At 46.8% G+C, this 57,671-nt stretch carries 47 protein-coding genes (2 of these 47 only partly in view); 29 read left to right on the top strand and 18 right to left on the bottom strand.

Annotated features, from left to right (window positions below; translation table 11 throughout):
• The 6 genes from ptsP to HHX48_RS09860 form a co-directional block, all read left to right on the top strand.
• Positions 1–1,017, top strand: the 3' end of a protein-coding gene (ptsP, locus tag HHX48_RS09885; protein ID WP_191024728.1) for a phosphoenolpyruvate--protein phosphotransferase. The gene continues 1,275 nt to the left of window position 1, outside the view; the window shows 1,017 of its 2,292 coding nt (coding positions 1,276–2,292); its start codon lies off the left edge, out of view; the stop codon is at positions 1,015–1,017.
• A 104-nt stretch (positions 1,018–1,121) separates the two neighbouring features.
• Positions 1,122–1,928, top strand: coding sequence for a sulfite exporter TauE/SafE family protein (locus HHX48_RS09880; RefSeq protein WP_191024649.1), 807 nt, complete (start codon positions 1,122–1,124; stop codon positions 1,926–1,928).
• Between the two features lie 3 nt (positions 1,929–1,931).
• Positions 1,932–2,750, top strand: coding sequence for a prolipoprotein diacylglyceryl transferase (lgt, locus tag HHX48_RS09875; protein WP_191024647.1), 819 nt, complete (start codon positions 1,932–1,934; stop codon positions 2,748–2,750).
• A 1-nt stretch (position 2,751) separates the two neighbouring features.
• A complete protein-coding gene (locus tag HHX48_RS09870) occupies positions 2,752–3,585 on the top strand; it encodes a thymidylate synthase (RefSeq protein WP_191024645.1) in 834 nt (277 codons plus the stop codon).
• An 8-nt stretch (positions 3,586–3,593) separates the two neighbouring features.
• Entirely contained in the window at positions 3,594–4,628 is a 1,035-nt protein-coding gene (locus tag HHX48_RS09865; RefSeq protein ID WP_191024643.1) for a response regulator, read from the top strand.
• On the top strand, positions 4,625–5,599 hold the full coding sequence (locus HHX48_RS09860) for a diguanylate cyclase (protein WP_191024641.1): 975 nt from the start codon (positions 4,625–4,627) through the stop codon (positions 5,597–5,599). The genes HHX48_RS09865 and HHX48_RS09860 overlap by 4 nt, the downstream gene beginning before the upstream one ends.
• A gap of 6 nt (positions 5,600–5,605) precedes the next feature.
• Here the strand turns inward: HHX48_RS09860 and HHX48_RS09855 are convergent, their stop codons facing one another.
• The 3 genes from HHX48_RS09855 to HHX48_RS09845 all read right to left on the bottom strand — a co-directional run bounded on the left by HHX48_RS09855 (position 5,606) and on the right by HHX48_RS09845 (position 8,322).
• Positions 5,606–6,943 (bottom strand): AmpG family muropeptide MFS transporter, encoded by a 1,338-nt coding sequence (locus HHX48_RS09855; protein WP_191024639.1) that lies wholly within the window; start codon positions 6,941–6,943, stop codon positions 5,606–5,608.
• A 92-nt stretch (positions 6,944–7,035) separates the two neighbouring features.
• Positions 7,036–7,395: a hypothetical protein gene (locus tag HHX48_RS09850; protein WP_223858236.1), complete on the bottom strand. Its 360-nt coding sequence runs from the start codon at positions 7,393–7,395 to the stop codon at positions 7,036–7,038.
• 90 nt (positions 7,396–7,485) lie between these two features.
• Positions 7,486–8,322, bottom strand: coding sequence for a DUF3530 family protein (locus HHX48_RS09845; protein ID WP_191024637.1), 837 nt, complete (start codon positions 8,320–8,322; stop codon positions 7,486–7,488).
• A gap of 169 nt (positions 8,323–8,491) precedes the next feature.
• On the opposite strand from HHX48_RS09845, the gene HHX48_RS09840 reads away from it, so the two are divergent.
• Positions 8,492–8,815 (top strand): hypothetical protein, encoded by a 324-nt coding sequence (locus HHX48_RS09840; protein WP_191024635.1) that lies wholly within the window; start codon positions 8,492–8,494, stop codon positions 8,813–8,815.
• A 118-nt stretch (positions 8,816–8,933) separates the two neighbouring features.
• The gene (locus tag HHX48_RS09835) at positions 8,934–9,869 is read left to right on the top strand and encodes a hypothetical protein (protein ID WP_191024633.1); all 936 of its coding nucleotides are present in this window, start codon (positions 8,934–8,936) and stop codon (positions 9,867–9,869) included.
• A 33-nt stretch (positions 9,870–9,902) separates the two neighbouring features.
• Here HHX48_RS09835 and HHX48_RS09830 read toward each other — a convergent pair whose 3' ends face one another.
• From HHX48_RS09830 to slyA, 3 genes are read right to left on the bottom strand one after another with little or no spacing between them, the layout of a single operon-like run.
• The gene (locus HHX48_RS09830) at positions 9,903–10,943 is read right to left on the bottom strand and encodes a DUF2955 domain-containing protein (protein ID WP_191024631.1); all 1,041 of its coding nucleotides are present in this window, start codon (positions 10,941–10,943) and stop codon (positions 9,903–9,905) included.
• Complete coding sequence (locus tag HHX48_RS09825) at positions 10,933–12,000, bottom strand: HlyD family secretion protein (protein ID WP_191024629.1); 1,068 nt, start codon at positions 11,998–12,000, stop codon at positions 10,933–10,935. The genes HHX48_RS09830 and HHX48_RS09825 overlap by 11 nt, the downstream gene beginning before the upstream one ends.
• Positions 11,987–12,433 (bottom strand): transcriptional regulator SlyA, encoded by a 447-nt coding sequence (slyA, locus tag HHX48_RS09820; protein WP_191024627.1) that lies wholly within the window; start codon positions 12,431–12,433, stop codon positions 11,987–11,989. Before slyA ends, HHX48_RS09825 begins: the two co-directional genes overlap by 14 nt.
• A gap of 162 nt (positions 12,434–12,595) precedes the next feature.
• Here slyA and HHX48_RS09815 point away from each other — a divergent pair, with 162 nt between their 5' ends.
• Positions 12,596–13,531 carry a hypothetical protein gene (locus HHX48_RS09815; RefSeq protein ID WP_191024625.1) on the top strand — a complete coding sequence of 312 codons (936 nt, stop codon included), beginning with the start codon at positions 12,596–12,598 and terminating at the stop codon, positions 13,529–13,531.
• A gap of 83 nt (positions 13,532–13,614) precedes the next feature.
• Here the strand turns inward: HHX48_RS09815 and rluA are convergent, their stop codons facing one another.
• Both rluA and rapA read right to left on the bottom strand, forming a co-directional pair.
• Positions 13,615–14,325 (bottom strand): bifunctional tRNA pseudouridine(32) synthase/23S rRNA pseudouridine(746) synthase RluA, encoded by a 711-nt coding sequence (gene rluA / locus HHX48_RS09810; RefSeq protein ID WP_191024623.1) that lies wholly within the window; start codon positions 14,323–14,325, stop codon positions 13,615–13,617.
• The gene (gene rapA, locus HHX48_RS09805) at positions 14,325–17,153 is read right to left on the bottom strand and encodes an RNA polymerase-associated protein RapA (protein WP_191024621.1); all 2,829 of its coding nucleotides are present in this window, start codon (positions 17,151–17,153) and stop codon (positions 14,325–14,327) included. The genes rluA and rapA overlap by 1 nt, the downstream gene beginning before the upstream one ends.
• A 300-nt stretch (positions 17,154–17,453) precedes the next feature.
• On the opposite strand from rapA, the gene HHX48_RS09800 reads away from it, so the two are divergent.
• Positions 17,454–18,851: a PhoH family protein gene (locus tag HHX48_RS09800; protein ID WP_191024619.1), complete on the top strand. Its 1,398-nt coding sequence runs from the start codon at positions 17,454–17,456 to the stop codon at positions 18,849–18,851.
• A 51-nt stretch (positions 18,852–18,902) separates the two neighbouring features.
• Here HHX48_RS09800 and HHX48_RS09795 read toward each other — a convergent pair whose 3' ends face one another.
• From HHX48_RS09795 to HHX48_RS09785, 3 genes are all read right to left on the bottom strand, one after another.
• Positions 18,903–19,850, bottom strand: a complete 948-nt coding sequence (locus tag HHX48_RS09795) for a hypothetical protein (RefSeq protein WP_191024617.1) — start codon at positions 19,848–19,850, stop codon at positions 18,903–18,905.
• 74 nt (positions 19,851–19,924) lie between these two features.
• Positions 19,925–21,319, bottom strand: a complete 1,395-nt coding sequence (cysG, locus tag HHX48_RS09790) for a siroheme synthase CysG (protein WP_191024615.1) — start codon at positions 21,317–21,319, stop codon at positions 19,925–19,927.
• Positions 21,320–21,440: 121 nt separating this feature from the next.
• Entirely contained in the window at positions 21,441–23,138 is a 1,698-nt protein-coding gene (locus tag HHX48_RS09785; RefSeq protein ID WP_191024613.1) for a DEAD/DEAH box helicase, read from the bottom strand.
• Between the two features lie 221 nt (positions 23,139–23,359).
• Between HHX48_RS09785 and prsT the strand changes: the two genes are divergently transcribed.
• Entirely contained in the window at positions 23,360–26,125 is a 2,766-nt protein-coding gene (gene prsT / locus HHX48_RS09780; protein ID WP_191024612.1) for an XrtA/PEP-CTERM system TPR-repeat protein PrsT, read from the top strand.
• 68 nt (positions 26,126–26,193) lie between these two features.
• On the opposite strand, the gene HHX48_RS09775 is transcribed toward prsT, so the two are convergent.
• On the bottom strand, positions 26,194–26,955 hold the full coding sequence (locus HHX48_RS09775) for a PEP-CTERM sorting domain-containing protein (RefSeq protein WP_191024610.1): 762 nt from the start codon (positions 26,953–26,955) through the stop codon (positions 26,194–26,196).
• Between the two features lie 264 nt (positions 26,956–27,219).
• Positions 27,220–28,260: an AI-2E family transporter gene (locus HHX48_RS09770; RefSeq protein ID WP_191024608.1), complete on the bottom strand. Its 1,041-nt coding sequence runs from the start codon at positions 28,258–28,260 to the stop codon at positions 27,220–27,222.
• A 226-nt stretch (positions 28,261–28,486) separates the two neighbouring features.
• Here HHX48_RS09770 and HHX48_RS09765 point away from each other — a divergent pair, with 226 nt between their 5' ends.
• Positions 28,487–28,762 carry a YrhK family protein gene (locus HHX48_RS09765; protein WP_191024606.1) on the top strand — a complete coding sequence of 92 codons (276 nt, stop codon included), beginning with the start codon at positions 28,487–28,489 and terminating at the stop codon, positions 28,760–28,762.
• Positions 28,763–28,842: 80 nt separating this feature from the next.
• On the opposite strand, the gene HHX48_RS09760 is transcribed toward HHX48_RS09765, so the two are convergent.
• Positions 28,843–29,661: an ion transporter gene (locus HHX48_RS09760; protein WP_191024604.1), complete on the bottom strand. Its 819-nt coding sequence runs from the start codon at positions 29,659–29,661 to the stop codon at positions 28,843–28,845.
• Between the two features lie 107 nt (positions 29,662–29,768).
• On the opposite strand from HHX48_RS09760, the gene HHX48_RS09755 reads away from it, so the two are divergent.
• Positions 29,769–29,927, top strand: coding sequence for a hypothetical protein (locus HHX48_RS09755; RefSeq protein WP_191024602.1), 159 nt, complete (start codon positions 29,769–29,771; stop codon positions 29,925–29,927).
• A gap of 72 nt (positions 29,928–29,999) precedes the next feature.
• Here the strand turns inward: HHX48_RS09755 and tolC are convergent, their stop codons facing one another.
• Complete coding sequence (gene tolC, locus HHX48_RS09750; RefSeq protein WP_191024600.1) at positions 30,000–31,373, bottom strand: outer membrane channel protein TolC; 1,374 nt, start codon at positions 31,371–31,373, stop codon at positions 30,000–30,002.
• A gap of 268 nt (positions 31,374–31,641) precedes the next feature.
• Between tolC and nudF the strand changes: the two genes are divergently transcribed.
• The 9 genes from nudF to HHX48_RS09705 all read left to right on the top strand — a co-directional run bounded on the left by nudF (position 31,642) and on the right by HHX48_RS09705 (position 40,792).
• Complete coding sequence (gene nudF, locus HHX48_RS09745; RefSeq protein ID WP_191024598.1) at positions 31,642–32,268, top strand: ADP-ribose diphosphatase; 627 nt, start codon at positions 31,642–31,644, stop codon at positions 32,266–32,268.
• A 47-nt stretch (positions 32,269–32,315) separates the two neighbouring features.
• The gene (locus HHX48_RS09740) at positions 32,316–32,711 is read left to right on the top strand and encodes a DUF1249 domain-containing protein (protein WP_191024726.1); all 396 of its coding nucleotides are present in this window, start codon (positions 32,316–32,318) and stop codon (positions 32,709–32,711) included.
• A complete protein-coding gene (locus tag HHX48_RS09735; protein WP_223858234.1) occupies positions 32,711–33,448 on the top strand; it encodes a metallophosphoesterase family protein in 738 nt (245 codons plus the stop codon). The genes HHX48_RS09740 and HHX48_RS09735 overlap by 1 nt, the downstream gene beginning before the upstream one ends.
• Positions 33,445–34,029, top strand: coding sequence for a YqiA/YcfP family alpha/beta fold hydrolase (locus HHX48_RS09730; protein ID WP_191024594.1), 585 nt, complete (start codon positions 33,445–33,447; stop codon positions 34,027–34,029). Before HHX48_RS09735 ends, HHX48_RS09730 begins: the two co-directional genes overlap by 4 nt.
• 155 nt (positions 34,030–34,184) lie before the next feature.
• Positions 34,185–36,080, top strand: coding sequence for a DNA topoisomerase IV subunit B (gene parE / locus HHX48_RS09725; RefSeq protein ID WP_191024592.1), 1,896 nt, complete (start codon positions 34,185–34,187; stop codon positions 36,078–36,080).
• Between the two features lie 113 nt (positions 36,081–36,193).
• Positions 36,194–36,814: a TnsA endonuclease N-terminal domain-containing protein gene (locus HHX48_RS09720; RefSeq protein WP_191024590.1), complete on the top strand. Its 621-nt coding sequence runs from the start codon at positions 36,194–36,196 to the stop codon at positions 36,812–36,814.
• On the top strand, positions 36,807–38,750 hold the full coding sequence (locus HHX48_RS09715; protein ID WP_191024588.1) for a Mu transposase C-terminal domain-containing protein: 1,944 nt from the start codon (positions 36,807–36,809) through the stop codon (positions 38,748–38,750). The genes HHX48_RS09720 and HHX48_RS09715 overlap by 8 nt, the downstream gene beginning before the upstream one ends.
• On the top strand, positions 38,751–39,713 hold the full coding sequence (locus HHX48_RS09710; protein ID WP_191024586.1) for a TniB family NTP-binding protein: 963 nt from the start codon (positions 38,751–38,753) through the stop codon (positions 39,711–39,713).
• A gap of 41 nt (positions 39,714–39,754) precedes the next feature.
• Positions 39,755–40,792, top strand: a complete 1,038-nt coding sequence (locus HHX48_RS09705) for a TniQ family protein (RefSeq protein WP_191024584.1) — start codon at positions 39,755–39,757, stop codon at positions 40,790–40,792.
• Positions 40,793–40,814: 22 nt separating this feature from the next.
• Here HHX48_RS09705 and HHX48_RS18945 read toward each other — a convergent pair whose 3' ends face one another.
• The 3 genes from HHX48_RS18945 to HHX48_RS09695 all read right to left on the bottom strand — a co-directional run bounded on the left by HHX48_RS18945 (position 40,815) and on the right by HHX48_RS09695 (position 43,496).
• On the bottom strand, positions 40,815–40,949 hold the full coding sequence (locus HHX48_RS18945) for a hypothetical protein (protein ID WP_263406932.1): 135 nt from the start codon (positions 40,947–40,949) through the stop codon (positions 40,815–40,817).
• Between the two features lie 242 nt (positions 40,950–41,191).
• Positions 41,192–41,725, bottom strand: coding sequence for a hypothetical protein (locus tag HHX48_RS09700; protein WP_191024582.1), 534 nt, complete (start codon positions 41,723–41,725; stop codon positions 41,192–41,194).
• Positions 41,718–43,496: a TniQ family protein gene (locus tag HHX48_RS09695; protein WP_191024580.1), complete on the bottom strand. Its 1,779-nt coding sequence runs from the start codon at positions 43,494–43,496 to the stop codon at positions 41,718–41,720. Before HHX48_RS09695 ends, HHX48_RS09700 begins: the two co-directional genes overlap by 8 nt.
• 169 nt (positions 43,497–43,665) lie before the next feature.
• On the opposite strand from HHX48_RS09695, the gene HHX48_RS09690 reads away from it, so the two are divergent.
• The 7 genes from HHX48_RS09690 to HHX48_RS09660 form a co-directional block, all read left to right on the top strand.
• On the top strand, positions 43,666–44,580 hold the full coding sequence (locus tag HHX48_RS09690) for a WYL domain-containing protein (RefSeq protein WP_191024578.1): 915 nt from the start codon (positions 43,666–43,668) through the stop codon (positions 44,578–44,580).
• Between the two features lie 3 nt (positions 44,581–44,583).
• On the top strand, positions 44,584–46,302 hold the full coding sequence (locus HHX48_RS09685) for a class I SAM-dependent DNA methyltransferase (RefSeq protein WP_191024576.1): 1,719 nt from the start codon (positions 44,584–44,586) through the stop codon (positions 46,300–46,302).
• Complete coding sequence (locus HHX48_RS09680) at positions 46,289–48,211, top strand: restriction endonuclease subunit S (protein WP_191024574.1); 1,923 nt, start codon at positions 46,289–46,291, stop codon at positions 48,209–48,211. The genes HHX48_RS09685 and HHX48_RS09680 overlap by 14 nt, the downstream gene beginning before the upstream one ends.
• A gap of 17 nt (positions 48,212–48,228) precedes the next feature.
• Positions 48,229–51,381, top strand: coding sequence for a type I restriction endonuclease subunit R (locus tag HHX48_RS09675; RefSeq protein ID WP_191024572.1), 3,153 nt, complete (start codon positions 48,229–48,231; stop codon positions 51,379–51,381).
• A 22-nt stretch (positions 51,382–51,403) separates the two neighbouring features.
• Positions 51,404–52,423 (top strand): hypothetical protein, encoded by a 1,020-nt coding sequence (locus HHX48_RS09670; RefSeq protein WP_191024570.1) that lies wholly within the window; start codon positions 51,404–51,406, stop codon positions 52,421–52,423.
• Positions 52,424–52,538: 115 nt separating this feature from the next.
• The gene (locus tag HHX48_RS09665; RefSeq protein WP_223858232.1) at positions 52,539–57,491 is read left to right on the top strand and encodes an AAA domain-containing protein; all 4,953 of its coding nucleotides are present in this window, start codon (positions 52,539–52,541) and stop codon (positions 57,489–57,491) included.
• 149 nt (positions 57,492–57,640) lie between these two features.
• Positions 57,641–57,671: the 5' end (the start) of a hypothetical protein gene (locus HHX48_RS09660; RefSeq protein WP_191024566.1), read on the top strand. Its footprint extends 1,397 nt past the window's final position; 31 of the gene's 1,428 nt are visible here — the first part of the coding sequence; the start codon lies at positions 57,641–57,643; its stop codon lies off the right edge, out of view.

Here is a 57,671-nt window from a genome sequence, read left to right as displayed (position 1 = left end):
CTGTTATCAGAACGCATTGATGCTGAAGCTGACAAGGCGTGTGAAACACAGGACGGGTGCCGGATGTCTCTGCTTATCAATGCGGGATTGTCGGTTGAGATAGAAACGGTGGCACGCAGCCGCGGTAATGGCATCGGGCTTTATCGCACTGAAATTCCCTTCATGCTGCGCGAAAGCTTTCCGTCAGAAAAAGAACAAATCAAGCTTTACAGTGAAGTGCTGCACTGCGTACCCGAACAGCAGGTTACCATGCGAACACTGGATGTCGGCGGTGATAAACCGTTGCCCTATTTTCCAATTAATGAGGAAAACCCATTTCTGGGCTGGCGTGGCGTGCGGTTGACGCTGGATCACCCTGAAATCTTTTTGGTACAAATCCGGGCGATGCTAAAAGCCAGTCTCGGTCTGAAGAATCTGCAAATCATGCTGCCAATGATTTCTTCAGTCAATGAGGTTCAGGAAGCAACACGACTGATAGAACAGGCTTTTTTTGAGGTGCGCGAAGAAGCCATTGAAACCGGACAATTGCTGGTTAAGCCAAAGATTGGCGTTATGCTGGAAGTGCCCTCGGTGCTTTATCAGCTGCCGCAACTGGCAAAGCATGTCGATTTCTTTTCTGTAGGCAGTAATGATTTAACCCAATACTTGTTGGCTGTGGACAGAAACAATACGCGCGTAGCCGGGCTTTACAACAGCTATCATCCGGCTGTGCTAAGCGCGCTGTATGACATTGTTCGCCAGGCCGACGCTAATCAGATTCCGGTTACTGTGTGTGGTGAGATTGCTGGCGAACCTGGCGGCGCTATTTTGTTGATGGGGATGGGGTATCGCCGGCTGAGCATGAATGCACACAACCTACGCAAAATTAACTGGGTGGTCAGAAATGTGAACTTGCAGGAGAGCAAAAACCTCCTGTCCTGTGCCCTTACGGCGCATACGCATCAGGACGTATATTCCCACATCAACGACTATCTTGAGCAAAAAGGCCTGGGTGGCCTCATCCGCGCCGGCTCGTGACCTTTTACGCAGTACACGAAACCCCCGGATTTTTATGGTAGGCTAGCCGCGAATTTTTCTTTCCCGTTATCACAGTTTGTGATTGCGCTTGCGTGGAACAAGGCATGGAACCTGTCTATATCATCTTTAGTTTTTGTCTGGGCATTGGCCTGGTGGTCGGTCTGCTGGCAGGTATGCTGGGGATAGGCGGTGGTGTGATTATCGTGCCCGCCCTGTCTTATTTGCTGGTCCATTTTTTACACCTTGATACCGATCTGGTCATGCCAATGGCCATTGCCACGTCCTTATCCACCATCATTTTCACCGGTATGTCATCGGCAGCCGCCCACTACCGGTTAGGAAATATCGATAAGAAACTTGTATTTTATGCGGGCATCGGGATTGCCATTGGTGCCACACTGGGCGCGCAGTTTGCCAGTCACATATCCGGGCATCTGCTGAAAAACATTTTTGCCGTACTGGTTATGCTGATTGCGCTGCAAATGGTATTTGGAAAACGCGAAGCCTCTAAGCATACGGCAACAAATAAAATGCTGGGCATGGTGGGTGGTGTAACCGGTTTTATCAGTGCCCTGATGGGCATTGGTGGCGGTGCGTTACTGGTGCCGGCACTGGTCTGGTTTCAGGTTAATATTCGTCAGGCCATCGGCTGTGCTGCTGTCAGCGGGCTCATTATTGCCATATTCGGTAGTGCCAGTTTTATTATTGCCGGCATGAAGGAGCTGACACTGCCATCCGGTGCGATAGGGTACGTGTATTTACCCGCAACTTTCGGTATTGTGACCACCTCCATTTTTACCGCGGGCATTGGTGCACGGCTCGGGCAGAGAATGGACACAAAAGTTTTGAAGAAGATATTGGCTGGCTTATTGGTGCTGGTCAGTATTCGCATGATCGTAGGAATAGAGTAAATCATGGCAGAAAGCAGTTATCTGGTTTTCCCGAACATCGATCCCATTATTTTTAGTTTGGGACCACTACATGTTCGTTGGTATGGGCTGATGTATCTGGTGGGGTTTGTCGCCGCTTATTTACTGGCGCACAAACGTCTTGAGCAAACCAGCTGGAGTAAAGAGCAACTGGCAGATCTGCTGTTTTGGGGATTTGTTGGCGTGATTCTGGGTGGGCGAATTGGTTATGTCTTGTTTTATCAGTTCGACATGTTTCTGGCGAACCCGCTCTACCTGTTTAAAATTTGGGCCGGGGGAATGTCATTCCATGGCGGACTGCTTGGTGTGCTGGCGGCACTGGCATGGCAGGCCAGGCGAATGAATGCAAAATTTCTCGAGGTGGGCGATTTTATCGCGCCATTGGTTCCCATCGGACTAGGGGCAGGTCGGATAGGCAACTTTCTTAATGCAGAACTGTGGGGGCGAACCACCGATGTGCCCTGGGCGATTATTTTTCCCAATGCCGGCAATGTTCCCCGTCATCCATCGCAATTGTATGAATTCGCGCTTGAAGGCGTTGTGCTGTTTATCATACTCTGGTTGTACTCTGCAAAGCCCAGACCGACTGGCGCCGTCAGTGGATTGTTCCTGCTGGGGTATGGCGCGTTTCGTTTCTTTGTCGAGTATTTCCGTCAGCCCGACGCGCATCTGGGCTTGTATGATGTCGGTTTGAGTCAGGGGCAGTTGCTGTGTATTCCGATGATTGCACTGGGAATCTGGCTGATGGTAGGGGCTTACCGAAAGGCCCCTGGCGTTTCAACGACTAAGCAGAAGCAAAAATAAGATGAAAGAGTATCTGTCGTTAATGCAGCACGTTCGTGACAACGGCGTGAAAAAAGAAGACCGCACCGGCACGGGCACGCTAAGTGTATTTGGCCATCAGATGCGTTTTGATTTGCGTGAAGGCTTTCCGCTGGTCACAACAAAGAAGTGCCATCTTCGCTCGATTATTCATGAACTGTTATGGTTTTTGAAAGGCGAAACGAACATTCGCTACCTTAAAGAAAATGGCGTTTCAATCTGGGATGAGTGGGCCACCGATGAGGGTGAGTTAGGTCCGGTTTATGGGGCGCAGTGGCGCAGCTGGCCAACGCCTGATGGCGGCACCATTGATCAGATTGCGCAGGTTATTGAGCAAATCAAAACGAACCCTGATTCTCGTCGTTTAATTGTCAGTGCCTGGAATCCGGCTGTTTTGCCTGACACGTCAATCAGTCCAAAAGAAAACGCTGCGCAGCAGCGTCAGGCATTACCACCCTGCCATACCCTTTTTCAGTTTTATGTGCTGAAAGGGCGGCTGTCTTGCCAGCTCTATCAGCGCAGCGGTGATATCTTTTTAGGCGTGCCCTTTAACATCGCCAGTTACGCATTGTTGACCATGATGGTGGCGCAGGTGTGCGACCTGGAGCCGGGCGATTTTATTCATACCCTGGGTGATGCGCATTTGTATGTTAATCATTTGGAGCAGGCAGACACGCAACTGGCCAGAACACCATACCCCCGTCCCACAATGCGAATAAACCCTGAGGTCAAAGACATCTTCGGGTTTAGTTTCGATGACTTCACGTTAGAAAATTATCAGGCGCATCCTCACATTAAAGCGCCGGTGGCCATATAAGGATCAGCATGACAACACCTGTTCTGATTTGTGATGATTCTGGCTTCGCCCGCAGGCAGCTAGCCCGATCAATTCCGGATGGATGGGATGTTGATATAACCTTTGCCGGTAACGGAGAAGAAGCGTTATCGCTTATTCGTCAGGGAAAAGGCGATGTCATGTTTTTGGATCTGAACATGCCGGTCATGGATGGCTATCAGACCATGAAAGCCATCCGTCAGGATGATTTGCCGTGTCTGGTTATCGTGGTATCCGGCGATGTTCAGCCTGAAGCCAGAGAACGTATGCTTGGCCTGGGTGCACTGGAATTTATTCGCAAGCCCATCGATAATTCAAAACTGATGTCGCTGCTTAGCCAGTACGGTATTTACAATGGTGATGCCGATGCGTCAGGGCGCAAACAGTCAGTGAGCGCCAGACAGGGGCAGTCATCAGATAAGCTCGATATCTATCGCGAACTGGTAAATGTGGCGATGGGCAGAGCCGGAGAAAGCCTGGCGCGACTGTTGGGTGAATTTGTGGATTTGCCCATCCCTAATGTTAATCTGATTGAAAGTAACGAGCTGCATATGGCCATTGCCGAGATCAATCGCAATGAGCGGGTTTCTGCAGTATCAAAAGGCTTTGTCAGCGCTGGTATTAAGGGCGAAGCGCTGGTTATCTTTAACGATACAAATACGCGCAGTATGGCAGAGATGCTAGGCTATTCGTTTAAAGGCGAGGGCAGTGAGCACACTAATCAGTTGTCATTAGAAGCGCTGATGGATGTCTCTAATATTCTTATTGGTGCCTGCCTCAATGCATTGTCTGACCAGCTTAATGTAAATTTCAGCCACACCCAGCCCATTTTGTTGGGGCGCGACAGAGGACTGGAAGTTTTACTCAGTGATAATATTTCGCGCTGGAGTAAAGTCATGGCGGTGGAAATAGCCTACGCTATCAAGCGTCACGATATCAGTTTTGACTTGCTGTTATTGTTCCCCGATGATGCGATGGAAAAAATTTATACGCGTCTGGTGGATTTAGAAGAGGAGGCGATATGAATCCGGGGGAAATCGCTCAGCTTCACTGGCAGCACGAATTGCTCAGCTCACTGGAAGTGGGCATTGTAGTGCTGGACAGAGACTTCAATGTTGAGGTCTGGAACCAGTTTATGGAAAATCACTCCGATATACTGCCCAGTCAGATTTGCGGTAAGCCGCTGTTTTCACACTTTAAAGAAATTGATGAAGCATGGCTTCGCGCCAAAGCTGAACCGGTTTTCAATTTAAAAACCCCGGTATTTCTTATCTGGGAACAGCGCCCCTATTTGTTTCGCTTCGGAAGCAATCGTCCTATCACCTCCGATTCAGCCAGTATGTTCCAGAATGTCACCATGTTCCCGCTGACCTCCACCAACGGCAGCGTCGAACGTATGTGTATGATGGTATACGATGTGACTGCACAGGCTTTAGGTAAACTGCGGGTTGAACGATTAAACGAAGAGCTCAAATACATGAGTCGCGTTGACGGCCTGACGGGTTTGTATAACCGGCGCTACTGGCAGGAGCGATTCGATAATACATTTAAACTGGCGCGTCGGCGCGACAAGCCCGTCACGGCGATGATGCTGGATATCGATCATTTTAAGCAGGTCAATGATACCTATGGGCATCAGGCAGGCGATAAGGTGATCCAGGCACTGGCTGAAATCATCCGCGACACGGTGCGTGAAACCGATTTAGCCGGGCGGTATGGCGGCGAAGAGTTTGTCGTTATTCTGACCGACGCAGATAGCGAAAAAGCCGCACTGGTGGCTGAACGTATTCGCGACTGTGCACAGCAAACCAAAGTGTGTCACGAAGACACCGAAATTACCTTTACTGTGAGCCTGGGGCTGGCTCCCTTTGATGCCTCCTATCGCAGTGCGATGGTCTGGCTGGAGCAGGCTGATATGGCACTGTACGACGCAAAAACGCAGGGGCGTAACCGTGCCTGCGTGAAAACAACTGAAATGGTGAAAACCGGCACCTGATGATAATCAGGCGCTGGCTTTTTCTGCCCGGGCAATATCGTGCTTAAGGCTGCGCAGAAACAGTAACCCGGGAATAACCATGAGCGCGGTTAAAATGAAAAACAGGCTCCAGTTCCCGTTCATCGTATCCACAATCCAGCCGCTTCCGGCAGCCAGCGTATTTTTACCCGCAACGCTAAGCGATGCCATCAGGGCATATTGCGATGCCGAGAAGGCGCGATTACACATCAGACTGATAAAGGCCACCATGGCCACAGTGCTCCAGGCTGAGGTAAAACCATCGACGATAATGGTAGCAGCAAACAATGTTTTATTGGGGCCGACTTCAGCAATCCAGGCAAACATCAGATTACTGCTGGCCATCGCGATCCCGGCAATCAACAGCCCGCGATAAATACCATAACGTATATTCATCATGCCGCCGATGATGGAAAACACGATGGTCACCCACCAGTTAAGAAGCTTAGAGTAATAACCAATATCCGTATTGGTAAAGCCGACCTCTTTGTAAAAGACGATACTCATTCGTCCCAGAAAGGCCTCGCCCAACTTAAACAAAAAGATGAACAGCAAAATGGACAGGGCTAGCCTGACACCACTGCGCTGGAAAAACTCGCGAAACGGCTCGATAAGTGTGACACCAAGCCAGGCAAAGATGGCACTGTGCCCCTGCTGCCCGCCGGTGGCATCTTCATACCGTTTGTAGGCCTGACGGGCAATAAACTCCCGGTCGATATCAGGCTCTTTAGCCAGTAAGGTGAAAATGCTTATTACAGCCATGATAGCGGCCAGAACCAGATAGATAGTAGACCAGTCCCAGCCCGGCAAATCAGCCATCACAAATGGCAGCGCGCCCAGCCCGCCATACCCTGTCCACCAGCCGGCCGTGGCCAGTGAAGAGCCGGCAGATAACTTGTCTTTTTCGTCATCCTGGATAATGTCGATGCGATATGCATCAATGGCAATATCCTGGGTGGATGAGAATATCGCGATGAGTAACCCCAGCAGGGCCATGGTGAAAAGCTCACTGGCGACATCCAGTCTGGACATCACCAGGCAACAGGTAATGATGGCAAGTTGCATCGCCAGGATCCAGCCCCGGCGCTGGCCCAGCGCAGGCGGTTTGATACGGTCAAGCAGGGGGGACCACAAAAAGTTGAACGCGTAGACGTTAAAGATGATGCCAAACAGGCCAATACTGGAGCGGGAGAGCCCTTCATCAGACAGCCAGGCCGACATGACCGAACCAATCATGACAAAAGGGAAGCCGCTGGAAATACCGAATAAAAAAATACTCAGCAGACGCCTGTCGCGGTACGCGTTTATAAAAGCTGGTAATGGCATGAATGATTGACGCTATGAGACAGAATTACATCTACAGCCTGACTGCGAATGTTTGCAGGTGGCGAGGCAGACAGCGAAGCACGCGCCTTAGTTTATGGGCGAATACCCACACAGTCTATAGGACAACGGCCTGTCCCTTCAAGAAAACACGCACAGCGCTGCAGCTCTGCGATAAGATCATCGTCCAGCATGATTTTCTGAGCATCCCAGTAATGAATCTGGTGAAGCAGATGCCAGAATACCCGCTCCTGACTGCTATAGGGTTGCTCAAGGCTATACTCGACCTGGCTCCATTCTTCCAGCACATCCCAGAAGAACAATTCCAGTTCCGAATAGGCAATGAGATTTCCCCAGTAGCCGCGCAGGTAATAGCACAGTTGCTGAGACTTCTCGCTAATAAAGTTATTAACTTTCACTGAACCGTTGCCGGTAATATCGTTATAATTTTTCAATTATAGTGCGAATTTCATTATTTACCATTGCTGATAAGTAGAACAAACAGGGCATTGAAATGGAAGAGGATTTTCCGCGAACTGTCCCGTTTACCAGCCCAAATAACGTGTCCAGCCGTAAATTTCTTTACTTAGTCGGGTGATAAACGGTGAGGTATGGCCGTGAATACCTGACGTACCGGCCGCTGATTCTGATAACTGACGTTGTCGATAATGCATTTTCAAACCAGCCTGAGCGTGATTATTACGCTGTAACATTGTCTTCGCCGACCAGTGATTCGCCAGCCCGCCAGCGATGTCCAGCACCGGCACGGTGGTATCGGCAATCCAGTTGGCGACTTGCTGGTTTTGAGACATTTCCGGCCAGAATGGCGCTATGACAACAATGGCATCCGGGGCGGACACTTTTTCCTGTGCATTCAGGTTTAACAGCTGTGCTGCCGTCATCCCCTGACTGACAACAATTTTGTAGCCCGGCTCATCAGCAAACTGATTAAAGATACCTGAGGTGATGAGTGACAGATTGCTCTGGAAAGTATCTGCATGTAGCCAGCGGCCGGTATCATCAGTGTATGCCGTAGATGCTGCAGGCTCGGCGGCTGATTCTGTCTGTGGTTCCAGCACCACCGGAACCACTACAACGTGCCAGCCCCACCGGCGCAAGGGCTGAGCCAGTGCACTGCCTGATTGAAGCGTCAGACCCTGATAGCCCGCTTCGGCTAACACTATGGCAACACCGCGCTTTAACGTAATGGTAGGCGGAAAGCTAAGAGCGACATGCTCTTCATCACCGGCCAGAAAACTGATGCGCTCCTGCTCATTGTATCGCGCGGTCAGCGCCTCACTCAGCAAACTGGCGGCCGAGTTTACGCTAAATAATGTCAGCAGCAATGTGAGCAATGTAATACGCAACGTTCTGGTACTCATGACGGGCGGGTATATCAAATATCGGCCGCTTCAACGTATTCTTAATCTAATCGTATGAATTTTCTTCGTTTGAGTGATAGCGTGGCAACTGTTATTGAGCATTGTTTGCGAAATTGCGAGGAGTAAAGACAATTGAATGAGCGCGTAGTGGGTTTAAAAGAGAGAGGATATGAGTGAGTTAACGGTATGCATTATCCAGGTGGTGTTTTCATTTATCGCCTACATGCTGTTAAACATCGGCTACTGCATGAGTGTGGCGGGTACCAGTCTGGTTCATGGTCACAAATTTACTACAACCTTCAGACAAACCTATTTCAGTAAAGTGAGTTATCTTCTTGCCCCGGCGATCAGCGCATGCATTTTACTGATTAATTTTCTAATCAGTGTTGCTTCTGGTAAGGCTGGCGCAGGAGCGCCTGACTTCGGTTGCGTATTGGCGGGGCGCGCGCTGGCCTGGGGGTGTCATTTCAAGCATTGTAAAAAAGCTTCCTGAAACGCCATCTAAGCCTGAATACCAAAATAGGTAGTAATTACATCAACGGGCATTTGTTGTAACGAGGCTGTAGTGGTGGTAGGTTCGTTCATTATTTCCACAGAAAAAGGATAATCTTGTGGTTAAGTACTTCATCCTCAGCGCCGCGCTTTTCGTTATATTGCTCATTTTAAATGCAAGTTACGAAAAGTCTGATGCGCCTGCTCCCACGTCGTCTTCCGCATCGCTGAAGCTACAGCCTGCGCCACTCCCTGATCCGGCAAGGCCTGTCTTGGTGGCAAGCGACACTGATGCTGACAGTAATACCGATACCCCTCATACCATGGAAACATCCTCGATATCGGCCGATATTCTGGCTGAATTTGAAAACTTCCAGCAGATGAACGATGAAGAAGTGTTTGAGCTATTCATGAAGCTTATCCAAAACGGGGAAGATATTACTACAATTATTTTCCAGCTTATTGAGAACGGCATTGTGGCGGTGAATGTACCACTGACAGAGGCAGGTATCGAGACTCCCATGTTCATAGCGATGGCTTTTGATAGTGATATGACACCGGCTCAGATGCAAAAGTTTATCGATATGGGAAGTTACCAGACTGTTGAACGAAGTATTATTGCAGTGATGCAATTGAGAAATCCTGATACCGCCGCACTGTTAATGACACATTTGGGCTACGGCCCAGAGCACTACGAAGCAGTGACAGTTGGGGCAGCATACGTTGCAAACAGAGCGCTTTTTGATTACATGGTTGAGCAAACCCCAGGCTTGCTGGTCAGTTCTGAAGTGCAAACGGAAATTGAAAGTATGCTGGATAATATCGATGAGACAGTGCAAATTGAAGACAGCATAAAAAAGAAATTCGAGAGCCGAAGGGGCATCGATGATACGCTTTTAAAAGAAAGAACGGCTTATTTGTTTGAACGGCAAATCGCGCGCCGTCAAATGTTGCTGGAAATGCAGACGCTGAGCGTCGAGCAACGCCAGCGTATCAATGATGAAATTAATGCGTTCAGGCAAGCCAGTGAGGATCGTTTCAGCACGCTATTATAAGTAAGACTGCCTGAAAGCATGGCACGCTTATCATTAGACTGTCGTATCACGGGTCGCCGCAAAATGATTAAGAAAGCGGTGCAGGGCGTAGGCACACAACATGAGTAATGTCAGCGCAACGACAACCGAAGAAAATCGGTACAGGCTGCTATAGAGAATATCAGCATCAGGCTGCATGTACTGACCAAATAAAATACCGATAGTGGTCAGCGCGCCGAATCCCATGCCAGAACCAGCCCGTTCAATAAGGTGAAGGCGTGCGGTAAGCATGACGGTAAGAAACAGTGCAAGTACCACTAACGTCAAATGTGAAATTAAATCGTACATGGTGATTTGCACAAGAATCGCCAGCGCACACCCTATACTGACTCCTTTTGCCCGTTTTACCGCGCTGGTAAGAGAGCCCTGAAATGTCAGTGGAAAAAGCACCAGTATTGTAGCCACCTGCGCTGACAGCGAATCGCGCAAATCCAGCATCTGGAAGACTACAAAAGATAGGGTGGCCAGACTCGCTCCCAACAACGTTCGGTGACGTATCTGCGTAAATGTGACGGTATGTTCAGGCGGAGCGGGTGGCGTGCCGGTTTCCGGAATAAGCCAGTAGAGTATTGCGGCCGAAGCAACCGCCGTTACCGATGCCAGCATTGTTGCCACCATCATGTCGCCGATCCCTGCCCCCGGGTAACTGCCAAAGTGCAGCAGTGCAGACAGGGTAACCAGGCCTGATGCCCACAGGAGATAATGCTTTCCCTTCGCCATAAAGTAAAAATGCACGGTGAAGATAAAAAAGGTAGCCAGTGTCATTGCCAATGGATAAGGCATAAAAAATCGGTGCAGAATATACAGCTCGAGAACGTTAACCACGGTTCCCATGACAAACTGCCAGGCAATCAGGCTATTGAATACCGGAAGCATACCCAGAAGCAACATAGGGAACACGGTAAAAAAGACGCCATAGGGCCAGTTCATTACCTTACACACAAAAAAGCCAGCACTGCTACCCAGTGCAATGCGAAGCAAACGTCGTTGCTCGCTGCTCGTAAGTTCGCTGCCCGCTGACTGCTCAGTAGACATAATGCAGATAACTCACTATCGTCATTTGCAGGCGAGACAGTGCGTGCGCCCAACCCTGCGAATCGCTCTCAAGCATGACAGTTGCACGTGCACCTGTTGCCAGCGTGACAGGCAACGTCGCATCGTCCAGTTTTACATAAACGCGAATGCGTTGGGCATCTCTGACCCAGCGGTCGCTGTTATCAGGCTGTGCCAACAAGCCATCGGCTTGATCCTGACCCTGCGCAATTCCCATGTCACGACTACGCAGTGTTGCGCTGAAAACCTGACCAGGCAGGGCATCAAAGACCACCAGGGCATGAGCATGTTGCGGAATATGGCTCAGGCTTTTCTCACGAAAGTCTGCTGCGATCCGTTCTTGTCCCTCCACGACCAGGCTCATTAGCGGCTGATTGGCCTGACTCTGAATACCGGCGACCAGCTGCAAATTAGAAATCACACCGGCTTTCGGGGCAACTACCTGAGTACGGGATAAATTAAGCTGTGCTTTCGCCAGTGCATTCCTGGCTTGTCGCAAACGTAAATTCAGTTCACCGTCGTCGCCCAGATCAGCCTGCACAGCGCGCTGATTTTGTTTGGCGGCGGCCAGTCTTGCTTCTGCTGCACTGACATTCGTTTCATGCTGATCCACCACCTGCTGACTGACCAGCTGTTTTTCCAGCAGGCGCTGCATACGTTCATATTCACGTCGGCTTTGTTTAAGAGATACCGAGGCTTCTTTCACTGAGGCCTGTACCTGGGCAAGCTGCGCCTGCAACGTGGCATTGATCTGTTTGGCATTGCTCAGTGCAAGCTCTGCCTTTTCTACCGCAAGCTCATAATCACTGGGGTCAATTTCAAACAGTAAGTCACCGGCCGCCACGCGTTGATTATTGGTAACGTAAACCTGGGTGACCTCGCCGGCCACACGAGAGGCGACAGTAATAACCGGGCGCTGAACCTGGGAGTGGGGCGTCATGGGAATGGTTACATCTGCAATAACGATATAAGCAAACACCACCAAAAATAAAATAAACGCCCGACGCATCCAGCGATTAAATTGTTTATCTGCTGTCATGGTCACTCCGTAAAAAGGCACTGCCGTTATCTATAACCTGTTGTAAAAGGGTATGTAATGTTTCGCGCTGGTTGCTATCCATTCCCTCCAGCATTTTCTGACGACCGGCGTTGGCCATAGTTTCTACTTGCTTTAATAGCTCTCGCCCCTGTGGGGTAAACCAAAGTGTTTTACGCCGCGCATCCTCTGCACAGGACTTACGCTGAATCAGGTTGCTTGCTTCCAGCTGGTTAAGTGTGCGAAGCAGAGACGGCTGTTCAATACCGATATTGTCGGCTAGCGCTTTCTGGCTGCAGCCTTCGCCCATACGCTCCAGATGCAAAAGTGCAATCCAGCGAGTCTGCGTCAGTCCCAGCGAGGACATATAATGATCAACAGCATTTCTCCAGCTAAACGCTGCGCGACTGAGTAACCAGCCAATATTACTTTCCATTATCGTCCTATTTAATTAGTTAGCATGCTAAGTAATGTATCACATACTTAGCATGCTAAGCAATTTGGTAGTGTCGATGTGTTTTAAAAATTAACGCTTCGTTGTAAAGCCTTATGTATGACTTTATAGTCATGCTTATTACCGCAGAAAAAGGACGCTCTTGTGGTTAAACACTGTGTGGCTATTGTCATTATTCTGATATGTGTGGGTATCGGGTGGATAAGTCGTGATAAGCCCGTCGTACCAGCACAACTAATGTCCCCCAAACAAGCAACAACTCAGGCGCTGCCTGTCAAAAAAGCGCCCCTGGCAGTAACGCCAATGCCACCAAAGCAGCCCCTGGATAGTAGGGTCGCTCCTGTCACACCAAATATCTATATATCTAACGCTGTAACTGCTGAAACGCTCGCGCTGTTCAGCAATTTCGACCAGATGTCGGAAGAAGAAAGAGTGACCTTATTGATTAGGCTTGCTGAAAATGGCGTAGATACCACGGCCTTGGTGCTTCAGCTTATCGAAGACGGTAAATTTATGGTGAATGTGCCGGTTTTACGGGAGCCCGGTGTGGAAACCCCCTTGATTATCGCCATGGGGCTTGATAGTCAAATGACGCCGGATGAAATGCAGAAGTTCATTGATTTGGGTAGCTATCAGACAATTGACGGCAGTTTCTTGCAACTTATACAGATGCAAAATCCTGAAACAGCAGCAATGCTAATGGACCATTTGGGGTATGGGCCGGAGCACACTAGTCTCATCGTATATGGTGCTGCGATATCCGCAAATCGAGCGCTGTTTGACTCTATGACTGAAAAGTTTCCGGATATGCTGATGAATTCAGGACTCAAACAATATATTGAGAGTACCCTTCAGGATATTAAGGAAGTCAAACTGTCCGCTGCCAACATGGATAAAAGATTTAAACAAAATCCGTCTTCAGGTAAGCAGTCGTTGAAAGCAAAAAAAGCGGCTCTGTTTAAAAAACAGATTTTACGTCGTCAGATGTTACTTGAAATGCAGACATTATCTTTTGAGGAAAGGCGTGAGCTACACGCTCAGATTGCAGCGTTTGAAAGCGTGTTAGCCGGTGATGGCTAAACAGCAGCACGCCTGTTAACCGCGCGTTTTCACTGAACAGTGATAAAAAAGGGCAGCAAACACTGTCGACCAGTCAGCGTTTGCTAATTATTGATGTATTCCGGAACCGCTAATGGTTCCGGTTTATGATCACTGAAGGGAATTGCAGTTTCAAAGTGACACCACTGTGATGTCTCGGGGTGACGAATGATCAGTGTTTGTGCATGCAGTTGCAAACGTGTTGCTTTAGCCAGGGCTTCAGGGTGCGCGTACAGGCGGTCACCCAGAATCGGGTGGCCCAGCGCCAGCATGTGCACCCTCAACTGATGAGAGCGTCCGGTCACTGGCTTTAGCGCCACCAGGCTTTCACTGTCGTTTTTGCTCACCACCGAATAGTAGGTTACAGATGGCTTTCCATTGTCGTGACAAACCATTTGCTTGGGACGATTAGGCCAGTCACAAATCAGCGGTAAATCGACCATACCAGCAGGCTGTCGCATGCAGCCATCGACTCGCGCGTAATAGCGTTTTTGAGTCTGCCGCGTGGCGAACTGTTGCGATAAAAACCGGTTGGCATCCTTGGTCAGCGCCATAATCATGATGCCTGAGGTTGCCATATCCAGTCGATGCACCACCGCTGCATTCGGATAGACACGCTTTACGCGGGTAATCAACGAATCTTTATGAGCGTCTGCTTTGCCCGGCACGCTAAGCAAGCCACTGGGTTTATTGGCCACCAGAATCGCCTCATCCTGATAAAGAATATCCAGATAAGGCGACAGCGGCGGATTGTAAACAAACGGGGGATTTGCCATTAAGGATTATTCACCACGATCCGTAGTGCATCCAACTGTACTTCGGCATCGTCAAATGCGTCATCCAGTGCGGCAATCTGAGTATCAATAAAGTCGATTTCACTGTCGCGAATTGCCGGATTATCCTGTTGTAATTCGCGCAGGCGCTCGATTTCTGCACCCAGTGACGACTTCATATTCTCCCGTGCCTGTGCCAGCAAGGTATCAGCTTGCTGCGAGGCCAGTTCGCGGGCTTTATCAATCTGATTGTTGACTGGCTTTTTCAGTGCTCCGATAAGCTGCTGAGCAATTTTCTTATTGGCGCGGCGGGTTTTTTCAAAGGTCGTGTCGCTTTCTTCTCCTTGTGCATCAATGCATAGCTTAATTGGCGTAGCGGGTAAGAAACGGGACGCCTGAAGGTGCGCTGGTGCATTTACGCTTAAGGTGAACAACGCTTCGAGCCAGTAAGCCCCTTTAGGTAATGTGCGATCAGCGATAAAGCCAAGGCTTGCTTTACCAATGGTGTCGGTAAGAATAACATCAACAGCATTATGTACCAGCGGGTGGTCCCAGCTAAGATAGTGCACATGCTCCAATGTTGTGGCCACGCGTCGGCGATAGGTCACGGTCATGCCTTCAGGGTCCAGTCCGGGCAGACTGTTAACCATCGATTCACCCGGACGCAGGATAAAACAGTCATTGCCTTTATCTTCCTGGTTAACACCAATGGCATCGAACAGCCAGTTCATAAAATCTGACAGTGCATCGTTTGCATCCTGCGCGATGATGTCATCCAGCAAGTCTTCCACTTTGCCTTTTCCTGATGCATTGAGTTCAAGCAGACGGTCGCGACCAGCATCCAGTTGCTGACGCAAAGACTGATTGATTTCATGCGTTCTGGTAACCAGTGCTGTCCGGCTCTCCTGATCCTGTGGTACCAGCAGACATTCGGTCAGCTGGTCTTTTACCTGTTCGAAAACCCCCGTGCCGGTAGGGCAGGTTTGCGTAAATGCGCCTAATCCGTCGTTATACCAGTCAAGCAGTACAGACTGCGCGGTATCTTCAAGGTACGGAACATGAATCTGAATATCTTTGGTCTGTCCGATACGATCAAGGCGTCCGATACGCTGCTCGAGCAGGTCCGGTGTCATCGGCAGATCAAACAGCACCAGGTGATGAGCAAACTGGAAGTTGCGACCTTCCGAACCGATTTCGCTGCACAGCAGAATTTGCGCGCCCTCTTCATCATCAGCGAAAAAATGCGCCGCTTTATCACGCTCTACAATGCTCATGCCTTCATGAAACACACTATGACGGATACCGGTGCGCAGACGAATCGCCTCGCCCAATTGCTGGGCGGTCACAGCACTGGCGCAAATCAGCAGTACCTTTTCCGGTTTAACCGTAGGCAAAAATTCAAGTAGCCACTCTACGCGGGGATCCAAATCGGTCCAGCTGTTAACCAGCGAAGGCTGGCGCTCGGGATACAGAGCCTCGTCCAGGTCATCGGTTAATTCCAGCATGTCTTCATAGACATCCGGCAGCGGTAAAGGATGTGCCTGTAAGTGGCGTTCGGGGAACCCGGTGATGCCGGCCCGGCGGTTTCTGAATAACAGTCGGCCGGTGCCGTGACGATCAATAAGTGCGTGCAGGAGTGCATCACGTTGATCGAAATCATCCAGATTGGTTAACTCGCTGGCGCTGTGGGGGGCCAGCTCGCGAATACGGGCTATTTCTTCGTCAGTGAGCGTATCATCGCCCAGCAAAGGGGTCACCGCTTCAGCCAGCTCACTGTACTGTGACTCTTCTTTTAAAAAGGTGTCGTAATCATGAAATCTGGCAGGATCCAACAATCTCAAGCGGGCAAAATGGCTTTCGTGGCCCAGCTGATCCGGCGTGGCAGTGAGCAGCAGTACACCCGCAATGGCGCTTGCCAGGGCTTCGATACACTGGTAATCCGCAGAAGGAGCCTCGGCTGACCAGACAAGGTGATGCGCTTCATCCACCACCAGTAAATCCCAGCCTGCTGCAAGCGCCTGTTCATGGCGTTTGGCATTATTACGCAGAAAATCCAGACTACACAGAACCAGTTGTTCCTGCTCGAACGGGTTTTCTTCGGATTCGTCCATCGCCTCACAGCGGCTTTCATCAAAAATGGCAAACGCCAGATTGACGCGGCGTAGCATCTCGACCAGCCATTGATGTACCAGTGAGTCCGGCACCACGATCAATACGCGCTGGGCCCGCGCTGTTTTGATTTGCTGGTGGATAATCAACGCTGCTTCAATGGTTTTACCTAAGCCCACTTCATCGGCCAGTAGCACCCGCGGAGCATGCCGGTTGCCCACCTGAGAAGCAATGTGTAGCTGATGAGGAATAAGCTCAATGCGGGCACCGGCCAGGCCGATGGTCTGGCTGCGCTGATAATCGCTCATGTGGGTAAAGGCTTTCAAACGCAGGTCGAACCATTTGGGGATATCGTGCTGCATGCTGAACAAACGCTGTTCAGGCTGGTTGAGCCGGATATGATGGTCGAGCATGGTCTCAGGCAGGCGGGTCGTCTCGCCGGTGTCGGTGTGAGTGCCATGATAAATCACCACGTCCTGCGAAATCTCTGTGTCGGTGACCGCCATGCTCCAGCCATCCTGACTTTTAATCGTATCACCCACTTCAAATGTCAGGCGGGTCAGCGGGGCATCATTTTTGGTGTACTTTCGGCTCTCACCCGTCGCTGGATAAAAAACTTCCACGGAGCGAAAGTCCTGATTAACAATCGCACCCAATCCCAGTTCGGATTCTGTATTACTTAGCCAACGCTGGCCTACCGCGTACTCGCTTGCTGAACTCATGATACCTAGCTGTCTGTGTTTCAAAGGGGCAGTATTGTACTTATCCGGACCTGCTGAATAAAGTTCACTTTGGCTGTGCCTGCCTAAAATATAGGATTTATCTCAAATTTATGCAGAATTCATGGCGTGTAAAAAAAATAAATTCTAAAAAGTAGTGATAAAGCACAAATTCTGGATTATGGTGAAAGTGTAAGTCGATGCGACACGGAGTGGGTCGTAAAGTTCGACCGGCTCCTCCCGTAATCGTCTATTGCGCGTCAGCGGTACAGACGGGCATAGCTTTGACAATCGGAGTGAAGGATGCCAGGAAAAAAATCGCCAGAAACTAAAATCTACGTCCTCGACACAAACATACTGCTTCACGAACCTCACGCATTTCTCTCGTTTAAAGAAAACGACGTTGTTATTCCCATGACCGTTCTCGAAGAACTGGATTACATCAAAGACAGCAAAAAAGATGTGGCCCGTGATGCCCGGGTATCAATTCGTGCCATGGAGGATTTGCTGCATGACGCTTCGCCCGAGGCGATGATAGAGGGCGTCAGTATGGAAGGGCTGGGCGCGGGTAAGGATGCACCCACCGGCGCGTTATCCATTTTTACTGATTTAAGTATGGCTGAGTCTCAGCAGGTTTTTACCAGTAACGAAAATGATAACCGGATTATCAACGTTGCTCTGCATTTACAAAAAACGTTTGCTCCCCAGCAGGTTGTACTGGTCACTAAAGATCTGAACATGCGCCTTAAAGCCAAAGGTGCCGGTCTGGCGCATGTCGAAGACTATCGGACTGACCAGTTAATCAGTGACATTAAATATTTGTCGCGGGGCTACCATCAGTTTGAGGGAAATTTCTGGGAGCAGGTGAAGTCGGTAGAAAGCCGCTCTGAGGGGCGCGATACCATCCATACGCTTGAGCGAAGCGTGCTGCCCGAAGCGTATGTGAATGAATTTTTACTGGACGACTCCCGTCATTTTGCCGGTTTGGTCGAGTCAGTGGATGAAGAGCATATTGAGCTGCTTGATTTGGGTTATGAGCGTTTGATGAGTCGCCATGCATGGGGCATATCGCCAAAAAATATTGGCCAGGCGATGGCGCTGCATGCATTACTTGATGCGCACATTGATCTGGTAATACTGACCGGTCCTGCCGGTAGCGGTAAAACGTTGCTTGCCCTGGCCGCCGCCCTTGAAATGGTGGTGGAAAAGAATATGTACGATAAGATCATTGTGACCCGCAGCACGCCGGATATCGCAGAGTCTATTGGCTTTCTGCCCGGCACCGAGGAAGAAAAAATGTTGCCGTGGCTGGCAGCCATTACTGACTCGCTGGAGGTTTTGCATAAGCATGATGAAAACGCCAAAAGCTCCATGAGTTACATCATGGAAAAAGCCAATATTCAGTACAAGTCTGTTAATTTTATGCGCGGAAGAAGTATTCAGAATGCCATCGTTATTTTGGATGAGTCGCAAAACCTGACCGCGGCGCAGCTAAAAACCATCATTACACGATGTGGTGAGGGCACCAAACTGATATGCAGCGGTAACCTGGCGCAAATTGATAGTAATTACCTCTCGCCGGTTACGTCGGGGCTGACCTATCTGGTTGAAAAGTTTAAAAACTTCTCTGGCAGTGCCACCCTTAACCTTGATGGTGTAGTGCGCTCCCGTCTGGCGCAATTTGCCGAAGAGCATTTATAAACACAGGCGCTGTAAGTGCCATTCATGTAAAGCGCCCCGGTTCCGGGGCGTTTATATTTGTTCTATCGTGAAATGTCTGTTTGCCAGTGCCTGGCGACTATCCGGTGCTACCTGACCCATAGGTAACTGGGCCGGGCCGGTTGGCTCAAAGAGGACATAGGTTTTCGAATCGTAGGTGAGGGTCTGATCGCCAGCCTGCGGCGTTAGCGCGACGCCAAGCAGGGCGTGGCCGGGCAACAGCACCAAAATCATCGGCGTATCAGGCAGAAAGCCGCGGGCAATGGCCGCGGTCATCACTGATTTGCTGTCACAGTCGCCTTTATTCTGGGCCAGCAAGCCTGCAGGAGGCAGAAAGCCAGCGCCATTATTGTCCGCACGATTCGCCAGTCTGTCGTAGGGAATGCTTTGTACCCAGCTCAGCAGAAAATTAAAATATTCACGCGCATCCGCCTGCTTACTCACCGAGTCATAAATAGCCTGGGAAAGGGGAATTAGCGGTTCAATATACTCGTGAATAAAGCGGATATGGTCGGGCTTGACCGCTTCTTCATTAAATACCGTGGTGTATCTTGTGTAGTAGTTTTCCTGCAAATAACTATCGTACGCCTGCTCCTGCAAGGTACTTAGCTGCTCAGTTATGCGTTTATTACGGGCCGCGCTGGTAGAACTGACACTGATTTCCATACCGCGATGGCGGCGATTAATATTTATTTTGGCTTGTTTAGGATCTATCTCTTTGGCTGCTTTCATCAGCTCTACATAAACATAGCGCTGTACCAGTGCCGGCGAGTAGTTGTTTTGTATGGCAGGTGCCTTAGCCATCGCCTGTCGGTCCAGGCTGAATGATAAAGATGCCGGTTGCTGCCCCTGGCGAGACCAGCGGTAATCGTAGCTCAGCGTGTTTTGATTTTGTGATAAGGAAAAGCTGAGCTGCTCGCCACTTACCTGACCGGTAAACACCCACAGCAACATACCAACAATCAGACAGCGAGTTTGCATTTTTACTGCTTATTATTTAAACCATTGCTCTATTATGCGCAGCATTTATCAAAGGTAAAGTTAAAGCCGTAAAATCAGTGCTCAGGGGCAGTAAACCAGTCAAGCTGATGATGCAGCGAAACCACGCTGCCCACAATGATCAGGGTGGGCGGCTGCATTTGCGCAGTGGCAGGGTTATCGGCAATATCTGCCAGCGTACCGGTAACAACCCGCTGCTCGGGTAATGTCGCCTGCTGGATCAACGCGATGGGCGTCGATGCAGGTAGTCCATGTTCTGTAAGCTTCTGGCAGATAACAGGCAGGCCGGTCAGGCCCATGTAAAATACCAGTGTGCGGTGCTCGCTGGCCAGCGCAGACCAGTCGAGATCTACCGTACCATCCTTTAAATGACCGGTGGTAAATGTCACCGATTGCGCATGATCGCGGTGGGTAAGGGGAATGCCCGCATAGCTGGCAGCCCCACTGGCTGCGGTGATGCCAGGCACAACCTGAAACTCTATTCCATGCTGGAGCAGGACCTGTATTTCCTCACCGCCGCGACCAAAGATAAACGGATCGCCGCCTTTTAAACGCACCACGCGGTTGCCTTTTTTGGCTTCGCTAACCATCAGCGCATTGATGTCATCCTGGGGTAATGAATGATTAGACTTTTGCTTACCCACATAGATTTTTTCAGCATCGCGTCTAACAAGCTCCAGAATCGGGGCTGACACCAGTCTGTCGTATATCACCACATCGGCCTTTTGCATCAGCCGCAGGGCCCGAAATGTCAATAAATCAGGGTCACCGGGCCCGGCACCGACCAGGTAAACCTGACCCTGAGGCATGGTGTCTGACGCTGCCGCGCTTAATGCTTCCTCAAAGCGCTGTTCAGCCTTTTCGTTCTGCCCTTTCTCAATCAGCTCCGCAATATCACCGTCGAGCACATCCTCCCAAAAGTATCGACGGGCGGTGACGCCGTTAAGGGTCTGCTTGACCTTGTCGCGAAATTTTTCTGAAAAGCGTCCAAGACGACTGATGTGAGTCGGGATCACGCTTTCTAGTTTCTGACGCAGATAGCGCAGCAAAACCGGCGCCACGCCACCACTGCTCATCGCGATGGTGATGGGTGAACGGTCGATAATGGATGGAGTGATGAACTGGCAAAGTGGGGTGTTATCTACCACATTTACCAACACGTTGTGCTTGTCACCCAGACGGCGGATCGTCGCGTTCAGTGCCTCATCGTTGGTGGCGACAAACGCGATATCCGCGCTTGCCAAATCCTGCTCCTCAAACGGGCGCTGCAAAATAGTAACCTGTGGATGCTCTGCATAGCCAGCTACGGTATTACAAACATCAGGGGCAACTACGGTTACCTGTGCCTCACTTTTAAGCATTAATTCCAGTTTGCGCGCCGCCACTTCACCGGCGCCGACAATCAGACATTGCAGTGAATGGGTATCAAGAAAGACAGGAAAGTAACGCATGGAATTTTCTCAGGAGCCAGAAACAGTAAAAGCGCCATTCTGACGCTTTTACTTATTTATTAGAAACAATTAAATCGGAAAATATATTACGTTTAATTATATCCCAATGTTTTCTTATATCTTACCGTTTCGGACCACGGCGCTTCGGCGGCGCATCACTCCACTCACGAAGATTCAGACGCTGGCCAGCTACGCGGGTTTTACGCAGAATGTCGCGGGTTTGTTCTGGCATACCGTCCGGTAAATCAACCGTGCTGAAATTATCATAAATTTCGATAGCACCAATATTCTTACTCTTAAGGTTTGCCTCATTAGCGATGGCGCCAACGATATTACCCGGCTTCGCACCGTGGGTATGACCCACTTCAATACGATAACGCTGCATACCTGCTTCCGGCTTGCTTTTACCGCGTGGCTTTTTGCGCTCACGATCATTGCCACGGTCGCGGGGATTTCTATCCTGACGAGGAGGCTTGCTATGTAAGTCCGGACGATCAGACTCTTTAAGCAGCAGTGGCTCATTACCCTGCGCCAGCTTCACTAGCGCCGCCAGCAACGTTTCCGGGTCAGCTTCGGTTTCTTCTTTGAGCGACTCAACAATAGGCATCAACGATTCAAGGCTGTCATCAGAACAGGCCTCTGCTACCGACTGCTTGAATTTCGACAAACGGGTTTCGTTTAATTCATTGATTGAAGGAATAGGCATCACTTCAATAGGCTGACGCGTTGTTTTTTCAATCGCAAACAACATCCGCTTCTCACGGTGTGAGATAAACAGAATCGCATCACCGGCACGACCAGCACGGCCAGTACGACCAATACGGTGAACGTAGGACTCTGTATCGTACGGCACGTCATAGTTAACCACGTGACTGACACGCTCAACGTCAAGGCCGCGGGCGACCACGTCGGTGGCTACCAGGATATCGATATCGCCTTTCTTAAGCTTATCCACTGTACGCTCACGGGCGTTTTGAGGGATGTCACCATTTAGAGGCTCAACGTCATAGCCCCGGGCTGACAGTTTTTCGGCCAGCTCTACCGTGGCGGTCTTGGTGCGAACAAAGATGATCATGCCATCAAAGGGCTCGACTTCCATAATTCGTGTCAGCGCTTCAAGCTTATGATGGCCAGCGATCTGACAATAGCGCTGACGAATGGTCGACGCGGTAGACACTTTAGACTCAATTTTTACATGCTTGGGATCTTTAAGATAACGCTGGGTTATTTTCTTAATCGGCCCTGGCATAGTGGCAGAGAACAACGCTGTCTGACGCTCTTCCGGTGCGTTTGACAGAATCGTTTCTACATCGTCAATAAAGCCCATGCGCAGCATTTCGTCGGCTTCATCAAGTACCAGGTACTTCAGCTCACCAAGATTCAGCGTTTTGCGTTTAATATGGTCGATGATACGGCCGGGCGTACCGACGACAACCTGGACACCGCGTTTGAGCTGGCGAATCTGGTTATCGTAAGACTGACCCCCGTATACAGGCAGTACTTTAATCTTCTGAGAGAAGCTGGCATAAACCTGAAAGGCTTCAGCAACCTGAATAGCCAGTTCGCGGGTTGGCGCCAGCACCAGCAATTGAGGATGTCTGGCATCGGCGTCAATATTTGCCAGCATTGGCAAGGCAAATGCGGCGGTTTTTCCTGTCCCTGTTTGTGCCTGCCCCAACAGATCGTGGCCTTCCAGTAGCAACGGTATACTTTCAGCCTGAATCGGCGATGGCTTTTCATAGCCGACTTTTTCAAGGGCTTGTAAGATAGGTTGTGGTAAGTTGAGGTCTTTAAATGTCAAATCGACAGTAGTGGTCATTCACGATCCTGATGGGTAAGGCAGACTCAGCGGCGAAATTGCGCTGGTGTTATTGCAAAACCATTATTATAGGGCATCTGAGCGTCAGATACCACGTAAAACCATGGCCGTTACGAAACAGGACCAATAATGGATTATAAATCTTCGCTGGCATATTCTCTTACAGGCGATAAACTCAATCAGTTACACAATTAAAACGACAGTGAATACAGGTGTATAGGATGAAATTAACTACAGTGAGTAAAAAAGTTGCGCCGCTTTGCGTAGCGTTATCCGTTTCTCTGGCTTTAGGCGGTTGCGGCGAAAAATCCATGGACGAACATCTGGAAGCCGCCCGTGGCTATACCCAACAGCAGGATATGGATGCGGCCATTATCGAGTATAAAAACGCGATTAAAGCTGACCCGAAATCTGGCGAAGCGCGCTTTGAGCTGGGTCGACTTTATATGGCGACCGGGCAAATGGAAGCGGCTGAAAAGGAGCTCAATCGCGCTCTGGAACTGGGCTATTCCGCCTCTGAAATTATTCCGCTGCTGTCCAAAGCTTACCAACAGACCGGGGCTGAAAATGCGCTGGTGGATATGGAAATTCGACATGAAGGAATGAGCGAAAGCGAAACCGCTGAAGTTGCCTTTTATAAATTGCAGGCGCTGGTGCAACTGGATAAGCAAAAAGAAGCCCGGACCCTGATCGATCAGATTAGCGAAATGCAGACTGACTCTGTGTATCAATCGCTGAGCCTGGCCTACCCGGACATCATGGATAAAGAGTACGCCGCTGCTCTGGAAAAAACAAAAGCGGCGGCAGAAAAATCGCCTGATAACAATGATGTGCTGCTTCAACTGGCAAAATTAAGTGCGCTGACGGGAGACTTACAAGGCGCGATTGATAATTACAAAGCCTATATAGACGCCAATCCGAATGATTTGAGTAAAAAGTTTGCGCTGGTCAGCCTGCTGATTGAGACGCGCCAGGTTGCTGAAGCGAGCCCGTATGTTAGCGAGATGCTTAAACAGTATCCGAATAATGGTTTGCTGAATCAGTATCAGGGCCTCATCGAATCTGCGAAAGAGAATTACGAAGCGGCGCTTATTCATTTAGAAAAGGCCATTCAGTCGGGACAATCTGGCCCGGCGGCCCGCTTAATTGCCGGCTATGCTGCTTATAAACTGGAAGATTATTCTGCCACCAGTCAGCATCTGTCGATGATTGCCTCCAATTTACCGGACAATCACCCCGCGTTAAGAATGCTGGCAGACAGCTTGTTACGACAAGGCGAGAACGAAGAAGCCACCATGATTTTGTCGCGGGTGGACGGTGAGAGTGAAACTGATGCCGCATTATTTTCCAAGGCGGGTTTTCAGTTATTGCGTGAAGGCAACATGGTCGATGCGCAAAAAATGATTGATAAAAGCAGTGAGCTGAGTCAGGAAGCTGAAGATCTTGCCCGGCTTGGTGTACTGCAGTTATCAGTGAACGATGTGGAAGGGCTGGTTAATCTGCAAAGTGCGGCTGAGCAGGCGCCGGACAATGTGGCTACGCAAAAAACCTTGCTGGCAGCATACGTTAACACCGGGCAAAGTGAAAAAGCCCGCGAAATGGCCAATAAGTGGATTGAAAATAATCCTGATGATCCGGACCCTTATATCTATCTGGCAGAACTGGCGCTGAAAGAAAAAAATATCGAAGAAGCGACAACCATGATGAATAAAGCCAGCGAGCGTGGCCCTGATGACCGTCAGGTGCAGCTGGCACAGGCAAAACTGTATATCATCAGCGAAAAATATCAGGATGCTGAAACATTACTGGAAAAGGTGCTGAAAAAGGATGCGACTGACACCAAAGCATTAGGTTTGCTGTACGCCTCTGTCAGTCAGCGTGGCGGCGACACCGCCCAGGTGAAAAGCCGTATCGAAAGCACCTTAATTAACAATAAAGATGATGACGCACTGCGCCTGGCGCTGGCCCGCTTACAGTTTGCTGAGCAGAATTACGATGCGGTCATGGATACCCTGTCCCCATTTAAAGCCAATAAAGACGCGCCTAAAGGCTATTGGCAGATGGAAGGCCAGGCATTGTTGCGATCAGGCGCGGTGAAAAAAGCGCAAGATCATTATAAAAAATGGGTGTCTTTGTATCCGGCCGACAAAAGCGCGGTATTGGGTAAATTGTTATTAGATGATGCGCAAAATAATCATGCTGATGCAATCACCACTATCAATCGTTTTCTGGAGAAGCGGCCCGATACTCAGGTCCGGGTATTGAAAGCGTATTTTCTTGCGGTCCAGAAAAAGCCGGAAGCAGCGCGTAAAGTCTTAGAAAATGTGCCGGAGCAGGTGCTTGATGTTCCTTTCGTTCGCGGGATTACGGCGCGCATCAACCTTCTTGAAGGTAACGATGAAGCGGCAATTGAAGATGCCAAAGCGGCCTACGAAGATACGTCTAATCCGAAAAATACATTACTCGTGGTTGCCAGCCTGGAAAGTGCTGGTAAAAAAGAGGAGACATTCTCATTTTTACAGGAGCATTATCAGAACCATCCTGATGATATTCGCGCGACCATGCTCTATGCCGAGCGCCTGATTGGTACAGATCGTCAGCAGGCCAAGGAGATTTACTCGCAGGTACTTAAAAAGCTGCCTGACAACTTTGTTGTACTGAATAATCTGGCTTATCTGCATATGGAAGACGGAGAGCTTGAAAAGGCACAGCCTCTGGCACGTCGCGCCGTTGATCTGCAGCCCAAAAGTGCAGATGCCGTTGATACGCTGGCCCAGATTCTTTTAAAAAGAGAGCGTTATGAGCCAGCCCTGAAGCTGTACGACAATGTTGATATTGAACGGATCCGCAATGAGATGGTGTATCTCAACTATGTTGAGGTGCTGGTAAAAAATAATAAAAAACAACTGGCAGAGCGCCGCCTGAGTGCCCGGGAGTTTACCGGCGAGGCGCAGCAGCGCGCGCAATCGCTCAAATCTCAGCTGTAATTACCAAACGCTGATTACCAAGACAAAAAAGGCGCCCGAGGGCGCCTTTTTTGTTTTTCATGCAGTCACTATCTGCGACGCAGCAGCATCAGGCCGCCAGCAAACATAAGCAACGCAGTAGCAGGCGCAGGCACTTCCATTGCGCCATCACCAGACACAACCTGAATCGATGTAGAGGCAATCTCATCACCGTTATCAAAAGCACTTAATCGGATATCATACAAACCGTCATCGGTATTGGTAAAAGTGAACTCATCATTGTTGAAGAATTCCATGTTCCAGCTGTTTTGCGCGACATTGTTGTTATTGATCAGAAATGAATAACTCTCTTCAGCATCTTTTGGATTGAGGTTACCGGTTCCATCGGATCCTATTGCGTGATCTGCGTCTGGTTGATTTATCAAGTCAAACGCAAGAAACTGGGTGGTCACGCCCGGGTCGTAATCGATCTCCAGTAGATAGGTGAAATCCGATAATACCGAGCCTGAACCATCAACATTGCTGTTCACACTGAAATCGAAGTTCCAGATTGCAGAGCTGGATGAACCTTCATCCCAACCAAAGCCAGTCGGTGGCGCAATATTGTCGAAATAGTATTTACCGGCACCATCGCTGTTATAGATTGACGCTGGTTGATTAGTTTCATCGAAGCGCAGTTTGGCGCGCAGACCCAGTTCTACACCGTTGCGTGAATCTACCGTAAAGGCGCCATTAGCATTACCGCCACCGTAAATCACATCAGGTGTGACATTTTGATCATACATAAGGCCAGCGTTAGCTGTAGCACTGATGAAAGAGGTGGCGAATAAAATTTTAGATAAGTGTTTCATTGGCATCCGTCTCCGTTAATTTAGGTATTCTGTTATAGTTTTAATTAAGTCCTGATAACCCGGACTTATGAACACGGATAGTGGAGCAAAAAGTAAACCACTTTTTATAATCTTTAATTATCAATGGCTTATAAGTATACTAATACTTTAGTTGTAAATTTATCTGACAGTAAAACTTTAAGCTTAATCAAAATAAAGTTATAAAAAGTTTTTAGCCTGTTGGGTGAACGATAATTCTAATATGGGATGGAAACATGTTATTACTTACGGATGCTCATCAACTGCGGATTTGAGCCCATCCTCCACATACCACATCCTGATAACCACCATGAGTGTGACCACCAGGGGGGCCGCCAGTAAAATTCCTGTCATACCTACCAGCGCGGCCAGAAATACCTGGGCGATAAGCGTCAGGGCTGGAGGTAGGTCAGCAATTTCTGCCTGCAGTACAGGCGTGATGACATAACTTTCAACCGCCTGGATAGCGATATACAGAAGGGTAACGTACAACAGCGCATCAAGACCTGTGATCATGCTGACCATCGCAGCAGGAATAAACGCGATGATTGGGCCAAGATTGGGTATGAAAGAAAGCAAAGCGGCAATGATGCCAAGAATCAACGCAAGCTCAATGCCGAGCGCCCATAGCCCGATTGTGGTTAATACGCCCACCACAATCATGGAAGTAATTTTAGCCACCAGCCAGCCTGACAGGGCGACAGCGCAGGCGTCCAGTATATCCCGCGCACGTTGTCGATGTGCCGGCGGAACAAGTATCACCGTGCCGTTCACATATGTTGCGGGATTGACCAGAATAAACAGGCCAAGAAAAATGGCAAAAATCATACTGCCAACCCCATTCGCCGTCGTCGAGAAAAAGTTGGACATAGCCTTGATGACCGTGCCTATCTGCGGATCGTAGTCACGCAGGTTTTCTATCTCTTCGTCAATTTTTCCCGCCCATCGTAGCTTATAAAACTGCTCCTGCATGTGACTTAATGCCTGCGGAAGCCGTTCCATTAACTGAGTTGCCTGCGTGTTTATCTGAGGCGCGGTGTACCAGAGAAAAAGCGCAAACAGCAGAAGTGGAACCACGATGGTTAGCGGTAGCCAGATTTTATGCGAAACCTGGGTTTTCGCTTCCAGCCAGCTTGCGGAACGTCGAAACAGAATGGCCAGTAAGATGGCGCCGAAGATGGTCAGAAAAATTTTGCCACTGACAACGACCCACCAGGTGAGCAGAAAGACCAGTGCAGTGATACTGGCCTGGATAAACGTTCTCTTCGCCAGTTGCATGGTATTCATAATATTCCTTAAAGGCGAAAGTATAAGATTACGGTGTGGGCAGGCAGTCTGATCGGTTATAAACACACTATATGCTTAAAAAAGTGTATTGGCGGGGGGCTCACTGGCGACATGCCACCGCTTAGAGGTATCAAACACGTATTTTTATTTAATCGACAAAGCCAGTAACCAGCTAGCGTCGTATCCGACAACCTAATTGTCAACATATTCGACCTATGAGACGCCAATGTCGCAACATAATATAGATAACCCGATAACGATTCGTCTTGGTCAGGAAGAGATTGTTATACGACGTCGATACGAGCTTGCCAGCATCGCGAATGACTTTTTGATAGCACTCTGGTTTCTGGTAGGCAGTATTTTGTTCTTATTTCCTGAGCTGGAAACGTACGCTATCTGGTTATTTATTATCGGCAGTTTTCAGTTTTTAATCCGCCCGTCTTTGCGTTTGATAAGCCATTTTCATATAAAAAAGCTTCCCTCAAGCAATTGGGAAAATTAACCATTAGCAGGCAAGTGCATGAAGCAAACTTGCCCTGCCGATACGAAGTGGCAGCTTTCAATTAGTCACCGGAACCACTATCAGGGCCGGCGATTTTGATCTCGCTGTTGATTGACTGCCGCTTTAAGCGCATTAAGCTCATTCATGACATCCCGTAAAGTCGGCTCATTGTTGTCCTTTTCTTTTTCTGCGCGCACTTTGGCATTTTCCTGTTCCATCACATTGACCACAATCCCTATCACCATGTTTAAAAACGCAAACGCGGTGAAGAAAATAAATGTGAGGTAATAAAACCAACTTAAGGAATACACTTCCATGGTTTCGTACATGACATCTGTCCAGTCTTCAAATGTCATAACCCGGAACAGCGTCAGCATTGAAATCGTGATGTCGCCCCACAGTGTCGGATTGATATTCTCAAACAAGGTGCTGCCAATCGCCGCATAGATGTAGAAGATAATGAACATTAAAAGCATCACGTACCCAAGCTGAGGCAGTGCTTTTACCAGAGAAACCAGCAGAATACGCAGTTCGGGAATGATGGATATCATCCGCAGTACACGAAATACCCTGACCAGTCGTCCGACAATCGCCAGGTCAGTACTCTCCGCAGGAATTAGTGAGACGACCACGATAAGCGTGTCGAACCAGTTCCAGAAGCTCTTGAAAAAGTCGCGCTTTCGCGGCTCACCCAAAAAACGGATGGTGATTTCTGTTAAGAAAAAGATGCTGATAAACCAGTCGAGAATAAGCGTCAGTGACGCGAACCCGCTGGGCATATCGTAAGTTTTCGCACCCACCAGTAAAGCGGAAACAATAATGACGGTAATAACGAAGGTTTCAAAAATTTTATTAGCCCGAATGGACTCAAATTTTCTTTGTAACTGAACAGCTTGCATTTTTTTTACTTCTTGGAGAAAAACCAGGGGCCGCGTGATTATTGCAAATTGCATTTAATTGCTACACTATAATTATCACGCACACCGGTAGGGAAACCAGGATTAACATGGACAGCGATCTTATAACGTTGCAGCGCAAATTAAACCAATTTTCAAAAGAACTCGATAAATTCACGCCAGAGCCTCAATCTGTGCTGGAATTTAAAAGTAAAATCAAGGCGTTATCTGGACTGCTTGAGAATGTAAACCGAAAGCTGGCATCATAAGCGCGTTGGTTTACACCGCGAATTAACAAAAAAGGGGCTTCTTAAGGCCCCTTTTTGATATATAGCTATCGATTAATTGCCGTTATTAGATGGCTGTGGGGGGCGCAAGCCCTTATTGATCATCTGTACATCTTCTTGCGTCAGCGTACCTGCTGCCTGCTTAAGCGTGACCACAGCCTGGATAAAGTCATACCGTGCACCGGCAAGGTTACTGCGAGCATTAAACAGATTGCGGGTGCTGTCCAGTACGTCAACAATCGTTCGCGTACCCACATCAAACCCTGCTTCTGTGGCTTTCAGCGCACTTTGCGCAGATACCACTGCCTGCTCCAGGGCACGAATGGTTGATATTGCCGCTTTGATATCGTTGAACGAGCTGCGTACAGACTGGACAGTCTGGCGGTATGTCTGTTCCACATCCTGACTGGCAGCTACATATAAATACTTTGCCTGATCAGTCTGGCTACTGACACGAAGTCCCTGGAAAATAGGCACATTCAGATTAACACCGACGCTATAATCATCCAGATACGGGGTTTCAATATTGAGTCGGTCGCCGGAAATATCATTTTTAGTGCGGTTGGCCTGCGCTGATAAACCGAGGGTAGGGTAGTGGCCCGCCCGCGCCTGACTGATATCCTCTTTGGCAATATCCAGCGCCAGTCGGTCAACAAGCAAAGACAAGTTTTTGTCTTCAGCGATTTCCAGCCACTCCTCAGGTTTTGATGGAGACGGCATGGTGGCAGAAAACGAATCAGTATCCAGCGGGTACAGCCGGTCATGGTATTTGCCGGTGATCACGCGAAGCTCTTCAAGCGCCAGCTCCACCTGGTTCTGCGCCTGAATTTCCTGCGCGACGGTATTGTCAAAGTTCGCCTGCGCTTCATGCACGTCGGTAATCGCCGTCAAGCCTACTTCAAAGCGTTGTTTGGTCTGTTCCAGCTGACGCTCAATGGCGCGCTTTTCGGCGCGTACGAATTCGAGATTATCTTTAGCCCGTAGCACGGAAAAATAAGAGTTTACTGTGCGGACAATCAGCTCCTGCATGGCAGCGGCCAATTGGGCGTCACTTTGCTCGGCGGTTTTTTCCGCCCGGTTGAGTCCTACCCAGTTGGCGTGGTCATATAAAGACATGTCCAGGTTCAGACCGTATTGGGTTGTATCTGAGTCAGCGTCAACGATGATCAACGTGACATTTTCCTGGTCACCGGCAAACTGTGTGTTCTCGCGGCTGGACTGCTGATAACTCACCGAACCGGATATCTGCGGTAACAAATTGGCCCGGCTGATAGGAATTCCTTCAAAGGCAGCGTCTCGTTGTGCCTTCGCTCTGTTTACGACCGGATCATTGTTCAGCGCCTGCTGATAAACATCGTATAAGTCGTCTGCCAGTGCAGAGCTGGTCACACCGAGGCTAATTACTAGCGACAGAAGTGTACGTTTCATTAATTCGCCTTCCTGTATTATTTATGCGTCTTTCAGACTGCTTTAGGTTGTCAAGTGTATGAAAATCAAATGCAATCCGGTAGTCCAATGTCGTAACGAAGCGTATTTAACTGTAACAGAATGTAATACCCCGTAATGCGTTGCGACAAAGTGTAAAGCTGCCGGTATGCAAGATGCCACCCATATGCGCTGCCTGCATGTTCGTCGTTAAACCACGAATCTTATTGTAAGGCTATCTTATCTTTTTTACATGCGAAGGTGAATGTAAGTGAGCAATAAAATACACAGATTTAACTCAACTGATGTAAAGGTGTCTGATAAAAAGCCACTGTATCAGGGTTTTTTTAAAACAACAGAATATACCTTTACCCATAAGCTGTTTAATGGGGGATGGAGCGACCCCATCCGACGTGAAGTGTTTGAACGTGGACACGCGGTGGCGGTGTTGCCGTATGATCCGGATACCGGTGAGTTTGTGCTGATAGAGCAGTTTCGTATTGGCGCGGTAGAAACCAGTGATAAGCCGTGGCTCATCGAAATTGTCGCAGGCATCATCGATGAAGGTGAAACCCCCGAAACCGTTTGCTATCGGGAAGCGCAGGAAGAAGCTGGCATTGCGCTGACCAATCTTACCCGCGCGACATCTTATCTGGCCAGCCCGGGTGGAACCACGGAACGAATTGATATTTTTGTTGCCCGAACAGATTCAACAACGGCGCACGGTGTTCACGGTCTGGACAGTGAGTCAGAAGATATTTGCGTGCACCGGGTAGCAGAAAGCGACGCCCTTGAATGGCTTAAAAATGGCCATATTGACAATGCAGCATCGATTATTGCGCTACAATGGTTTTTTATGAATAAACAGGAATTACTCGAAAGTTGGCCAACACAGTGAAATATTCAAACAGGGTCACCCGCAAATATGTGCCGAACCTGCCCAGTATGCAGGCGGTCTGTGAATTAAATTACGCGCATTTTTTGCGGGTACTGCCCGATTGTGACACTGCCGACATGACCTACGAGTTTACCGTTAAAGATGCGCTGAGCTACCGTATTACCATTACTGACTCTGCCCGCTACACCACCACGCTGAATGTGGAACAGGTTAATGCATTTTCGCCAGCGTACCTGAAACCAGCCATGACAGTCAGGTTATATCATGATGCCCGGGTGGCAGAGGTGATAAACAGCCAGAACACCGGGGCTTTTGCGGCCTCTTACGATTACCCGAACAGCAAAATGCGTCAGCGTAATGAAAAACAGATGGTGAATATCTTTTTGGCTGAATGGCTGCAGTTTTGTCTCAGGCATCACCCCAGGGTGACCAGTGAAGCCTGATGCGGCTGATACAAATAACGGACTGTCATTTATTGTCCGACATCAAACGCACTGCGTATGGTGGCATCAATCCTCATACATCATTGCTTCGCTGTCTGCAATTGTGCAATTCTCTGGCCCCGGATGCGCTACTGATTACCGGCGATATCAGCGGTGATGATAGCGTGGAAAGTTACGCGCATTTTACTGCGTTGCTGGCCAGCCATTGTCCGTCTGTGCCCTTCAAAGTGATTCCGGGCAATCATGATGTAAATCCTCATTTTAACCAGATGCTCAAACATGCCACATTAATAGCCGGAAGCGCCTGGCAACTAGGCCAGTGGCATATCCATGGAATGGATTCTACTTATACGGGCACCCGTGGGCAGGTCGACAATCAACAGCTGGATCTAATCTCCCAGGCCGTTGCTGCGCATCCTGGGGTTCATCATCTGGCAGCATTACATCATCACCTGTTGCCGACAAATAGCTGGATGGATACGCACGCGCTTGAAAATGCCGGCGAGGTGCGTGCATGGTTTACCCGCCAAAGAAACATTCAAGCGATAATTTATGGTCATATTCACGCGGTACGTGAACATACCGTCGATGATCGGGCTGTGCTTTCCGCTCCATCAAGTTGCTGGCAATGGCGTATGACAGCCGACTTTGGTGTAGATAATATCGCGCCGGGTGTGCGGGTGCTGGATTTAGCGCCGGATGGTACTATGACAACCTTTATCAGGAGAATTGAATGAGTAACGTGTTGTATCTGCATGGGTTTTTAAGTTCGCCGCAGTCTGTGAAGGCGCAAACGACCGTGCAGTGGTTCGCCGAACATTATCCGGACACGGTTGTGCATACACCGGCACTCTCAAATTACCCGTCAAAGGTATTTGGTCAGTTGGAAGGGTATATTAATTCACACCCTGAGTTACTGGAAGACGGGCTTAAAGTTATCGGCAGCTCAATGGGTGGCTATCTGGCCACGTATTTGGTCGAGCGCTTCGGTGGCAAAGCGGTACTGATTAATCCGGCGGTAAAGCCTTACGAGTTGCTTCTCGATTATCTGGGAGAACATGTCAACCCTTACACCAATGAGGTGTTCGAGCTGGTTGCTGAGGATATGGATACTTTAAAAGCCCTGGATACTGAGGTGCTGAGCGCACCCGATGCGTATCATGTTATGCTGCAAACCGGTGACGAGACACTGGATTACCGTCAGGCACAGTCGAAGTACGAAGCCGGTACTTTGGTGGTAGAGCAGGGCGGCGATCACAGCTTTATTAACTACCCCAATCATTTACCAGCGATTGCCAGATTTCTCAACATTCAGTAAGTCGAGCGGGTGTAATTGCCCGGCCTTGACACTATTGCTACTATCGTAATTGCTAATATCGTACCAACGTGTGCTACCATCGCAATCATGAGGCGCAGTGCGGCGTATGGACCTGCCAGAATATTTGGCATTAACCAAGAATAAAAACAATACCTATGGCAAATCAATATAACTCTGAAGCAATTGAAGTTCTCAACGGCCTGGAACCGGTTCAACGCCGGCCGGGCATGTATACCGATACTGCCAGACCCAATCATCTGGGGCAGGAGGTCATTGATAACAGCGTGGATGAGGCGCTGGCAGGTCACGCGTCGAATATAAAAGTTATTTTGCACGAGGACCAGTCGTTAGAGGTCACCGACGACGGTCGCGGCATGCCGGTGGACATCCACCCGGAAGAAAAGATTTCCGGGGTCGAGCTGATCATGTCCAAGCTACATGCCGGCGGTAAGTTCTCCAATAAAAACTATGCCTTTTCCGGTGGTTTGCACGGGGTGGGTATTTCCGTAGTAAATGCATTGTCGACCAAAGTTGAAGTGACAATTCGTCGGGATGCCAATGTTTATCAGATTGATTTTGCCAACGGCGATAAAGTAGAAGACCTGCGAGTGGTTGACACCTGCGGCAAGCGCAATACCGGCACCCGGGTGCATTTTTGGCCTGACCCCCAGTATTTTGATTCCGCCAAATTTTCGGCTTCGCGGCTGATTCACAATCTGCGCGCAAAAGCTGTTCTATGTCCGGGTCTGCGCATCAAGTTTGATAACAAGGTCACAAAAGAAACCTACGAGTGGTATTACGAGGATGGTCTGCAGGATTACCTGCATCAATCGGTAGACCAGTATGAAACTATCCCTGCTGATGCGCCGTTTGTCGGTGCATACAGCGGTAATACCGAAGCGGCGGACTGGGCCGTGATGTGGCTACCTGAAGGTGGAGAGTTGGTAACCGAAAGTTACGTCAACCTGATTCCAACCGCACAGGGCGGGACGCATGTAAACGGGCTGCGACAAGGGTTGCTCGAGTCGATGCGCGAATTTTGTGAGTTTCGAAATTTATTGCCCAGAGGCGTTAAGCTGACGCCAGACGATATCTGGGATCGTTGTGCGTATATCTTATCCACCAAAATGCAGGATCCGCAGTTTGCCGGACAAACCAAAGAGCGGTTATCTTCGCGGCAGGCATCGGCATTTGTTTCGGGTGTCGTTAAAGATGCTTTCAGTTTATGGCTGAACCAGCATACCGATGTGGCCGAAGCGCTGGCCGAGATGTGTATCAGTAATGCCCAGCGCAGGATGCGGCAGAACAAGAAAGTGGCGCGCAAAAAGGTCACACAGGGCCCGGCACTACCGGGCAAGCTGACTGATTGCTCGTCACAGGATATTAACTACTCCGAGCTGTTTCTGGTGGAGGGAGACTCTGCAGGCGGGTCGGCAAAACAGGCGCGGGATCGTGAGTTTCAGGCCATCATGCCACTGCGTGGAAAAATTCTGAATAGCTGGGAAGTGGATTCTTCCCAGGTTCTTGGCTCTCAGGAAATTCATGATATTTCGGTCGCGCTGGGCATCGATCCTGCAGCCGAAAACCTGGATGGCCTTCGCTACGGTAAAATATGTATTCTGGCTGATGCCGATTCTGACGGGTTGCATATCGCGACCTTGTTATGCGCACTGTTTGTGAAACATTTTACTGTGCTGGTGGAGCACGGGCATGTCTATGTAGCGATGCCACCGCTGTTCAGAATTGATGTCGGTAAGGAAGTGTTCTACGCCCTGGACGAAGCGGAAAAGCAGGGCATTCTAGATCGTATCGAAGCAGAGAAAAAACGTGGTAAGGTTAACGTCCAGCGCTTTAAAGGGTTGGGCGAGATGAACCCGATGCAGTTGCGTGAAACCACCATGGATCCCAACACCCGCAGGCTGGTGCAACTTACCATAGAAGATGCCACTGATATGCTTGAACTGATGGACATGCTACTGGCCAAGAAACGCAGTGGCGATCGTCGCAACTGGTTGGAAAGCAAAGGCAATAAAGCCGAAGTCATCTTGTAAATTAAACCATAAGATGACAAATTGAAATCATAAAGTGACAAAATAAACCATAAGTTGACAAATTTACGCTTCTTCCTATAGTGGATATAGAAAGTGATTGATATAGGAAGAGCATGAAACGGCGAGACTTAAAGAGTCGGAAAGGCATTACGGTTTGCAGTTTCCCCGCTACCAAACCTAATCGAAAGACCATTTTGACTGAAAGTTTGCTTGAACGGGATTTCTGCTACCACCTTGAATGGGATGATGATGTAGTTGCTTATGAGAGTCAGCCAGAGCCAATCAGGTATTTTTACAGGGGAACCTATCATATCTACACGGCTGATTTTCTAGTCGATTTTGTTGACGAATCACAGAAGTTATATGAAGTAAAAGATACCCGCTTCCTTGATGATGAAATAGAGGAGGAGCTTAATGTTATTGGTGAATATGCAAATGCATCTGGTTTCCAGTTCGAGGTGGTTACCGAGAAGCGCATAAGAGCCCGTCCCTATTTTACAAATCTCAAGCATTTGTGCGATGCCAGAGCATCCACTCCTCTTCCACAAGACCTAGAAAACGAAATTATTAATTTAGTTAGCAGCAATGGTTGCATGAGCATTTCTGAAATTCTTGCCCAGATAGATGTTAACTTGATTGATATTTATCGGCTCATTGCACTGCATGAGCTTAACTTTGAGATCAATTCCATCGCCTTAGGTCTTACATCCAAGGTTTCATCGAACAATGAATGATTACTCGGTTGGTACTTTTTTAATAACAGATAATGAAAAGCGTCTGGAAATAATACAGGTTGAAGATACTTACCTTACTCTGAAGGACCCCTTTATAGGTGACACTGAAAAAGTCGCTCGTAAGGTTATCGACGAAAAATTATTTCTCGGAAAGATGAGTATTGCGGTATACGACGAGCGCTCGAAATCTTTGAAGAAAAACTTATCAAAAGACTTTGCATCATTTCCCGAGAAACAAAAAGAAGTTGCTATAAAGAGGTTTGCCTATGTAAAAGGCATCTTAGATTCGAAATTGACTGGATTTACAAAGAGAAACATGGAACCTGTCTTAAAACATATAGCTGATAATAGAGGTGAAAAAGCACCTGGTTGGCGAAGTGTTGTAAGGTGGATTGAATGGTATGAATCATCAGAAATTACGGGATTGATGGATCAAAACCCTCGCAAAGGAAACAGAAAAGCGCGGGTTACGCCTGAAACTGAAGAGTTAATTGAGAACTCGTTGAAATATCTTTTAAAAAAAGAAAGGCCGACAATTGCGAAAGCATATGAGTATTTTAAAACAGAAGTTTCGCTTAAAAATGCCAATCGTCCTAAGGAAGGAAAATTAAAGTTAATCTCTTATCAAGCATTCAATAGGAAAGCGAAAAAGTTATCGGAGTATGAAAAATTACTTCATCACGTCGGAAAGCAAAAAGCTGCCAAAAGGTATCGCCAGTCTCATCAAAGTGCGTTATCACATACTGTCGACCATATTCTCGATTGTGTTGAAATTGACCATACCGTTGCAGACCTTTTTGTGGTCGACGATACATACCGCATTCCACTAGGCAGACCAAGAATAACATGTATTATTGATTGGAAGTCGAAGTCAATTTTAGGTTTTTACATAGGTTTTGAGGACCCAAGTTACATAAGCATTGCTAAAGCGATGAAAATGGCAATTTCGGACAAAAGTAAGCTACTTGAAGACTGTCCTCTTATTGATAATGGGCACTGGCCTTGCCGCGGAGTTTTCAAATCTATGTCTTACGACCGAGGTCGAGATTTTGAAAGCAGCTTTCTGAGAGACGCGCTTCTGGAACTTCAAATCTCAGGAAATGCTAATCCCGCCGGCAAACCATGGAATAAAGGTTCTATTGAGTCCTTTTTTAATACTTTGAACAAAAAGTTCATGGTCGATATTCCGGGCAAAGTATTTTCCAATTTTGCGTCGTCAAACGAGTATCACTCGGAAAAAAACGCCGTCCTCAGTTTATCAGAGTTACGAGACTACTTTTTGAAGTGGATTGTAGAAATCTATCAGGTCACCCCCAACTCAACAGAAACCAGAATTCCCAACGAAACCTGGCTAGAAGATGAACAGTTTGTCGGTATTCGAATGGTAGACGAGCACAAACTGGACTTGATGCTTTGTGAAAACAAAACTCGCACTATAGGGCAAAGGGGAATAACGAATGAGGGATTGATTTATTACTCAGATCAGTTACTCAAGTTATCGATGAAGGGAATAAGAAAGGTCCAAATCAAAGTCAATAGAGATGACCTTGGATACATTTACGTGTTGGATGAGAGCAAAGGTGAATACTTCAGAGTAGAGGCGTCTAACCAAGAGATATCTAAGGGGATTAGTGTTAAACAACACGAGATGGCAAAAAGATATGTTCGGGAACAGATTCGAGCGAAAGTCGATGAGGAGTCCATAGCGAGAGCCTGGAACGAAATACAACTAAGTATTGAGCAGAGTGTGTCGAAGACCAAGTCTGTTACAAGAAGATTGAAGCAAGCACAAATGATGGGAGCCGGAAAAACAGGCAAGCCTGCGACATTGTTACAAGATAAGTCTCGAGAAAAGAGCAAAAAGAGCGAGACAGTCGATTCGCTACTAAAGCAACAGGTTACTATTTCCAAACTGCCCAAAGATATGGAGCCTTAGATGAACTTCGATTTAACAGAGCTTGACAAAGAACAAACTGAACGGTTGTTAGAAGTTTCAAATTTAACAGTGTTTACTGAACGCTTTAGTGACATCTATAAAGCCATTAAAAATCAACATAGCCTAAGTGTTCTAAATAATTTTAAATCACGAGCAAACAACATAATGATTTACGGCCCATCAGGTGCTGGCAAAAGTACAATTGTTGAATACTACCGTGACAAATATCCCGAACGTGAAATAGAGACTGAAGATAAAAGTTTCTCCTCAAAGCCTGTTTTATACGTTTCACTGCCTAACGACAAAAATCCCAAAGCTGCACCTAGAGCTATTCTGCATAGCTTAGGAGCTCCTCCTAGAAGGTCTACGGAGAGTGCATCTGAACTGAATGCCGCTTTCAAGGACTTGGCTGAAAAAACAGGGGTAGAAGTGATCATTATCGATGAATGGCACAACGCTTTTAAAGGAGGCACTAAAAATGACATTGTTAGAGCTGCGACCTGGGTGAAGACCGTCATTAACGATACTAAAAGGCTTGTGGTATTGGTTGGATTAGAGGACGAATGCAAAACACTACTTGATATGGATCCCGAGGTGGAAACGCGATTTCCTCGACGCTTTAAAGTAGATTTTTACGACGAAAACTCATTTTCACAATGGTTGGCGCTTCTTGACAGCATTGATGAAAAGCTCCCATTTTCCAAACGCAGTAATTTAGCTGACCAAGAGCTTGCAGTTAGACTGCTCATAGCGGCAGAGGGGAGGTTGTCTTATTTAATGGAACGCATTATTCAGCCTGCTGCGTATACTGCTATCTTCGAGGATACTGATTATGTAACGATAGAGCAGCTATTTGAGGCATCACAAAAGCACCTTGAATTACCAGACAATAAAAATCCTTTAAATCTTGCTAGTGTTCCTCTTGAGTCGCTAAAAAAGTTGAAAATTGGTCAAACCAAGTGAAAGTTGTAATCCAATCAAAATACAGGATATGGAGCTGAAGGTTGTTTAAAGATTTTCTTATCCGCCCCAAGTCCTACGATGATGAATCGCACGATGGTTTCTTACATCGTGTAGCATCGGAAAATCACTGTACTTTTCAGGATGCACTGCATGTAATATTTAGTGAGCCCGGAAGCTGTAAAACCGGGCAAGAGGGGGGAGATGAAGCATTTGACCCTATTGCTTTCGAGTTTGGGAAAAAGCTCTTTAATAAACACGTCTGGAAAAAAGACTTTCCTAAGCTTTTCGATCTCTTAACGCAAAAGTTTTGTGTCAAATGTCTCAAAGAGAGACATTACGTGAGGGCGATCTGGGATTTTCGACAGTACACGTCCTGTCATTTGCATGGTGTTGCATTGATAAACCGTTGTGATAATTGCCATGGAAGTATCGATACTGCTTCAGTTATTAATAAACACTGCCGGAAATGTCAGTCTTTATTAATGGATGTCACAATTGAAAAGTCAGGCAATACTCGCTTTGCACACGAAGTTAATGAGGTTTTCAATAGCACCGACAAGTCGATGCAGGAAAAGCTCACCATTCTGAATAGCCGAATTGAACAGCTGCACCCATACTTAAGGTTGGTGTCCGACGGCAGTATTAAATCGCTGAACGACATTAGAAAAGCAGATTTGGCAAGATTTTCTGAGTTACAGGACGTTGCTCTGGCACTAATGGATGAACCGCAAGAAGGGAGCGAACGATTGGCGAAGCAGATATCAGAAAAATTTTCCAAGAGTCATCCTAGTGTAGTATTTAATCCATACCGAGAAGTAATAAACGACTCAACAGCTTTTCAATTTGCAGGAGTGATGAAAGCATCTCTTACTTCCGGTCATTTTGAAGACGCTCAAAACTTCATTTCAATCGATATGATATCCCGTCTTTGGCAAGTCGATATCGACGAACTAACACAAGCCATAGATACGGTCTTGCCTGAAATTCGACAAGGGCAGAAAAGAATTAAGCTAGGTGACTTTGCTAATAATGCTGATTCAATATTGAAATTGTGTCGCGAGGCCAACCGAGACGATTAGCCCGACATTTTCTTCGCGGTTATTAAGCATTCTCAATACCCGAACAATCACACAAATACGTAACGTAAACACCAATGTACCCACTGGTGCGAAAATAAAGCTTCTGCCATGGAGAAAGCGTGACGCCATGACCAAGTATCGCTACAAGGTCAATCATGGGTGTCTCAGTGCAATCTATATTGGACGAGCGCAGCAAACATACTCGGTTTGCTCCATCCTCCAGCACGATACTCCAATCCTCAGTAGGTTCTACTGAAATGCATGTCTTAGCAATTTGGTAAGGTCCAGCGAATCCATACCAACTTTGAAGTTCGTCAGGGTTTACCAATACACACTCTTGGCTATTACGTCCGGATCTTGAGATACAGGGAATAAGAGATTGCATGGTAGCGTCTCCTTTTAGTTTAGGTTTAACGATGAAGTCATGCCCTTTAAGCCTACATTGGCAAACTGGACAACAGGGGAGTCTTGAAAGTCAAAGCCGAGGCTCGGGCCTTTCTCTGCAACATAGCCGAAAATATCGATCATGATACTGCTGGCGAACATGTATTCTGCCTCATCCAAAAATATTGAATCTGTATGGTTGTGTAGCATGGACTCAATGCCGAGATACATGTACTCATAAGCATGCAATTCAGATAGTACCCGTTGGGTTCGGGGTTGTTGTCCGGACAGACTGTGTCCAAACAGCAAACAACTGGGAATACACCCTACATGTGCCAGGACTTGTAAGTAGGCTTGTTCTGCGGCATCTCTTGGTGACGTAAATCCGCGTTCACCAATTAGAGAATGAGGTAAAATAAAGCGCTTGTGGGGTAACTTTTCCAGATTTTCATTAGCGCACAACTGCTCTATTTCAGACATAGTCTTTGCTGGTAGTAGGTCACCTAACCAAAGCGCTTTACATTCCATTATTGAATCGAAGTTAGCCATGATTATTTCCTTCTGAGACGTGAACGTGGCGGTAAATATTCAGTAGCGCACCATCAATTTTGGGCCCACTTATGCAGACCAAGTTGTCTCGCTTTCGGGGTTTTAAAACATACTTCGCCTTAAATGCGTTAATCGACTCGGCGGTAATCAGGCAGATTTTTCGAGAATGGGAAGGCAGCTTGATCATCTGACTATCTAGGTAATTCCTTTTCGCAAGGTCATACACTGCATTCAGGTTTACACCCAGCAATCGAGTCACTTGTTTTGGCATCAGGTAACCGAGGTGTGAGAAGTCTGGTTCATCGGTTATTAACGGATGGAACTGGTTTAGCGAGAGTGGGCGGTTTTTGTCAGGGTAGAAAGCAAATTTAACCTTTCCTGCCAGCATATCGGAAACGACCACTGCCGTTGATTTACCCTTGAAATGGAGGCTGCGCATCGGCGCATGGGGAAGTACGCTTTTGTTATTAATTACTCGGCAACCGCCCTTACTCAGCCCCTGAATAAAGCGACTGATATGCCGTGTATCGAAAAGCCAATCTCGGTGTTCATCGTCCGGTTGCGCAACGGAGGGAAGTAGACCTTCTTTGACCAGCTGTACAACACTCGAACGGCTGAGCTCCATTATGTTGCATAAATCACACAGGTTAATGTAATGATACTGTTCAGCAGCAAATTTCAGCACGTTTGCTTTACGCAGAAGCCTTACACCACTTTGTGTTTCACTGACATCGCTAAGCAATCCAAGCTTAATGAGTCGTTCAAGTCCTTTCTCACGAAGCCCTAAAAGCTGCATCGCCTGCTTACAGGACATATTCTGTATACATTCGCTGGGTAGTAGCTTGTGATTTGGACTCCACAATGGCGTTGTGGAATCTGGTCTTTGAATGAATGCCTCAAATGCCTTCTGTAAACATGAATAAGCATAGGTATTGCGGTACGGGCCAGCATACAGTTCGTCATAAATGTCGCGAAAGGAGGCTCTCACTCCATGGCCAGTATGAGTATGAATAATCCTAGTTTCACTGTGAAGAAATAACGGAAAAACTGAAGCCGGCCATTCTTTGAGTAATGAAAATGCTTGTTCCCAAGCATCTTTGGGGGCATGCCGCGGTCTGCTGCTACCCGATATCCGAGGATCGAATTTCACAATAAACCGTAATAACAGCATCAGATCGAACAGTGACAACAAGTGAATGGGTTGAGGTAGCGTAGTATTCGGTATTCCGCTGGAGAGTCTGACGATAAGTAAACTTAACTCTATTGCATCTTCAGATGCTGTTGAACAATCATCGGGCTCTTTAACCAGCTTCGACCATATATCATGTTCCCCCCAACTCAGTTGCGTACCACTGTGCCAACAGCGTGTTAGATCGCACCCATGCTTCGGGCAAACAGTCATAGGCACCATTGCGCTGCTAAACGGAATGTACCCCATTTCTTCGAAACACTGACGACACAGCTTAGGATGAGAAAAATCCAGCATATCGGTCGGAAACTCTTGGTTAAAAGCCAGTGTTTTTACCGCCGCGATATTAACCGTATTATCCTCAAGCAAGCTGACGTCGAGCTGTAAATTGTGAGCGAGAACATCAACGTCGAATGCTCCGGTTACCAGCTTTCTGTGCGCAATTCTGCAATTCAGGGTGTCAAGTTCGCAGGAGAACAACAGGTCTTGCAAACACCGCATATGGTTTAGCCAACTTACCCGCATCATAAATGCCAATAAGTGCTCGTTTCTTTTGGGGAAGGGTCTAATCAAAAATCTCATCGTAACCGCCTTTTGCATCGTCTTTGATAGACAGTGTAGACCGATTTTCAAAAGATCGTATTAAAATGATAGGATCAATTTAATAATATCTAATTGATAGGATTAAATTGATAGCCAGGCGGGATTGCAGTAAGGTAAAGAAAATTACAACAAAAATGTGAAATTCAGGGTGAGTAATCAAACTGGTGATCTGCTTAATATTCAGTACGCACAGCGAGAAAGGCTGGCATTCATAGACTATTGCCTGGAGTATGTCGGTAAGGTAAGTCGCACAACGCTCGTTGCTCATTTTGACGTGGGTGTGGCAAGTTGTTCACGCGACTTCAAGCTGTACACCTCACTTGCGCCACACAACGTCACTTTCACCCATCGTGATAAGTTTTATTACCGAACTGAAGAATTCACGCCGCTATTTAATCACGAGCCTTCTGTAGTGCTAAAAAGCCTCTCTGAAGGTTTTGGTGATGGGTTTGCAAACCCCAGAGTGCAGATTGATTGGATCTTTGATGCGCCCACATTGGTGCTTCCAAAGCCCGAATTAGTCGGAACGATCACTCGCACTATCGCGTCTCGTTCTGCTATTACAATCTGTTATCACTCGCTCAGTTCTGGCGAAAGTGAACGCACTATCGTACCGCACGCTATTGTTAATAACGGGCAAAGATGGCATGTCAGAGCGTTCGATCTCCAATCTCAATCTTTCAGAGACTTTGTATGTACCCGCATTGAGCATGTGTCATCTTCAGAACACCTTATTGACGAGGCACAAACAGCAAGTGCAGATGCCCAATGGCAGCAAAGAGTTAGCCTTGAGCTCGTGCCACACCCAAAGCTACAGCACAAAAAATCCATCGAATTAGATTTTGAGATGCAGGAAGGAAAGCGTGTAATTGAAACGCGGGCAGCGCTTGCCGGATACCTTCTGCGCTACTGGAATGTGGATTGTTCAGAAGATGCCGACCTGCCATCAGAGCAGAATCACTTATGGCTCAAAAATTCTCAAATTAAATCAGTTATCGAAAATATCAGCTTGGCTCCCGGCGCGGTCGGATGCTTTGCAAATACAGTATCAATGGAGCAATAAACAGTGAACAACACGGAACAACAGTTTTTAAAAGCGTTGGACGACAAGTTATGGAAGTCCGCAGATAAGCTCAGAGCCAATCTGGACGCCGCAAACTATAAACATGTGGTGTTAGGCCTAATTTTTCTTAAATACGTGTCAGACGCGTTTGAGGAGCGTCAGGAGCAGTTAATTGAGCTTTTTAATACAGACAGTGACGACAATATTTACTATTTGCCTCGTGAAGACTTCGAGTCAGACGAAGAATACCAACAAGCGATTGCTGATGAACTGGAAGTATTGGATTACTATCGCGAGACCAATGTGTTTTGGGTACCGAAAGCCGCGCGTTGGAAAACTCTAAAGGAAAAGGCTGTCTTACCGGTAGGTACAGTACTTTGGCTGGATGAAGCGGAAAATGGTGTAAAACTTCGTTCAGTCTCCTGGCTGATTGATAATGCGCTTGATGAGATTGAAAAGAGTAACGCCAAACTTAAAGGTATCTTGAACCGCATCAGCCAGTATCAGTTGGACAATGACAAGTTACTGGGCCTTATAAATACCTTTTCTGATACTTCTTTCTCCCGCCCGGTACATAACGGCGAAAAGCTGAACCTGCACAGCAAGGATATTCTTGGCCACGTGTATGAATATTTCCTCGGTCAGTTTGCTTTAGCTGAGGGTAAGCAGGGCGGTCAGTACTACACACCAAAGAGCATCGTCACCCTGATCGTGGAGATGCTGGAACCCTATTCTGGTCGCGTTTACGACCCAGCAATGGGGTCGGGCGGCTTCTTTGTCTCTAGTGACAAATTTATCGAAGAACACGCCAAAGATCAGCATTACGATGCGGCTGAACAGAAAAAACATATCTCCGTTTATGGTCAGGAGTCTAACCCGACCACCTGGAAGCTGGCTGCCATGAATATGGCCATCCGTGGCATAGACTTCAATTTTGGTAAAAAGAATGCCGACACCTTTCTGGATGATCAGCATCCAGACCTTCGCGCCGACTTTGTAATGGCTAACCCGCCATTTAACGTAAAAGACTGGTGGAGCGAAAAACTCGCTGAAGATGTGCGTTGGAAGTACGGTACGCCTCCTAAAGGTAACGCCAACTTTGGTTGGATCCAGCACATGCTTCATCATCTAGCACCGACTGGTAGCATGGGTATTCTATTGGCCAACGGTTCCATGTCATCCAACACTAATAACGAAGGCGAGATTCGTAAGCGGTTGGTGGAAGAGGACCTTGTGGAATGTATGGTAGCATTACCAGGGCAACTTTTTACCAATACCCAAATTCCCGCCTGTATTTGGTTTTTAACCAAAGATAAATCCAACAGCGTGGTACGCAACGAGAAAAAGCGTGACCGCCGCAGCGAGTTCCTATTTATCGATGCCCGCAATCTCGGCTATATGCGCGACCGGGTTCTGCGCGACTTTACATCAGAAGACATTGCTAAAGTAGCTGACACCTTCCATGCCTGGCAGCGCGGAGAGGGGTATGAGGATATTGCTGGCTTCTGTAAATCTGTTGAACTTTATGAAATTAAAAAGCACGACTTTGTATTAACGCCAGGGCGTTATGTGGGCGCGGCGGCGCAAGAAGATGATGGCGAACCCTTTTCTGAAAAAATGGCGCGACTGACTTTACAACTGAGTGAACAATTTGCGGAGAGTGAGCGATTGGAGGGTGAGATAAAACGGAATTTAGGGGAGCTGGGATATGAATTGGGTTGATACGAGGGTTGGTGACTTTTCACCATTTGTTTATGGAAAAGCTATCGCGAAGAAAGATCAGCTGTCAGATGGTGTTCCTGTATTTGGATCTAACGGAGTATATACCTATTCTTCCAAGCCTTTAGTTGGACCATATGCTGTTATCATTGGAAGAAAAGGAACTGTTGGAAAAATTCACATTAGTGAAAAGCCATGTTGGGTCAGCGACACAGCATTTTACATCCAATATGACAATATAGAAGAAGCGTATTTCTCCTACTACTTGCTGTCTAGTCTTGGTTTAGAAGACATGAATACCGATGCAGCGGTACCAGGTTTAAACCGTAATAACGCACATCGATTAGAAGTTAAAATTCCTGATACAATCGAACAACGACGTCAGTTAGTTGAACCACTTATCAAGCTTGATAACAAAATCCACCTCGACCAACAAATCAACCAAACCCTCGAACAGGTTGCGCAAGCCATTTTTAAAAGCTGGTTTGTAGATTTTGAACCCGTAAAAGCCAAAATCGCAGCGTTGGCAGCCGGCGGTAGTGACGAAGACGCTCTACTCGCCGCCATGCAAGCCATCTCCGGCAAAGATGCCGGTCAGCTCGCCATCATGCAGGCAGACCAACCTGAGCAATATGCCGAACTACGCGCCAACGCCGCGTTGTTCCCATCAGCAATGCAGGAAAGTGAGTTGGGAGAGATTCCAAGTGGATGGAGCATTGAAAAAACTGAAAGCCTATCTGAAAAAATCGGGATGGGACCATTTGGCTCAAATATAAAAGTATCTACTTTTGTAGAGGACGGTGTTCCCATCATAAGTGGTCAGCATCTGAAAGAGACATTGGTAACTGATGGTGATAACAACTTTATAACTGAGCAACATGCAGATAAGTTAAAAAACTCAAATGTCTATCCTGAGGATATAATATTCACTCACGCGGGCTCAATTGGGCAGGTATCAATTATACCGGCCAAGTCAAAATGGGACAGATATGTAATCTCTCAACGTCAGTTCTTTTTGAGAGTCGACAGAGAGAAAGCTTCTCCATACTTTTTGGCTTATTTCTTTCGCTCTTTTTTAGGTCAGCACCTGCTATTATCGAATGCCTCACAAGTGGGAGTACCTTCTATTGCACGACCATCATCGCACTTGAAGAGTATTGAATTGGTTACTCCCACGGTAAGTTTACAAGAAAAATTTGAAAGTCATGTTAAAAAGCTCAATGACTTGGTCATGGCAAATCGGAAGGAAAGCGAAACCTTAAAATCAATTCGAGAAACCCTGCTGCCAAAACTCCTTTCTGGTGAGTTGAGTGTTGATGCTGAAGTGAAGTCGCAGGGAAAAGTTGAGTATGATAGAGCACACGACCTAGCCGCGTTGATCGAAAAAATCGAAAGTGACTTACCATCAAAGTCTCACTTTGTAGAGAGTGAAAGAGTCTCAAGCGAGTTCGAAAATATACGTGCTATTGGGTTTATGACTAAAATTACTGGCTCGTTAGGTGAAGGTGGGGGTGAGTATTTAAAGCTTCCTGTATTTTTGCGGACCCTTCGTCAGAATCCCATTCTAGATAAAGTCCTTTCCGCTACCGTTGATGGAGTTGTGAGTATACCTTTCTTCATGGACGCGATAATTGCTATTTTGAACAAATACCTTGGTAACAAGATACAATTTGACCAAAAAACGGCCTTGGTGCTTCTGGCTTTTCCTAAGGAAACTTACAGAAAGACATCAGAGCTTTTGAACAAAGCTTATCAGTTAAGTATTAATGCAGGTTTGCCCCCAATTGATGAGGATGAATTGCATCAAACCTTAAGCTGGCTACATGAACAAGGTTTGGTACTTCCCGAAAATAAAAATGAAGCATGGCGGCTTGTAGATAAATTTCGTCATGAAATAGACAATTGGGACTGAGAAAAGGAATTTACAGAATGACTGAAGACCAGTTAGAACAGCAGTGCTTAGAATGGTTTACCGAGGTGGGTTGGGAAATCGCCCATGGCCCAGATATTGCCCACGATGGGATAACTCCTGAACGGAAGGACTACCGACAAGTATTACTACTTGCTGATTTAGAAGCGGCAATTACTCGCATCAATCCGCATCTTCCTGCTTCTGTCGTGGAGCAGACTGTCGCTATTGTCAGCAAACCAGAGAGTCTGGATACGGTTCTCAGCAATCGGGCATTTCACCGTTTATTACTTGATGGTGTGCCGGTGGAATACAAACGTGACGATGAGATAGTGCATGACCATGCTTTCCTGATTGATTTTTCAGACATCTCGGCAAATCGCTTCAGAGCTATTAACCAATTCACCATTGAAGGAAGTAAGCAACTCAGACGTCCTGACGTTATATGCTTTATCAACGGCCTTCCCCTTGTCGTCCTGGAGCTGAAAAGTCCCAACGCAGAGAACGCGGATATTTGGGACGCGTTTAATCAGATTCAGACCTACAAAGACGAGGTATCTGACCTATTTGTTTACAACGAAGCCTCTGTCATCAGTGACGGATTTAACGCCCGTGTTGGGTCGCTGACCGCCAATCAGGAACGCTATATGCCATGGCGTACCATTAAGCATGAAGACGACAGGCCTATGCTCGATTGGCAACTTGAAACCATGGTTAGAGGCTTTTTCGACTGTGAATTGTTCTTAGATTACATCCGCTACTTTGTCATTTTCGAAACTGACGATGACAAGCTGATCAAAAAGATTGCCGGATATCATCAGTTCCACGCGGTGCGAGAAGCCGTAAAAGCAACGGTGATTGCATCACAGCAACTCTCAAGCAAAGGCATTCAGGAAAAACGCGCTACCTATGGTGAGCAAGTTGTGCCTGGCAGTAAGAAGGCCGGCGTGGTGTGGCATACTCAGGGCTCTGGCAAGAGTATATCTATGTGTTGTTACGCAGGTAAGCTGTTGCAACAACCTGAAATGAACAACCCGACTTTGATTGTTGTTACTGACCGTAATGATCTGGATGGGCAGTTATTTGCTACTTTTAGCGCTGCAATGGAGTTACTCAAGCAGGAGCCGGCACAAGCAGAAGACCGCGACACGTTGCGACAACTTCTTGCTGAGCGCGAGTCTGGTGGCATTATCTTCACTACAGTACAGAAGTTTGCGTTACTTGAAGAAGAGCAGAGTCATCCCATTTTGAATGGTCGCCATAACATTGTGGTGATTTCCGATGAGGCACACCGCAGTCAATACGGCCTTAAGGCCACGCTCAAAAAAGACGGTACCTATAAATTCGGTTACGCCAAGCACATGCGCGATGCTTTACCGAATGCGTCATTTATTGGTTTTACCGGCACACCTATTGCCAGCGAAGATAAAGATACCCGCGCTGTATTCGGTGATTATGTGTCTATTTACGATATTCAGGATGCAGTTGACGATGGTGCAACAGTGCCGATTTATTATGAATCGCGTCTGGCTAAGTTGGATCTGAACCGTGAAGAAATCGAAGCACTGTCTGATCAGGTAGATGAAGTAGTTGAAGATGAAGAAGACGTCGGCCAGCGAGAGAAAACCAAAGGGGAATGGAGTCGCCTCGAAAAACTGGTGGGTGCAGGTCCAAGACTTCAGCAAGTTGCAGAAGACTTAGTCGAACACTTTGAAACTCGCTCGCAATCCATGGACGGTAAAGCCATGATTGTGGCGATGAGCCGCGATATATGTGCACATCTCTACAATGAAATCGTCAAGATACGCCCTGATTGGCACGACCCCGACCCAGAAAAAGGTGCGATTAAAATTGTTATGACAGGTTCGGCATCGGATAAAGCATTGCTGCAACCCCATATTTACAACAAGAAAACTAAAAAGCGTCTTGAGAAACGATTCAAGGATATTAACGACCCGCTTAAATTAGTAATTGTAAGGGATATGTGGTTAACCGGCTTTGATGCACCTTGCTGTCATACTATGTATGTCGATAAGCCGATGAAAGGCCATAACCTGATGCAGGCAATTGCAAGGGTAAATCGGGTATTCAAAAACAAACCTGGTGGTCTAGTGGTCGACTACATAGGTATTGCCAACGAACTGAAGCAGGCCCTTAAAACCTACACCGATGCCAAAGGCAAAGGCGAGCCAACTCATAGCGCCGAAGAGGCCTTCGCTATATTGCTTGAAAAACTCGATATTATTCATGGCATGTTCGCGGCAGGTCCAAAACAGCAGGGCTTTGATTACAGTGGTTTTGAAGAGGATGCCAATAAGCTTCTTATTCCAACGGCCAACTATGTTTTGAGTCTGGATGACGGAAAGAAACGATTCCTCGATACCGTTCTGGCTTTAAGTAAAGCGTATTCATTATGTAGTACTCTTGATGAAGCGCGTGCCTACCACAAAGAAATTGCCTTTTTATCAGCGGTTAAGGCAGCCATTACTAAACATACCAACGTAAACAAAAAGCTCACTCAGGAAGAGAAAAATTCCGCACTGAAGCAAATACTCGATAACGCCGTCGTAGCCGATGGCGTTGCGGACGTGTTTGCTTTGTGTGGTCTGGATAAACCCAATATTGGTCTGCTCTCCGACGAGTTTTTGGAAGACGTTCGTCAAATGCCTTACAAAAACTTCGCTGTCGAATTATTGGAGAAGCTGCTCAAGGATGGCATTAGTGCCAAAACACGAAACAATGTAGTGCAGGAGAAAAAGTACAGCGAACGGTTGCAGGAAACTCTCCGCAAATACAATAACCGAGGTATTGAAACCGCACAGGTAATCGAAGAGCTGATTGCCATGGCAAAGCAGTTTCAGGATGAGATGGCGCGTGACGAAGCGCTCGGGCTTAACCCCGATGAGGTGGCGTTCTACGATGCGCTTGCTAATAACGAAAGCGCGGTAAGAGAGCTTGGCGACGACACATTGAAGAAAATCGCCATTGAAATTACGCAAAAATTAAGAGCATCGACAACAGTAGACTGGCAAGTCAGAGAGAGCGTGCGTGCAAAATTGAGAATCCTAGTTCGCCGTACATTGCAACGATATAAATATCCACCTGACAAGGCAGTTGAGGCTGTTGAATTGATTTTGCAGCAAGCAGAAGTTTTGTCGAATAGTTGGAGTTAATGCGCTAAAGGGAATAAAAGCAATGGATAAACTAGCAGATAAATGGGCTGGCCGTATTTACGGTACAAATACAGGGAATGTTTTTCTAGAGATTACCCAGAAAGATGCGAGTATTGAGGGACGCCTTCGTATTATGGATTCTGTATTCGGAGTTTCCTTATACAGTTGTGTAGGCACAGTAGCAGACATCATAGAAATGACATGTGAACCTGAACAAGATATTGAGGGAGTTGTGCAGGGGACGGTAACGGTTCAAGGCCGTTTAGACGAAGAAGGCAGGCTGCACGGTTCATGGGAATCTGCCATTGGCACTGGCGGAACATTCGAGATGTATCCCCACAACATAGAAAAAGTAGACAAGACAAAAAATCCCGAACAAATACACAATAAAACCGTTCCGATTGGTTCGGTTAGGCTATTTAAGTCAGACCTTCTACAGCTTGTGAATTATATCTCTAAGGACTTCACAGCCGGTCGAGTCATAGTTACTTATCATTTCCGAGGTGTAGAGTTAACGAAATATGCAGATGACTTCTTTAGCCAGTTGGATGATATAGAGCACCTTCAATACATAAAGCTGGTTATACAAGAGCCTGAAGCTTATGGCATCAATAGGGTCGTCGTTATCGAGCTTGGTGTTCATGGATTTAGTGAGATAAGAGTCTCGGGTATCAATGAATCCTGGGTATTGGGTAAAGCTGAATCGATATTTCAGTTTTTAAAACCAAAGCAAAACGCCTTAGTTACAACTTACAGAAAGCATGGACTGAATATTAATAGCATTTTATTCGCAGTTTTACTTATCAGCTTACCCGAAATATCAGATTGGAAGAGTAGAGGAATATTCGTTATATGTGCCTTTACCTTGTTGGGAATTTTAATGCACATACATGCAAAATATATCCCTAATACGTCAATTTACCTTACAGAGTCAAAACCAAGTTTTGTTAAACGAATTTGGCCCAGCCTTCTTTCTTGGTTTATTGCCGCAAGTAGCTCATTGGCTGCGGCTTATGTATTTTATTTACTCAAGGGTGGATAGTACGAAATAGGTTCATGAGATAAGAAGTAGTAAAAAAGCGGTTTACAACACTTATAAAGTGTAAGCATGCTGAGAGTAAAGATCTTAAAGGAGTAAAGATATCAAAGTAAAAATTTTGGGTGGGACTGGATTACACGCCAGCGAACGCAGAGCCGTTGCCCGCATGGAAGAAAAACTTCGAGACAGTTGGTTCGCCTATGCCAGTTTATTGGTCGCAGACGATCAAGGTTCGATGGATGTTGATACTTTAATCATTACCCACGACAGATTATTACTTGTCGAGTTAAAAGAATGGAATGGAAAGCTCGAAAGTAGTGATGGTAAGTGGTATCTAAACGGCAAGTATAGATCGAAAAGTCCATATGAAATCAAACGAGTACATGCTTTAAGAATAGCGAAGCTTCTCCAAACTGAACTTGAACATAAATTAGGTTATTTTCCTTTAGTAGAAGCACATGTTGTGTTGTGCGGTAGCGCAACCCCTTACAATTTATCAACTTCAGAACGTCGTTTTGTACATTCTCTAGAGGAATTCCTTGAGATAAGAAGTTCTGATGGTTATGAAAAAATCACCGCTGATCAAAAGAAAGCCATCTATACAGTATTCGAGAGAAACAATAACTCTAGACCTAACAGCGAACGTTGCTTACCAATATTCAAGGAGTTTTTTGCAGGTCCAAGGATTAAAGCCAAAAATTATATTTATTATGATTATGAATCATCAAAGGATTGCTGGTTCCAGCACCGAAATGGTATTTATCAAGAATACCAGGCGTACAACGTTGAAACACCGAATTTAAATGCTTTGCTTAGACGTTGGGATCTAAATCGTCTTGGAATCGGGAATGCTACCCAAGAACAATGGGCACAAATAGCTCTAAGAGAAAGCAGGGTGTTGAACCATGTTAAAGCCCAGAGTAACCATTTAGAGCAGCTAATGTTAAGACCGCTGGTTCCTTTGACGGCGGAGGATGTTAGTGAAGAATGCACGGAACTTTATGAACTCAAAAGAACTTATAAAAGATTAGATGAGTTAATTGCACGTGAGGGAGCAACATGGTCAGTAGAGAAGAGAGCTGACTTGGTTAGGGCATTACTCGCTCCCTTTTCCGAACTGCACGGCTTGGATTTAGGTCACCGTGATATAGATGGTCATAACTTGTGGTTTGCAGCAGAGCAAAACAGTATTGTGACATCAGGCTATGCCAACGCTTTCTTCCCCGAAAAAGGAAGTATAAAAGACCTTCGTAAACTACTACAAAGTTCTTACATGAAGCTGCCTGAAGACGAGCTTGCGATGGATGGAGATATTCTAGATCCGTTCAAGCAAGATGTATTTATGCTCGCTGTTCTCGGCTACCAAATATGCTTCTCCGGTGAAAGCTTACCCAAAGAAGATGGAGTACCAATCTGGAAGTTGCCAGATTCCAGTAAAGATCCTTTTGCCGGAAAATTAAACTCTTGGTTTGAGAGCTCGCTCAGCTGGGATCCTCAATCTAGGTTTAATAATGCTTCTGAAATGCTGGCTAAATTCAATGAACTAACCAAAGGAGCGGTACCCCTTCAGTCGGACAAGATTGATGTATATGACAAACTTATTGGTAGCGATTTTGTAAAGAGAGAATTCGGAATTTTCGATGTATTTAATGAGTACCCTCCGATTGGTGGTAATCCAGGATACGGCGAAAAGCTTGTGTATAAAAGTACTCAAGAAGGTAAAGAGTACTTATGTAAGATATGGCCGCAAGTAAGAGTTTCAGTTGATTCAGTTGGAATCAATAGAAGATTGATTCAACTGAAAAAACGAGTAGAAATTGTTAGAGAATCTGGTTTCCGAGTACCACAAATTATTGATTGTGGACTTCTTGAAGGAGGAGGTCTATTTCTAGTCACTGAAATTATAGATGGTGAAGTCTGGGATCAAAAACAACTTACTATGTTGGAAGAAGACCAAAGGCTAAAGTTAGCGCAGTCACTGATTCAGACTGTGGATGGTATGCATACGCTAAATATCTCTCATGGGGATATACACCCCAATAACATCATAGTTTCGTTCAACTCCCAAACTGAGAATAAAGAACTAGAAAAAGTTTCTTTGATTGATGTTGTTGATTTTACAGAAGAGTCTGAAGTGCACAACACCGAGTATGGTCCAAGCAACCCGGCACTTACGGATTCATTTGGAAGAGATAGGGTCGCGTGCTACAAGCTTGTTAGGGAGCTTTTTGACGATGACTTTTCTAAGGAACTCGATGAGGAGCTCACACGAGGACTAAGCGGTAAAAATGGCATACCACCTTCATTGGAAGCGTTGGAGAGAGTATTAATAGATTCATCAAAACCAAAAAATGATGGAATCAATAATCCTGCGGCTCTCTCTGTGCTCTGGGGGCATGCTTCATTTCCTCAAGAATCTGAAATTCTAGAACAAGACGAGGGACGTTATTTTCTCAATTCTAGGTGGGATCGAAAAAGAGAGAATCTCTTAAACTGCTATATCACGGGAATATCCTCACAACTAACGATTACTTTAAGGCTTCAAGATAATATACGAGCAGTGGAAAGAGTGTCTTATCGTAGTAAAGTTCCATTAAGTGAAGTCGTTTCAGCGTCAGGTAAGGCACAAGAAGAATTAAACGTTCCTATTTCTGTTGGTTATGGAAATCTAGATTCAGCAAATGAAAAAGCGATTATTGACTTGCTTTTATCCTTAGACTCTACGTTGACTCTTTTGGAAGAAAAATTTGGAAGTGGAATTACAGACGAAATTAATGACGGCGAATTTGAAAGTGTGCAGCTGAATCCAAATCAGGTTTGGAAAGCGTTAATTGATTCCGAAGAGGAAATATTACAAACCATAGAAGTGTTTTCCAGCGATGTTGAAGAAAATCGAAATGGAAACTTATTAGTTCCTTACAGCGATTTGCAGGGGGGCGCTCTAAACTTTGAGGAAGATGATCAGATTTTTGTTTCGATTGCTGGTGATGACTCCCACATTGGCGAATTGGTTGTTCAGGAAACTAATAGAGACTTCCTGTCAATCAAGCCGAAAAGAACATACGTCAGAAAGTCGTTAAAAAAGGGAGGGATTATCCAGCTTGAGTCGCTTAGAAGTAAAGCCTCAAGGGACCGAAGAAACAAAGCGCTCTCAAGAGTTATTGAAAGTGAGTCTGTAATATCACGACTTTCTGATTATTTTGATGTCAACGCTAAAATTGAGCGCAGAAAGTATGCGGAGCCACCATCAGAGGAAGATATCCGTGAGTTGTATGATTCCGATACTGTTGAAATGAATCCAAAACAGGTGGATGCGTTTCAACAGTTGTATGCATATGGTCCTGTTGGGGTTCTTCAGGGCCCTCCTGGTACAGGGAAAACAGCATTTACAAGCAGGTTTATCCACTACCTTCTTGAGCACGCAAATGTACAGAATATTCTCTTAGTCGGTCAATCTCACACAGCAGTTGATAACGTAGCTATTAAGGCTAGAGAAGTATGTAGTTCACATGGATTTGACCTGAATATAGTGAGGATTGGTCAAGAGCAAATGATTGATGAGGAGCTATTGCATGCACATACAGCTTCCCTTCAAAGGCAGATTAGAAACAAGTTTCATCGAGAGTATGAACAACGGATTTCAATGCTCGCTCGACATCTTCTATTGCCAGATGAATTAGTAACTGATTTATGTTTTTTGCACAGGACACTCGCACCTCTGATCAAAAATAGAGAGCACCTTCTGTTGATCAAAGAGGAGAAAGTGAGAAAAGGTAATTCAGACGTTGTCGACATAACCGAAGATAACAATAAGTTACATGCTGTCGAAGAAAGAATTTCGGTCATTCTTGATAAGAAGTTCCAAGGCGAGTTCAATATACATTTCGACCAAGACTCAAATCCATGGAAAGATATTTCGTTTAAGGCTGCTGAGTTGCATGGTCTAAATAACCCTTCAGCCCTTCAGCGTTTAAATAAATTGTTGAGCCTAAGTCAGGACTGGATGGATACTTTATTCACTGGGGAAGCTAACTATGACAGCTTTCTGGTCGGTACCAGGCAACTTGTATGCGGTACTTTGGTAGGAATGGGGCTGAAAAGTATCGAATTAGAATCAAAAATATTCGATTGGGTTATTGTAGATGAGGCCGGGAGAGCCCAAGCGTCAGAGCTAATGGTAGCACTTCAATGTGCGAAGCGAGTTCTTTTAGTAGGAGACCATAAGCAATTACCTCCCTTGTATGATAGGGAGCAATTGAGGGTTGCAGCGAAAAAACTCGGAGTGACTGTTGAAGCGTTTAGTGAAAGCGATTTCTACAGGGCATTTCGTGTAAACCAAGGAATAACATTAGATACACAATACAGAATGGCAAAGCCAATCAGTGACTTAGTCTCTAATTGTTTTTATTCCGAAGAAGTTGGTGAACTTAAGACAGGGCGGCCTGAGCCTGCTAATTGGTACAATACATTGCCATTTCCTCTGGATAGAGCCGTTAGTTGGATTGATAGCTCTGGTATGAAAGGGAAAATGGGTGAAGAAGTTATAGATACGGGTAAGTATATAAACCGCACGGAAGCGGAAGCAATTTTGAAGATACTTGAAAATTTGACCACGGCAAGATTATCGGTCTTAGCCAAATTGAAAAGTGAAGTTAGTAATGAACAACAATATCCAATAGGAATAATCACGATGTATCGAGCTCAGAAGGAATTGATTGAATCTGAGCTCAGTAAGTCAGAATGGGCAGTTTCATTACGTCACTTGATTAAGATAGACACCGTTGATTCTTATCAAGGACAGGAAAACAAGATTGTCATTCTTAGTTTAGTAAGGGACAACTTGCGTTCCGTACAAGGTTTCTTGAGAGACGCGCCAAGGATAAACGTGGCGATTTCTCGCGCGCAGGAGAGATTAATAATAATAGGGGCAAGACGTATGTGGGCTGAAGGAAAGTCTGATTCATCTCTTGGTAAAGTCTTGAGCTATATAGGTTTAATGTCACAGAGAGATAGTGATAATTACATCATAGCGCCTTGCGAGAAAATTCTTATGGATGGGGAGAGGGTATGATTAGTACTGACAACACAGTTCATGAGTCGAGGAAAAGAGGGAACGTAGTCACTGTTCTAATTCCGGCGAAAAGTTACAAATTGCAATGTTCTTGGACTAAAGAAAAGACTCTCCCTGCGATCGAGGATTTTTCTTGCAGACTAATTCTCATGTTCGATGAGATTACTGCGAGTGAAATTC

Origin of the sequence: Salinimonas profundi (assembly GCF_014750655.1) — a bacterium.
GTDB lineage: Bacteria > Pseudomonadota > Gammaproteobacteria > Enterobacterales > Alteromonadaceae > Alteromonas > Alteromonas profundi_A.
Note: the sequence above shows the minus strand (reverse complement) of the source record. Positions and strands in the feature narration are given on the sequence as shown.

Excerpts from the sequence above, each read along its gene's own strand:
- rluA (WP_191024623.1), bottom strand. The coding sequence starts at position 14,325 with ATGGCAAATCCCCCGTTTGTTTACAATCCGCCGCTGTCGCCTTATCTG.
- slyA (WP_191024627.1), bottom strand. The coding sequence starts at position 12,433 with ATGGAAAGTAATATTGGCTGGTTACTCAGTCGCGCAGCGTTTAGCTGG.
- HHX48_RS09670 (WP_191024570.1), top strand. The coding sequence starts at position 51,404 with ATGGATAAACTAGCAGATAAATGGGCTGGCCGTATTTACGGTACAAAT.
- HHX48_RS09830 (WP_191024631.1), bottom strand. The coding sequence starts at position 10,943 with ATGTCTACTGAGCAGTCAGCGGGCAGCGAACTTACGAGCAGCGAGCAA.
- HHX48_RS09715 (WP_191024588.1), top strand. The coding sequence starts at position 36,807 with ATGAATGATTACTCGGTTGGTACTTTTTTAATAACAGATAATGAAAAG.
- HHX48_RS09695 (WP_191024580.1), bottom strand. The coding sequence starts at position 43,496 with ATGAGATTTTTGATTAGACCCTTCCCCAAAAGAAACGAGCACTTATTG.
- HHX48_RS09870 (WP_191024645.1), top strand. The coding sequence starts at position 2,752 with ATGAAAGAGTATCTGTCGTTAATGCAGCACGTTCGTGACAACGGCGTG.
- HHX48_RS09710 (WP_191024586.1), top strand. The coding sequence starts at position 38,751 with ATGAACTTCGATTTAACAGAGCTTGACAAAGAACAAACTGAACGGTTG.
- cysG (WP_191024615.1), bottom strand. The coding sequence starts at position 21,319 with ATGCGTTACTTTCCTGTCTTTCTTGATACCCATTCACTGCAATGTCTG.
- HHX48_RS09700 (WP_191024582.1), bottom strand. The coding sequence starts at position 41,725 with ATGGCTAACTTCGATTCAATAATGGAATGTAAAGCGCTTTGGTTAGGT.
- HHX48_RS09795 (WP_191024617.1), bottom strand. The coding sequence starts at position 19,850 with ATGCAAACTCGCTGTCTGATTGTTGGTATGTTGCTGTGGGTGTTTACC.
- HHX48_RS09730 (WP_191024594.1), top strand. The coding sequence starts at position 33,445 with ATGAGTAACGTGTTGTATCTGCATGGGTTTTTAAGTTCGCCGCAGTCT.
- HHX48_RS09840 (WP_191024635.1), top strand. The coding sequence starts at position 8,492 with ATGAGTGAGTTAACGGTATGCATTATCCAGGTGGTGTTTTCATTTATC.
- rapA (WP_191024621.1), bottom strand. The coding sequence starts at position 17,153 with ATGAGTTCAGCAAGCGAGTACGCGGTAGGCCAGCGTTGGCTAAGTAAT.
- HHX48_RS09770 (WP_191024608.1), bottom strand. The coding sequence starts at position 28,260 with ATGAATACCATGCAACTGGCGAAGAGAACGTTTATCCAGGCCAGTATC.
- HHX48_RS09760 (WP_191024604.1), bottom strand. The coding sequence starts at position 29,661 with ATGCAAGCTGTTCAGTTACAAAGAAAATTTGAGTCCATTCGGGCTAAT.
- lgt (WP_191024647.1), top strand. The coding sequence starts at position 1,932 with ATGGCAGAAAGCAGTTATCTGGTTTTCCCGAACATCGATCCCATTATT.
- HHX48_RS09825 (WP_191024629.1), bottom strand. The coding sequence starts at position 12,000 with ATGACAGCAGATAAACAATTTAATCGCTGGATGCGTCGGGCGTTTATT.
- HHX48_RS09680 (WP_191024574.1), top strand. The coding sequence starts at position 46,289 with ATGAATTGGGTTGATACGAGGGTTGGTGACTTTTCACCATTTGTTTAT.
- HHX48_RS18945 (WP_263406932.1), bottom strand. The coding sequence starts at position 40,949 with ATGATTGACCTTGTAGCGATACTTGGTCATGGCGTCACGCTTTCTCCA.
- HHX48_RS09800 (WP_191024619.1), top strand. The coding sequence starts at position 17,454 with ATGCCAGGAAAAAAATCGCCAGAAACTAAAATCTACGTCCTCGACACA.
- HHX48_RS09740 (WP_191024726.1), top strand. The coding sequence starts at position 32,316 with ATGCAGGCGGTCTGTGAATTAAATTACGCGCATTTTTTGCGGGTACTG.
- HHX48_RS09880 (WP_191024649.1), top strand. The coding sequence starts at position 1,122 with ATGGAACCTGTCTATATCATCTTTAGTTTTTGTCTGGGCATTGGCCTG.
- HHX48_RS09785 (WP_191024613.1), bottom strand. The coding sequence starts at position 23,138 with ATGACCACTACTGTCGATTTGACATTTAAAGACCTCAACTTACCACAA.
- HHX48_RS09755 (WP_191024602.1), top strand. The coding sequence starts at position 29,769 with ATGGACAGCGATCTTATAACGTTGCAGCGCAAATTAAACCAATTTTCA.
- tolC (WP_191024600.1), bottom strand. The coding sequence starts at position 31,373 with ATGAAACGTACACTTCTGTCGCTAGTAATTAGCCTCGGTGTGACCAGC.
- HHX48_RS09720 (WP_191024590.1), top strand. The coding sequence starts at position 36,194 with ATGAAACGGCGAGACTTAAAGAGTCGGAAAGGCATTACGGTTTGCAGT.
- HHX48_RS09855 (WP_191024639.1), bottom strand. The coding sequence starts at position 6,943 with ATGCCATTACCAGCTTTTATAAACGCGTACCGCGACAGGCGTCTGCTG.
- HHX48_RS09845 (WP_191024637.1), bottom strand. The coding sequence starts at position 8,322 with ATGAGTACCAGAACGTTGCGTATTACATTGCTCACATTGCTGCTGACA.
- parE (WP_191024592.1), top strand. The coding sequence starts at position 34,185 with ATGGCAAATCAATATAACTCTGAAGCAATTGAAGTTCTCAACGGCCTG.
- HHX48_RS09735 (WP_223858234.1), top strand. The coding sequence starts at position 32,711 with ATGCGGCTGATACAAATAACGGACTGTCATTTATTGTCCGACATCAAA.
- prsT (WP_191024612.1), top strand. The coding sequence starts at position 23,360 with ATGAAATTAACTACAGTGAGTAAAAAAGTTGCGCCGCTTTGCGTAGCG.
- HHX48_RS09860 (WP_191024641.1), top strand. The coding sequence starts at position 4,625 with ATGAATCCGGGGGAAATCGCTCAGCTTCACTGGCAGCACGAATTGCTC.
- HHX48_RS09865 (WP_191024643.1), top strand. The coding sequence starts at position 3,594 with ATGACAACACCTGTTCTGATTTGTGATGATTCTGGCTTCGCCCGCAGG.
- HHX48_RS09765 (WP_191024606.1), top strand. The coding sequence starts at position 28,487 with ATGTCGCAACATAATATAGATAACCCGATAACGATTCGTCTTGGTCAG.
- HHX48_RS09675 (WP_191024572.1), top strand. The coding sequence starts at position 48,229 with ATGACTGAAGACCAGTTAGAACAGCAGTGCTTAGAATGGTTTACCGAG.
- HHX48_RS09775 (WP_191024610.1), bottom strand. The coding sequence starts at position 26,955 with ATGAAACACTTATCTAAAATTTTATTCGCCACCTCTTTCATCAGTGCT.